57 protein-coding genes (2 of these 57 running past the window's edge) are annotated in these 54,905 nt (G+C 65.2%); 22 read left to right on the top strand and 35 right to left on the bottom strand.

The window, feature by feature from the left end:
• Nucleotides 1-15, bottom strand: the beginning of a protein-coding gene (locus ACOYW5_RS22815) for an HD-GYP domain-containing protein (RefSeq protein ID WP_423067170.1). It extends 912 nt beyond the left edge of the window; the window shows 15 of its 927 coding nt (coding positions 1-15); its start codon is at nucleotides 13-15; the stop codon falls past the left edge of the window.
• Nucleotides 16-36: 21 nt separating this feature from the next.
• Here ACOYW5_RS22815 and ACOYW5_RS22810 point away from each other — a divergent pair, with 21 nt between their 5' ends.
• Both ACOYW5_RS22810 and ACOYW5_RS22805 read left to right on the top strand, forming a co-directional pair.
• Nucleotides 37-270 (top strand): hypothetical protein, encoded by a 234-nt coding sequence (locus ACOYW5_RS22810; protein WP_423067169.1) that lies wholly within the window; start codon nucleotides 37-39, stop codon nucleotides 268-270.
• 147 nt (nucleotides 271-417) lie between these two features.
• A complete protein-coding gene (locus ACOYW5_RS22805; protein ID WP_423067168.1) occupies nucleotides 418-606 on the top strand; it encodes a DUF1059 domain-containing protein in 189 nt (62 codons plus the stop codon).
• Here the strand turns inward: ACOYW5_RS22805 and ACOYW5_RS22800 are convergent.
• The 4 genes from ACOYW5_RS22800 to ACOYW5_RS22785 all read right to left on the bottom strand — a co-directional run bounded on the left by ACOYW5_RS22800 (nucleotide 603) and on the right by ACOYW5_RS22785 (nucleotide 4,408).
• Nucleotides 603-1,802, bottom strand: a complete 1,200-nt coding sequence (locus tag ACOYW5_RS22800; RefSeq protein ID WP_423067167.1) for a CCA tRNA nucleotidyltransferase — start codon at nucleotides 1,800-1,802, stop codon at nucleotides 603-605. The genes ACOYW5_RS22805 and ACOYW5_RS22800 overlap by 4 nt on opposite strands.
• Nucleotides 1,799-2,425, bottom strand: a complete 627-nt coding sequence (locus ACOYW5_RS22795) for a CoA pyrophosphatase (protein ID WP_423067166.1) — start codon at nucleotides 2,423-2,425, stop codon at nucleotides 1,799-1,801. Before ACOYW5_RS22795 ends, ACOYW5_RS22800 begins: the two co-directional genes overlap by 4 nt.
• Nucleotides 2,426-2,499: 74 nt before the next feature.
• The gene (locus tag ACOYW5_RS22790; protein WP_423067165.1) at nucleotides 2,500-3,060 is read right to left on the bottom strand and encodes a GNAT family N-acetyltransferase; all 561 of its coding nucleotides are present in this window, start codon (nucleotides 3,058-3,060) and stop codon (nucleotides 2,500-2,502) included.
• 343 nt (nucleotides 3,061-3,403) lie between these two features.
• The gene (locus tag ACOYW5_RS22785; protein ID WP_423067164.1) at nucleotides 3,404-4,408 is read right to left on the bottom strand and encodes an endonuclease/exonuclease/phosphatase family protein; all 1,005 of its coding nucleotides are present in this window, start codon (nucleotides 4,406-4,408) and stop codon (nucleotides 3,404-3,406) included.
• A 151-nt stretch (nucleotides 4,409-4,559) separates the two neighbouring features.
• Between ACOYW5_RS22785 and ACOYW5_RS22780 the strand changes: the two genes are divergently transcribed.
• Complete coding sequence (locus ACOYW5_RS22780) at nucleotides 4,560-5,330, top strand: SDR family NAD(P)-dependent oxidoreductase (protein ID WP_423067163.1); 771 nt, start codon at nucleotides 4,560-4,562, stop codon at nucleotides 5,328-5,330.
• A gap of 83 nt (nucleotides 5,331-5,413) precedes the next feature.
• Complete coding sequence (locus ACOYW5_RS22775) at nucleotides 5,414-6,079, top strand: OmpA family protein (RefSeq protein WP_423067162.1); 666 nt, start codon at nucleotides 5,414-5,416, stop codon at nucleotides 6,077-6,079.
• A gap of 49 nt (nucleotides 6,080-6,128) precedes the next feature.
• Here the strand turns inward: ACOYW5_RS22775 and ACOYW5_RS22770 are convergent, their stop codons facing one another.
• The gene (locus tag ACOYW5_RS22770) at nucleotides 6,129-6,422 is read right to left on the bottom strand and encodes a hypothetical protein (protein WP_423067161.1); all 294 of its coding nucleotides are present in this window, start codon (nucleotides 6,420-6,422) and stop codon (nucleotides 6,129-6,131) included.
• Nucleotides 6,423-6,560: 138 nt separating this feature from the next.
• Here ACOYW5_RS22770 and ACOYW5_RS22765 point away from each other — a divergent pair, with 138 nt between their 5' ends.
• Nucleotides 6,561-6,785 carry a hypothetical protein gene (locus ACOYW5_RS22765; protein WP_423067160.1) on the top strand — a complete coding sequence of 75 codons (225 nt, stop codon included), beginning with the start codon at nucleotides 6,561-6,563 and terminating at the stop codon, nucleotides 6,783-6,785.
• On the opposite strand, the gene ACOYW5_RS22760 is transcribed toward ACOYW5_RS22765, so the two are convergent.
• From ACOYW5_RS22760 to ACOYW5_RS22750, 3 genes are all read right to left on the bottom strand, one after another.
• Nucleotides 6,786-7,613 carry a sugar phosphate isomerase/epimerase family protein gene (locus ACOYW5_RS22760; RefSeq protein ID WP_423067159.1) on the bottom strand — a complete coding sequence of 276 codons (828 nt, stop codon included), beginning with the start codon at nucleotides 7,611-7,613 and terminating at the stop codon, nucleotides 6,786-6,788.
• Between the two features lie 9 nt (nucleotides 7,614-7,622).
• Complete coding sequence (locus tag ACOYW5_RS22755) at nucleotides 7,623-7,997, bottom strand: cupin domain-containing protein (protein WP_423067158.1); 375 nt, start codon at nucleotides 7,995-7,997, stop codon at nucleotides 7,623-7,625.
• Nucleotides 7,998-8,303: 306 nt separating this feature from the next.
• The gene (locus tag ACOYW5_RS22750) at nucleotides 8,304-9,059 is read right to left on the bottom strand and encodes an SDR family NAD(P)-dependent oxidoreductase (RefSeq protein WP_423067157.1); all 756 of its coding nucleotides are present in this window, start codon (nucleotides 9,057-9,059) and stop codon (nucleotides 8,304-8,306) included.
• A 139-nt stretch (nucleotides 9,060-9,198) separates the two neighbouring features.
• Here ACOYW5_RS22750 and ACOYW5_RS22745 point away from each other — a divergent pair, with 139 nt between their 5' ends.
• Nucleotides 9,199-10,077 carry an AraC family transcriptional regulator N-terminal domain-containing protein gene (locus ACOYW5_RS22745; RefSeq protein WP_423067156.1) on the top strand — a complete coding sequence of 293 codons (879 nt, stop codon included), beginning with the start codon at nucleotides 9,199-9,201 and terminating at the stop codon, nucleotides 10,075-10,077.
• 16 nt (nucleotides 10,078-10,093) lie between these two features.
• Here the strand turns inward: ACOYW5_RS22745 and nudC are convergent, their stop codons facing one another.
• Both nudC and ACOYW5_RS22735 read right to left on the bottom strand, forming a co-directional pair.
• Nucleotides 10,094-11,053, bottom strand: a complete 960-nt coding sequence (gene nudC, locus ACOYW5_RS22740) for an NAD(+) diphosphatase (RefSeq protein ID WP_423067155.1) — start codon at nucleotides 11,051-11,053, stop codon at nucleotides 10,094-10,096.
• Between the two features lie 31 nt (nucleotides 11,054-11,084).
• Nucleotides 11,085-11,552 (bottom strand): NUDIX domain-containing protein, encoded by a 468-nt coding sequence (locus ACOYW5_RS22735; RefSeq protein ID WP_423067154.1) that lies wholly within the window; start codon nucleotides 11,550-11,552, stop codon nucleotides 11,085-11,087.
• A gap of 83 nt (nucleotides 11,553-11,635) precedes the next feature.
• Here ACOYW5_RS22735 and ACOYW5_RS22730 point away from each other — a divergent pair, with 83 nt between their 5' ends.
• From ACOYW5_RS22730 to ACOYW5_RS22715, 4 genes are read left to right on the top strand one after another with little or no spacing between them, the layout of a single operon-like run.
• A complete protein-coding gene (locus ACOYW5_RS22730) occupies nucleotides 11,636-12,529 on the top strand; it encodes a metallophosphoesterase family protein (RefSeq protein WP_423067153.1) in 894 nt (297 codons plus the stop codon).
• Between the two features lie 2 nt (nucleotides 12,530-12,531).
• Entirely contained in the window at nucleotides 12,532-13,860 is a 1,329-nt protein-coding gene (locus ACOYW5_RS22725; protein ID WP_423067152.1) for a hypothetical protein, read from the top strand.
• Nucleotides 13,850-15,169, top strand: a complete 1,320-nt coding sequence (gene murD, locus ACOYW5_RS22720; RefSeq protein WP_423067151.1) for a UDP-N-acetylmuramoyl-L-alanine--D-glutamate ligase — start codon at nucleotides 13,850-13,852, stop codon at nucleotides 15,167-15,169. Before ACOYW5_RS22725 ends, murD begins: the two co-directional genes overlap by 11 nt.
• Nucleotides 15,166-15,498, top strand: a complete 333-nt coding sequence (locus tag ACOYW5_RS22715) for an SMR family transporter (RefSeq protein WP_423067150.1) — start codon at nucleotides 15,166-15,168, stop codon at nucleotides 15,496-15,498. The genes murD and ACOYW5_RS22715 overlap by 4 nt, the downstream gene beginning before the upstream one ends.
• A 6-nt stretch (nucleotides 15,499-15,504) precedes the next feature.
• Here the strand turns inward: ACOYW5_RS22715 and ACOYW5_RS22710 are convergent, their stop codons facing one another.
• Both ACOYW5_RS22710 and ACOYW5_RS22705 read right to left on the bottom strand, forming a co-directional pair.
• Complete coding sequence (locus ACOYW5_RS22710; RefSeq protein WP_423067149.1) at nucleotides 15,505-16,506, bottom strand: acryloyl-CoA reductase; 1,002 nt, start codon at nucleotides 16,504-16,506, stop codon at nucleotides 15,505-15,507.
• A 31-nt stretch (nucleotides 16,507-16,537) separates the two neighbouring features.
• Entirely contained in the window at nucleotides 16,538-18,256 is a 1,719-nt protein-coding gene (locus ACOYW5_RS22705; RefSeq protein WP_423067148.1) for a tetratricopeptide repeat protein, read from the bottom strand.
• Between the two features lie 284 nt (nucleotides 18,257-18,540).
• Here ACOYW5_RS22705 and ACOYW5_RS22700 point away from each other — a divergent pair, with 284 nt between their 5' ends.
• Both ACOYW5_RS22700 and ACOYW5_RS22695 read left to right on the top strand, forming a co-directional pair.
• Nucleotides 18,541-18,987, top strand: coding sequence for a hypothetical protein (locus ACOYW5_RS22700; RefSeq protein ID WP_423067147.1), 447 nt, complete (start codon nucleotides 18,541-18,543; stop codon nucleotides 18,985-18,987).
• Nucleotides 18,988-19,386: 399 nt separating this feature from the next.
• A complete protein-coding gene (locus ACOYW5_RS22695; protein WP_423067146.1) occupies nucleotides 19,387-19,896 on the top strand; it encodes a hypothetical protein in 510 nt (169 codons plus the stop codon).
• Between the two features lie 136 nt (nucleotides 19,897-20,032).
• On the opposite strand, the gene ACOYW5_RS22690 is transcribed toward ACOYW5_RS22695, so the two are convergent.
• From ACOYW5_RS22690 to soxR, 3 genes are read right to left on the bottom strand one after another with little or no spacing between them, the layout of a single operon-like run.
• The gene (locus ACOYW5_RS22690; protein ID WP_423067145.1) at nucleotides 20,033-20,227 is read right to left on the bottom strand and encodes a DUF3008 family protein; all 195 of its coding nucleotides are present in this window, start codon (nucleotides 20,225-20,227) and stop codon (nucleotides 20,033-20,035) included.
• 29 nt (nucleotides 20,228-20,256) lie between these two features.
• Nucleotides 20,257-20,772: an MgtC/SapB family protein gene (locus ACOYW5_RS22685; protein WP_423067144.1), complete on the bottom strand. Its 516-nt coding sequence runs from the start codon at nucleotides 20,770-20,772 to the stop codon at nucleotides 20,257-20,259.
• 56 nt (nucleotides 20,773-20,828) lie between these two features.
• Nucleotides 20,829-21,287: a redox-sensitive transcriptional activator SoxR gene (gene soxR, locus ACOYW5_RS22680; protein ID WP_423067143.1), complete on the bottom strand. Its 459-nt coding sequence runs from the start codon at nucleotides 21,285-21,287 to the stop codon at nucleotides 20,829-20,831.
• 102 nt (nucleotides 21,288-21,389) lie between these two features.
• Between soxR and ACOYW5_RS22675 the strand changes: the two genes are divergently transcribed.
• A complete protein-coding gene (locus tag ACOYW5_RS22675; protein ID WP_423067142.1) occupies nucleotides 21,390-22,820 on the top strand; it encodes an MFS transporter in 1,431 nt (476 codons plus the stop codon).
• Nucleotides 22,821-23,095: 275 nt separating this feature from the next.
• Nucleotides 23,096-23,356 carry a GlsB/YeaQ/YmgE family stress response membrane protein gene (locus ACOYW5_RS22670; protein ID WP_423067141.1) on the top strand — a complete coding sequence of 87 codons (261 nt, stop codon included), beginning with the start codon at nucleotides 23,096-23,098 and terminating at the stop codon, nucleotides 23,354-23,356.
• A 35-nt stretch (nucleotides 23,357-23,391) separates the two neighbouring features.
• On the opposite strand, the gene ACOYW5_RS22665 is transcribed toward ACOYW5_RS22670, so the two are convergent.
• The 5 genes from ACOYW5_RS22665 to ACOYW5_RS22645 all read right to left on the bottom strand — a co-directional run bounded on the left by ACOYW5_RS22665 (nucleotide 23,392) and on the right by ACOYW5_RS22645 (nucleotide 28,320).
• Nucleotides 23,392-24,174: an SDR family NAD(P)-dependent oxidoreductase gene (locus tag ACOYW5_RS22665; RefSeq protein ID WP_423067140.1), complete on the bottom strand. Its 783-nt coding sequence runs from the start codon at nucleotides 24,172-24,174 to the stop codon at nucleotides 23,392-23,394.
• On the bottom strand, nucleotides 24,174-25,223 hold the full coding sequence (locus tag ACOYW5_RS22660) for an NAD(P)-dependent alcohol dehydrogenase (protein WP_423067139.1): 1,050 nt from the start codon (nucleotides 25,221-25,223) through the stop codon (nucleotides 24,174-24,176). The genes ACOYW5_RS22665 and ACOYW5_RS22660 overlap by 1 nt, the downstream gene beginning before the upstream one ends.
• Nucleotides 25,220-26,086, bottom strand: coding sequence for an ATP-binding cassette domain-containing protein (locus ACOYW5_RS22655; protein WP_423067138.1), 867 nt, complete (start codon nucleotides 26,084-26,086; stop codon nucleotides 25,220-25,222). The genes ACOYW5_RS22660 and ACOYW5_RS22655 overlap by 4 nt, the downstream gene beginning before the upstream one ends.
• Nucleotides 26,083-27,198 (bottom strand): ABC transporter permease, encoded by a 1,116-nt coding sequence (locus ACOYW5_RS22650; RefSeq protein WP_423067137.1) that lies wholly within the window; start codon nucleotides 27,196-27,198, stop codon nucleotides 26,083-26,085. The genes ACOYW5_RS22655 and ACOYW5_RS22650 overlap by 4 nt, the downstream gene beginning before the upstream one ends.
• Nucleotides 27,199-27,300: 102 nt before the next feature.
• A complete protein-coding gene (locus tag ACOYW5_RS22645) occupies nucleotides 27,301-28,320 on the bottom strand; it encodes a substrate-binding domain-containing protein (RefSeq protein WP_423067136.1) in 1,020 nt (339 codons plus the stop codon).
• Between the two features lie 322 nt (nucleotides 28,321-28,642).
• Between ACOYW5_RS22645 and ACOYW5_RS22640 the strand changes: the two genes are divergently transcribed.
• Both ACOYW5_RS22640 and ACOYW5_RS22635 read left to right on the top strand, forming a co-directional pair.
• A complete protein-coding gene (locus ACOYW5_RS22640) occupies nucleotides 28,643-29,884 on the top strand; it encodes an ROK family protein (RefSeq protein ID WP_423067135.1) in 1,242 nt (413 codons plus the stop codon).
• Nucleotides 29,885-29,938: 54 nt separating this feature from the next.
• Entirely contained in the window at nucleotides 29,939-32,164 is a 2,226-nt protein-coding gene (locus ACOYW5_RS22635; RefSeq protein ID WP_423067134.1) for a putative bifunctional diguanylate cyclase/phosphodiesterase, read from the top strand.
• Nucleotides 32,165-32,180: 16 nt separating this feature from the next.
• On the opposite strand, the gene ACOYW5_RS22630 is transcribed toward ACOYW5_RS22635, so the two are convergent.
• Nucleotides 32,181-33,179 carry a DNA topoisomerase IB gene (locus ACOYW5_RS22630; RefSeq protein ID WP_423067133.1) on the bottom strand — a complete coding sequence of 333 codons (999 nt, stop codon included), beginning with the start codon at nucleotides 33,177-33,179 and terminating at the stop codon, nucleotides 32,181-32,183.
• Nucleotides 33,180-33,183: 4 nt separating this feature from the next.
• On the bottom strand, nucleotides 33,184-33,360 hold the full coding sequence (locus ACOYW5_RS22625) for a hypothetical protein (RefSeq protein ID WP_423067132.1): 177 nt from the start codon (nucleotides 33,358-33,360) through the stop codon (nucleotides 33,184-33,186).
• Nucleotides 33,361-33,481: 121 nt separating this feature from the next.
• On the opposite strand from ACOYW5_RS22625, the gene ade reads away from it, so the two are divergent.
• Complete coding sequence (gene ade / locus ACOYW5_RS22620; RefSeq protein ID WP_423067131.1) at nucleotides 33,482-35,194, top strand: adenine deaminase; 1,713 nt, start codon at nucleotides 33,482-33,484, stop codon at nucleotides 35,192-35,194.
• Entirely contained in the window at nucleotides 35,191-36,843 is a 1,653-nt protein-coding gene (locus tag ACOYW5_RS22615) for a CocE/NonD family hydrolase (protein WP_423067130.1), read from the top strand. The genes ade and ACOYW5_RS22615 overlap by 4 nt, the downstream gene beginning before the upstream one ends.
• Here the strand turns inward: ACOYW5_RS22615 and ACOYW5_RS22610 are convergent.
• The 12 genes from ACOYW5_RS22610 to uraH form a co-directional block, all read right to left on the bottom strand.
• Nucleotides 36,837-37,145: a hypothetical protein gene (locus ACOYW5_RS22610; protein ID WP_423067129.1), complete on the bottom strand. Its 309-nt coding sequence runs from the start codon at nucleotides 37,143-37,145 to the stop codon at nucleotides 36,837-36,839. The two genes, ACOYW5_RS22615 and ACOYW5_RS22610, sit on opposite strands and share 7 nt — an antisense overlap.
• A 64-nt stretch (nucleotides 37,146-37,209) precedes the next feature.
• Nucleotides 37,210-39,366 (bottom strand): malate synthase G, encoded by a 2,157-nt coding sequence (locus ACOYW5_RS22605; RefSeq protein ID WP_423067128.1) that lies wholly within the window; start codon nucleotides 39,364-39,366, stop codon nucleotides 37,210-37,212.
• A gap of 11 nt (nucleotides 39,367-39,377) precedes the next feature.
• Nucleotides 39,378-40,685, bottom strand: coding sequence for a guanine deaminase (guaD, locus tag ACOYW5_RS22600; protein WP_423067127.1), 1,308 nt, complete (start codon nucleotides 40,683-40,685; stop codon nucleotides 39,378-39,380).
• Nucleotides 40,682-41,902 (bottom strand): urate hydroxylase PuuD, encoded by a 1,221-nt coding sequence (locus ACOYW5_RS22595; protein WP_423067126.1) that lies wholly within the window; start codon nucleotides 41,900-41,902, stop codon nucleotides 40,682-40,684. The genes guaD and ACOYW5_RS22595 overlap by 4 nt, the downstream gene beginning before the upstream one ends.
• Before the next feature lie 205 nt (nucleotides 41,903-42,107).
• Nucleotides 42,108-43,190 carry a BMP family ABC transporter substrate-binding protein gene (locus tag ACOYW5_RS22590; protein ID WP_423067125.1) on the bottom strand — a complete coding sequence of 361 codons (1,083 nt, stop codon included), beginning with the start codon at nucleotides 43,188-43,190 and terminating at the stop codon, nucleotides 42,108-42,110.
• 29 nt (nucleotides 43,191-43,219) lie between these two features.
• Nucleotides 43,220-44,182, bottom strand: a complete 963-nt coding sequence (locus ACOYW5_RS22585) for an ABC transporter permease (protein WP_423067124.1) — start codon at nucleotides 44,180-44,182, stop codon at nucleotides 43,220-43,222.
• Between the two features lie 2 nt (nucleotides 44,183-44,184).
• On the bottom strand, nucleotides 44,185-45,279 hold the full coding sequence (locus ACOYW5_RS22580) for an ABC transporter permease (RefSeq protein ID WP_423067123.1): 1,095 nt from the start codon (nucleotides 45,277-45,279) through the stop codon (nucleotides 44,185-44,187).
• A complete protein-coding gene (locus ACOYW5_RS22575) occupies nucleotides 45,269-46,840 on the bottom strand; it encodes an ABC transporter ATP-binding protein (RefSeq protein WP_423067122.1) in 1,572 nt (523 codons plus the stop codon). The genes ACOYW5_RS22580 and ACOYW5_RS22575 overlap by 11 nt, the downstream gene beginning before the upstream one ends.
• Nucleotides 46,827-47,687 carry a xanthine dehydrogenase accessory protein XdhC gene (xdhC, locus tag ACOYW5_RS22570; RefSeq protein ID WP_423069535.1) on the bottom strand — a complete coding sequence of 287 codons (861 nt, stop codon included), beginning with the start codon at nucleotides 47,685-47,687 and terminating at the stop codon, nucleotides 46,827-46,829. The genes ACOYW5_RS22575 and xdhC overlap by 14 nt, the downstream gene beginning before the upstream one ends.
• Nucleotides 47,688-47,695: 8 nt before the next feature.
• Nucleotides 47,696-50,023, bottom strand: coding sequence for a xanthine dehydrogenase molybdopterin binding subunit (xdhB, locus tag ACOYW5_RS22565; RefSeq protein WP_423067121.1), 2,328 nt, complete (start codon nucleotides 50,021-50,023; stop codon nucleotides 47,696-47,698).
• Nucleotides 50,023-51,486, bottom strand: coding sequence for a xanthine dehydrogenase small subunit (xdhA, locus tag ACOYW5_RS22560; protein ID WP_423067120.1), 1,464 nt, complete (start codon nucleotides 51,484-51,486; stop codon nucleotides 50,023-50,025). The genes xdhB and xdhA overlap by 1 nt, the downstream gene beginning before the upstream one ends.
• Nucleotides 51,486-51,842: a hydroxyisourate hydrolase gene (gene uraH, locus ACOYW5_RS22555; RefSeq protein ID WP_423067119.1), complete on the bottom strand. Its 357-nt coding sequence runs from the start codon at nucleotides 51,840-51,842 to the stop codon at nucleotides 51,486-51,488. The genes xdhA and uraH overlap by 1 nt, the downstream gene beginning before the upstream one ends.
• Nucleotides 51,843-52,049: 207 nt before the next feature.
• Between uraH and puuE the strand changes: the two genes are divergently transcribed.
• The 4 genes from puuE to ACOYW5_RS22535 all read left to right on the top strand — a co-directional run.
• Nucleotides 52,050-53,465, top strand: coding sequence for an allantoinase PuuE (puuE, locus tag ACOYW5_RS22550; protein WP_423067118.1), 1,416 nt, complete (start codon nucleotides 52,050-52,052; stop codon nucleotides 53,463-53,465).
• A 253-nt stretch (nucleotides 53,466-53,718) separates the two neighbouring features.
• The gene (locus ACOYW5_RS22545; protein WP_423067117.1) at nucleotides 53,719-54,075 is read left to right on the top strand and encodes an ArsR/SmtB family transcription factor; all 357 of its coding nucleotides are present in this window, start codon (nucleotides 53,719-53,721) and stop codon (nucleotides 54,073-54,075) included.
• Nucleotides 54,076-54,086: 11 nt separating this feature from the next.
• The gene (locus tag ACOYW5_RS22540; protein ID WP_423067116.1) at nucleotides 54,087-54,569 is read left to right on the top strand and encodes an SRPBCC family protein; all 483 of its coding nucleotides are present in this window, start codon (nucleotides 54,087-54,089) and stop codon (nucleotides 54,567-54,569) included.
• 83 nt (nucleotides 54,570-54,652) lie between these two features.
• Nucleotides 54,653-54,905: the 5' portion of a VOC family protein gene (locus ACOYW5_RS22535; protein ID WP_423067115.1), read on the top strand. 212 nt of this gene lie beyond the right edge of the window; 253 of the gene's 465 nt are visible here — the first part of the coding sequence; its start codon is at nucleotides 54,653-54,655; its stop codon lies beyond the right edge, outside the window.

The raw sequence follows: 54,905 nt of genomic DNA, 5'->3' as shown, positions 1-54,905 counted from the left end.
AGTCCGGGCGCGCACGGCCGGAACGCGGTCGAGGGCATGCTTAAGTGTATCGATCGACCGCATGTCACGCAGGTCGGCGTCGACGACGACTTGATCGACGCCCCGGAGTTCTTCCGGGCCGAACGCTCCGATCACCAGAACCCGGCTTCCCAATGCAACGGCCAGTCCACGCGCATGAGTTTGGCTCTGCGCGTCGCATACAAAGACGAGCGCATCCGCCACAACATCACCGGCGATCTGGTCAATCTGAGCCATAAGCTTCGAAAATAGTATGCGTATACGCGCACCATCTTCCGCGCCCAATCGTGGATGTTTGGTAAATCTCGGAACGATGAACACCAACCTGTGGCCGTTGCAGCCCCGCCATTGCCGCATTCCTGTGGCCTCTTGGTCTGCCACCAACGAAGGAGACCAACCATGAAGTCTTTCGAATGTGGCACCCTCGTTCCGGGTTGCAGCTGGCACACCGAAGCCAAGGACAGCGCCGAAGTCGTCCGCCGAGCCGCCGAGCACCTGCGCTCGGCCCACAACGAAGAAGTGGTGCGCCCCAACATGATCGAAGAGATCAAGTCGCGCGTGCACGAGAAGAGCGAAGCCCTCCACTAGCTTCGCTTCGCCATCCCGAGCAGAGCCTGCCGATCGAGGGTGAAACCGCTCTCGATCCAGGCGCGCTCGAGCCGCTCGAGCTCCAGCCCGAGCGCCTTGCCGGCTGGGATGCCGAGCTTGATCAGATCGTTCCCGCCGAGCGGGAAGCGCGGCACGTCGAGCCGCTGCAGTTGCTCCACCACCGCGAGCCGGCCCGCATCGCCCCAGTCGGCGAGCGACGCGGCAACGTCCACCGCATCCGCGAGGGCCGCAGGGTAACGATACGCGGCCTCGTTGAGCCTGAACTCGACGATCAGCCGCGCCGCCGCGAGGATCGACACCGCCCCCGCCACATCGTCGTTCGACAACCGCCAAGTCGACTGAAGCAGCATCGCGTCGATCGTCGCAGCCAGAAGCGCCAGCCGCGGGTGCAACCACGGCTTCCGCGCCCGGCGCTCGTATCCGCGCAGCAATCCGATCGCCGGCTCGGGCATGTCGAGAATGTCCGCGTCCCGCATCGCCAGCAACGTCCGTGCGACGCGCGGCACGCCCAGCATCCGGCGCATCTCTGCGCCGACCCGTTCGGCCGCCAGTGCTCCAAGCGTACCGGCCGCTGCCACGCAGGCGGCGAGGCCATCGTGATCGAACTGTTCGCCACCATGGCTCGCCGAGAACCGGAAGAACCGGTAGACGCGCAGCCGGTCCTCAGCGATCCGCTCCGCTGGCGAGCCGATGAACCGGACCCGGCGCGCAAGGCAATCGTCGAGCCCGTGCAGCGGGTCGAACAGCGCCCCATCCATGCCGGCATAGAGCGCATTGAGGGTGAAGTCCCGCCGCATAGCGTCGAGCCGCCAGTCGCTCCCGAAACGCACCACGGCGCGCCGCCCATCGGTCTCGACGTCCTCGCGCAGCGTCGTGACCTCGGTGGTCAGCGTGCCGAGCCGAAGCGTCACGGTGCCGTGCTCTATACCGGTCGGATAGACCGAAAGCCCCGCCTTCTGCGCCCGCCGGGTCACCTCCTCCGGCAGTAGTTCGGTCGCGAGATCGATGTCGGATGCTTCGTGAGGCAGGTCGAGCAACGTATCGCGCACGATACCGCCGACAACCCGAGTCCGGCCGGCCGCCCCATCGAGGAGCGCGAGGATGCGCTGCGTCTCGGGGCGCATCAGCCACTCGGCCCGCTTCAGCCTTGCCTCGATGTCCCCAAGCTTGCTCAACCGGTCTCCGGGCCTAGCGCCAGATCGTGGAAGCGACGTGTAAGGTTCGCTGTTATCCCCCAGATGACAAGCCCGCTATGCTCGATTTGCCAGGTACTGTGCTCCCGCCCGTTCCGCCGGATACTGAAGGTGGTGAAGCTGCCGGGCGTCATCAGGTAGCCAAGCGGCACCTCGAATACCGAGCGCACCTCACCCGGATTGGGGATGAACGGCCCACGCGGATCGACCACGGCCACCACCGGCGTGATCAGATAGTTGGTGCCGGTATAGTAGAGCGGCATGTAGCCCAGCACCCGGGCGTCGGCCCGCTGCAGTTGGACCTCTTCCCAGGCTTCGCGCAGCGCTGCATCGGCTGCACCGGTATCGGTCGGGTCGACCTTCCCACCGGGGAAGGCGATCTGCCCCGAATGGGAGCGGAGATCCGGCGAGCGTTCGGTATAGAGGATGGCGAGCCCATCGGGCCGCCGCACCAGCGCTATCAGCACCGCAGCATGGACGGGCGGCCGGCCATGGGGAATATCCGGCACCCAGTCGGGCTGCATGCCGGCTCCCGCCGCGAACGGCTGGGGTTCGCGCAGCAGCCGGCCGGTGATTCTCTCGATGAGCGCGTCTTCGTCCGGCACGGCAAACCGATCGTTCGGAGCGTCTTCAGGAAAAGTTGGAGCCTTTCCGGTTCGAAGGCGCGACAAGTGAGAACCTACGACTGCTTGCCGGCTCCGAACGCCTTGATCGGCCCCTTGAGCCGTACAGCCATGGTGGGATCGGCAGAATAGACCAGTACGCGGGTCGGGTCGACCGGGCCGGGGAACTCGACGGCACCGAGTTCGGTCGGCACCCAGCCGAGCGGGCAATAGTAATCGCGATCGCCGACTAGCAGCACGAAGCTGCCCTCGCCGCGCTCGAGCGCGATGCGGGTCACTTCCTTGGCGAGCAACTTGCCCGCGCCGCGCTTGCGGAAATCCGGATGCGTCGCCAGCGGTCCCAGCAGGTAGCCGTCGATGCCGCCGACGCTGATGGGGGTCATCCATACCGAGCCGCACGGCACGCCATTCACCTCGGCGACGAGGCTGAGCGAGGTGTCGATCGGGAACCGCTCGCGCACCCGGAAGGCGGTGCGGGCGAAGCGGCCGGGACCGAAGGCGAGAGCCTGCAGATCCTCGACGAACTGGTCGTCGGTAGGGGTGGCGAAGCGAACGTTGGGCAGGCCAGCTTGCAGGGGCGCTGCGTCAGCAGCGACGGAGACGGAAGACGCAATCATGTGACGAAGTCCAGGAATTCGAGAGACGAGGACATACCTGCCGGCAAACGGTAAAGCCGGCTGCGACCGATTACGGTCGTCGGGTCACGTGATAAGCCTTCTCCATCCTGGGCGCCTCCTGACGCCTAAAACGCGCATTAGCACCATGCCGGCCAATGCGTCCACGCAAAATTATGGACCTGCAGTCAAATTTCAAGACCGCCTCCTCCGATTGTGGCTTTCCTGCCAAATCGTGATGAGCGCGAGGGATATTTCGGTCTCATGGTGAGAGTGAGGCAGGCTCCCTTCATGCTCACCCGTTGTGGGGAGGTCGGGAGGCGCCGCCCGCCTCGCTTGTGCACAACTACCGTAGCCCCTCCACCTCCAGCACCACCATGTCGTGATCCGACAACACCTCACCGTCCGGCGCGACTGACGAGACGATCCGGCTTTCCGCCACCTCGACCCCGCGCGTCAGGAACCAGTCGATCTTCCACGTGCCGTGCGGCTTGCGGCTGACGCGGCTTGGCCTTGTGGTCGTCTGGTCGAGCGGCCCGCCATGCAGCTCGAAGCCGCGGCCACGGGCGTGTGCGAACAGCGTTTCCTCCCCCGCTCCGTCCTTTCTGATGAGTCCGGCATTGAGGTCTCCGCCGATGATCACCGGCATGTCGCCAGCCAACTGGTCGATCGCATCGATCAGCCCGCGTACCTGCGTCTCGCGATACTCGGCATCGCTGCGATTCTCGAGATGCACGGATACCGCGTAGAGCGGGCCCGCCGCCGTCATCACCGCGCTGGCGATGGCGCAACGCGTGCCGATCCGCTTGGCCGGTGTCTCCGGTGTGAACCAGTGGCCATGCGCCTCGAGCCGGATCATCACCGGTGACTGCAGCGCGGTGGGCGCGAGCAGAGCGTTGCCGTGGAAGCCGTGCAGGTTGAAACCGTCGTCGCAGAACTCGAGCTCGACCTCGGCGCCCAGCTCCAGCTCGAGAAACTCCACCCCGAATGCATGCGTCATGCCGAGTTGCTGCGCGATGTCGCGCGAAGTGTGCCGCTGCTTGGTCCGCGCCATGCCGTTGTCGACCTCCGACAGCAGCACCAGTTGCGCGCCCTCGCGCTGCAGCGCCTCGGCCGACTTCTCGACATTGTAGCAGCGCTCGAGGTTCCAGGTGGCGACGGTCAGCGGCAACGCCAGCGGCCGAGTGAGCGTCGTCGCCGGTACCTCGACCCGCTGCAGGCAGGCGAGACGGGCCATCGCCTCAGCGTGGTTCGTCTCACTGCGTCCCAGCGCCGCGAGCCGGTCGCGCTCCTCGTGAGACGGTCCGGCAAGCGGAGTGGCCTGAGCCGGTTTGACGAGATCGAGAAGCATCGTGGGGGGCCCGGAATCGGTGGAACTGGAGGGAGTTCGCCCCATAGCTTCCGCATATGTCGGCCGGGTGACGCTTTGAGCACGGCACGGCTTGCCGATGTACGCTCCTCACGCTAAACCCCCCGCGCCATACCAGTGCCCGGGGGACTTCATGTTCGAATACGCCACCTATCCCAGCCTCAAGGGCATGCCCGTCGTCGTCTCGGGTGGCGCCTCCGGCATCGGCGAAGGCATTGTCCGCGCCTTTGCTGCCCAGGGGAGCAAGGTCGGCTTCGTCGACATCGCCGAAGAAGCCGGCAACAAGCTCGCCGCCGAGTTGACCGCCGGCGGCGGCACAGTGCAGTTCATCCGCTGCGATATCACCGATGTCGCCGCCTACCAGGCCGCCATCCGGGGCTTCGAAGCGGCGCATGGCCCGGCGCTGGCGCTGGTCAACAATGCCGCCAATGACACGCGGCACACCATCGCGGAGATGACGCCCGAGGCTTGGGATCGCAACATGGCGGTCAACCTCAAGCACGCCTTCTTTGCCGCGCAGGCGGTGGCTCCGGGAATGGTCGCCGCAGGCCGGGGCTCGATCATCAATTTCGGCTCGGTCAGCTGGATGACCAACACCCCCGAGCTGACCGTCTATACCTCGGCCAAGGCAGCTGCCCATGGCATGACGCGCTCGATGGCGCGCGAATATGGCAAGCACGGTATCCGCGCCAACACGCTCGTTCCGGGCTGGATCATGACCGAGCGCCAGCTGAAGCTATGGGCAACGCCCGCGGCCTTCGCGATGCTGGAGCAGGTCCAGCCGGTGAAGGGCCGGCTCTATCCCGAGGATGTCGCCCGCATGGTGCTGTTCCTCGCCGCCGACGATTCCCGCATGATCTCGGGGCAGGATTTCCTGGTCGACGGCGGCTGGGCGCACGGTTAACGTTCAAGCGGGCAAACACGCGCGGTGACACCTTGCTGCCGCATTCGATGGCGACAACCGCGCCAGACCTTCGGGGGACGTCAATGAAATCCAAGATTCTGATCGCTGGCCTCGCGGCCCTGTCGCTGAGCGCCTGTACGTCGATCAATCCCTATACCGGCGATAGCCAGCTTTCGAACACCACAGGCGGCGCGCTGCTTGGCGCGGGCGGCGGCGCCGTGGTCGGCGGCATCATCGGCGCGGCCACCGGCAGCGATCCGCGCGTCGCGGCGCTGATCGGCGCCGGCGTCGGCGGCCTGACCGGTGCGGCGATTGGCAGTTACATGGACCAGCAGGAAGCCGAACTGCGCGCGCAGTTGCAGGGCACCGGCGTCTCTGTGACCCGCGTCGGCCAGCAGATCATCCTCAATATGCCGTCCAACATCACCTTCGCCACCGACTCCTCGAACGTGCAGCCGCAGTTCAGCGAGACGCTGGTCTCGGTCGGCCTCGTGCTCAAGAAGTTCAACAAGACCGTCATCGACGTCTACGGCCACACAGACTCCCAGGGCTCGGACACCTACAACCTCGACCTGAGCCAGAAGCGTGCCGTCGCCGTGGCAACCATCCTCGCCAGCCAGGGCATCGACCAGCGCCGCTTCTACATCACCGGCAAGGGCGAGACCGACCCGATCGCCTCGAACTCGACCGAAGCCGGCCGCGCCCAGAACCGCCGCGTCGAAATCCAGCTCTCGCCCATCCAGGGCTGAGCGATCACCGCTCAGAAGATCTAGGCCCGGGAGCACTCCCGGGCCTTTTTCATTGCGGGGTCTGAACCTGATCGGGCGCCGTGGTCGGAGTGCCCGGGGCAACATCCGTGCCTGCGCCGCCCATCATCAGCTGGAAGATCAAGAGGATCGCCGCGACAATTCCGAGCGCGACAAGGCCGGCACGCCACCAGGCCGTTGGTCCTGTGGCGCCGACGGTTTTCTCGACATCATCGGTCAGCCGAAGCGCGCTGTCGGCCGGCACTTCCAGCGGTGCGGCGTTCTCGTCGATCAGCCGGTCGATCTTGGCGACTTCCGGTGCGCGCGGTGTTGCTACGTCGGACATCTCGATCCTCCTGCGAGTGTTCAACACCTAAATGGATAGCTCGGCCCGCCGGTTCCGCCTGAACCACCCGCTCACCGCCCATTCAGGCTAAGGGGCAGAGGCTGGCGAGCATAGGAACCAGCCGAAGGGACCATCCAAATGCTCCGCATCGTTCTGCTTTCCGTCACAGTCGCCGCGGGCCTCGCCGCTACCCCAGTCTTCGCCGAGCGCAACAACGGCGAGTCGATCCCGCCCAACTGCACGCTTGATCCGTGGACCCACAAACTGGTCTGCCACATCTGGCCGACCTGCACGATGGACCCATTCACAGGCAAGATGAACTGTCCGGCACCCAAGGCTACGATGACCCGGCGCGGCGACTGATCAGCCGTCGAGCCACGCCGCCCGCGCGATATCGCGCAGATGCAGGGACTCGGCCCACCGGTCGGTGAGGTCGGCGCCATCTGCACCCGAGATGGCGTAAGGCTGTGGCCCGAGCTCGCAGAGGAACGTTAGTTCGTCATCCGGCCCGGCGCGCCTGCGCCAGTCGGCGAAACCCTGCCGCCACCATCCGCTGAACTGCGCCACCCACGGCTGGTGCTGCGCGAAGCCGAGCGGCACCTGCACCTGTTCGCTCGACGCAACGCGGCCATGGAAGGCCCAGCTATGGGCGAGGATGGTACCGATCTGCAACTCGATCTCCTCCGAGACCGGCAGCACGATCTCGCGGCCGACGACATAGTGCGACAGGTCGGCAAGCAGCTTTAGCTCCGGCACGGCCTGCAGCAGGTCGAGCGTGAACAGCAGGTCATTGGTCATCCGGTCGCGATGTGTCTCGACATAGACCGGGAAATCCACCTCGTCACTGAGCTTGAGCCAGCCCTCGGCCACGCGCGCTGCCTCGACGAGACTGCGCGGCCTGAGGTTAGGCTGGATATTGAGATAGTGCAGCCCGAATGCCGCGCCCCATTCGAGCGCCGGCTTGAGGCTGTCGATATCGGTGGGAAAGCACAGGCCCTCGACAACGAGCCCGGCGGAATTTGCCAGCCGGGCAGTACGCTCGGCCTCGCCCCGATCGATCCAGAGCGTTCCCAGCCCGTCGAACCCGGCCCCGGCGATCATCTCGATATTGGTTTCGAGCGAACGTTCTGCCGGAGCGCCCTTCAGCCCCTGCATCGACCAGAGCGACTGCAGCACACTGAGCTTCTGCATGACGCGACCCTAGATCAGCACCACGCTTTCCTGCTCGTTGGGATCGGTGCGGGCGATGAGCGCCCGGGCGATCCTGTCGGTGGGGTTGAACGGCTGATGCGGCACGCCCGCCGGGATGTAGACGTAGTCGCCCTGGTTGACGTGATCGAGATATTCGAGGTTCGGCCCGTGGCGGAACGAGGTACTGCCCTCGAGCTGGAAGATCGCCGTCTCATGGTTGGCATGATAGTGCGGCTTGGCCTGCGCCCCGGGCGGGATCACCAGCATGTGCATGCAGATGCCGGTCGCTCCGGCCGATTCCGCCGAGATGCCGGCGAAATAGTCGAGCCCCTGCTTGCCATGGAAGCCCTCGCCGCCACGGATCACCTTGCACTCTGCCAGCATCTGCTTCTCCCTCGCTTGACGCGACGGAGATGCTAGATGCGGGGCGGAGGAGGAGCAAGCGGAGGCGAAACTGGGATCGAGCTGGTGGGCGCTCCCTCCCTTAGTTTCCCCCGTCCCCGGCGTCGAACAGCTTGCCTCGCGCCCACCCGTCGATCAGGCCCGGCAACCGCACCCGGCGGGGGCAGTTCACCTCCGGAAGCATGCCCGCGAGGATCTGCAGCACCTCGGCGCGGCCAAATGCCCGAGGATGAAAGTGGCTCGGCGCGGGCGCGAGCGTGGCTCCGCGCCGGACGTTGTGGTAGCTGCCTAGATGTTCTGGCCACCCGACACCTCGATGCGTTGCGCGGTGACCCAGCGGTTCTCCGGGCTGAGCAGGCTCGCGACCGCAGGACCAACATCATCCGGCACGCCCACCCGGCCAAGCGCAATGATGTTCGCGAAGGCCTCATTGTAGGCCGGCGTGTCGCGGACGGCGCCGCCGAGGAAGTCGGTCTCGATCGCACCGGGCGCAATGGTGTTGGCGGTGATGCCGCGGCTCCCCAGTTCCTTGGCCATGTAGAGCGTCAGGATTTCCACGGCACCCTTGGCAGCGGAATAGGCCGAGAAGCCGGGGTAGCTGGCCCGGGTGAGACCGCTGGAGAAATTGACGATCCTTCCACCATCCACCATGAGCGGCAACAGCGCCTGAGTAAGGAAGTAGACGCCCTTCACATGGACGTCGAACAAGGCGTCGAACTGCTTCTCGGTGGTTTCGGCGAGGCTGGCCATTTCGCCGTGCCCGGCGTTGTTGACGAGATGGTCGAACGTCCCGCGACCCCACACCTCGGCCAGCTTCGCGCGCACCGCGTCGACGAAGTCCGGGAAGCTGGCAATGATGCCGGTGTCGAGCGGCAGGGCGACCGCCTTACGGCCCATCGCCTCGATCTCCGCGATGGTGGCTTCGGCGTTCGCGGCGCTGTTGCGGTAGGTGAGGATCACATCGCCGCCATGGCGCGCGATGCTGATTGCGGTGTTGCGGCCCAGTCCGCGGCTACCTCCGGTGACGATCGAAATTGTGGTCATGTGCTTGCTCCTTGATCAGCAGTTTCGCTGGGGAAGCAATCGCGCAGCGGCGGGTCGCAAAGTTGCCGGATGCTGGCTATTTCTTGCTCAAAAGTCCAAGCCGGTTGAGCACAGTCGTTCCGCAGGATACGGTCCTTGCATGACCCCGACACTGCTTGCGGAAGCCATCCGCTTCGCCCAGGCCAACGCCGACGAGCACGGCGTGGCAACGACCCCGATCCCCGGTCTTGCCGTGGTACGGGAAGCGATGCCGACGGCGCTGCAGTATGCGATCAACCGCCCCCTCGTGGCCCTGGTGCAGCAGGGCGGCAAACGCGTGGCCGCAGGGTCCAGAACCTTCGATCTCTGTGCAGGCGACTCGCTGTTGATCACGGCCGACGTGCCCACCATAAGCCAGATCACCCACGCCAATCTCGCCAAGCCTTATGTCTCCATCGTTTTCGAGATCGATCCCGCGGTGGTGACGGAGCTCGTGACGGAAATGGGTGCGGCTCCCTTTCTGGCCGACGCCCCCATCCGCGTCGACCCGACCGAAAACGAGGTTGCCGACGCGGCCCTGCGCCTGTTGCGACTCGTGGACAGGCCGTCGACGATCCCAATCCTCCAGACGCAACTGCTGCGTGAGCTCCACTTTTGGCTGCTGTCCGGCCGCCACGGAGGCGCGATCCGGGCGTTGGGTGTACCGGGCAGTCACGCGCAACGGATCGCCCGCGCCGTGAACCTCATCCGCGCGCAGCTAGCGGCACCGTTGCGTGTGGAGCAGTTGGCCAACGCCGTGGGAATGGGTCTATCCTCGTTCCACCAGCACTTCCGTGCCATTACTTCGCTGACGCCCTTGCAATTCCAGAAGAAGCTGCGGCTGATCGAGGCGAGGCGCCTGATGCTGTCGGCGGGCGAACCGATCAGCAACGCCGCCTATGCGGTTGGCTATGAGAGCGTCCCCCAGTTCACTCGCGAGTATGGACGGCTCTTCGGCGTCACCCCCGCCCGCGACCGGCGGCTGCAGGCGGTGGCCTGAGCGAGCCGTCACGCCCTCAGTTCCCCCAATGGCCCGTGTCGAGCAGCTTGCCCCGCGCCCACGCGTCGATCAGCGCCCCCGCAATCGCGCCCGGGCGGGGGCAGTTCACTTCCGGATGCGCGCCCGCGAGAATCTGCAGCACCTCATCCCGACTGAACCAACGTGCGTGGGACAGTTCCACCGGATCGATGGTGACCTCTTCGCTCAGGGCCTCGCCATGGCAGCCGAACATCAGCGACATCGGGAACGGCCAAGGCTGCGAGGCGATGTACTGCACCGGCCCCACCTTGATCGCGCTTTCTTCGAGCGTCTCGCGCCGCACCGCCGCCTCGATGGTCTCGCCCGGTTCGACGAAACCGGCGAGCAGCGAGTACATGCGCTCCGGCCAGCTCGGGCTGCGGCCCAGCAGCAGGCGGTCGCCGTGCGTGATCGCCATGATCACTACTGGATCGGTGCGCGGAAAGTGCTGTGCGCCGCATTGCGGGCACTTGCGTACCCAGCCGGCGCTCTCCACCGCGCTGCCAGCCCCGCAGTTGGCGCAGAAGCGATGCGTTGCGTGCCAGCCGAGTAGCGCCCGCCCCGTGGCGACGGATTCGCCCTCGAGGCGCGACAGGGTCGGCATCAGCCCACGGATTTCCACGAACTTCGCGCCGGGGAATCCCGGATGCATCTGCTCGGTCTGGTCGATGAACTGCCCGATGGATGTTGCGTCCTCGGGCGGCGACCATAGCGACAGCTCGACCGCAAACCGCGGCCCCTCAGGCGTCAGGCCGACGAAAATGGGCGCTTCGCGTGCATCGACCAGCGCCGGATGATCGAGCGGCGCGAGCTGCGGCCGACGGTCCTCGGAGGCAAGGAGCTTGCCGCGCCAGAACACCAGGGTGCGCGCCAGCCCGTCCTGCCTCGCCCCGTCGGCGGCACGAAGGTGTGCGGCGCGATCAAGCTCGCCCGGCCTGAATGCAAACCCGTAATCCACGCGACTCTCCCGTTCAGCCAGCTACGCCCGCTTACCACAAACCCGGCAGTTCGCGCGTTCCTGCGGCGATCTCGGCGACCCGCCGGGCCGTGCCAGGGTTCACACCCGCCGGCAGTGCATCGAAAGCGAACCAGCCGATCTCGGCAATCTCGCCATTGGCCTTGAACGGGTGGATCACGCTATGGGCTCGCCAGACACAAACGGCGACATGGTCTCGGTTTGTGGCTTCGTTGACCTGGAGGTAGAGGCCGAGGAACGTCATCGGACCTTCGACGCGAAGCCCCGTTTCCTCCTCGGTCTCGCGTCGCGCCGCTTGCTCGGCTGTCTCGCCCGGCTCGACACCGCCGCCAGGGAAATGCCAGCCGGGCATATAAGTATGGCGCAGCAGCAGTACGCGGTCGCCGTCGACCAGCGCAGCCCGGGCCCCCAGCACCATGCGGCGTCGGATCCCCACCAGATAGAGGTGCGCCGTCGTCCGCACCCTCTGCCACGCCGTCATCGCCATTTCCAAACCTCAACCAGCAACGTTGTAAGGCATTTAGGCCATTTCCATGCCAAGCGCCTCATGGCATTACGCCCCCAATGATCACACTTGCCCACCTTTCCGACGTTCACCTGGCGCCGCTGCCTCCCGTCCGGGTGCGCGACCTCATGAACAAGCGGATCACTGGCTTTATCAACTGGAAGATCAAGCGCGAACGCACGCTCGCCGGCGAAGGCCTGACGCGGCTCGTGCGCCACATGCGCGAGCAGAACCCAGATTTCACCGTGATCACGGGCGATCTGGTCAACCTGGCGCTCGATGCCGAGTACAACACGGCCCACAACTGGCTGGAGACGGTCGGGCCGCCCGAAGAGGTCGCCATCTGCCCCGGCAACCACGATGCCTACATTAACGGGCAGTTGCAGAAGGGGCTCGACCGCTGGAACGGCTACGCCGCCGGTGAAACGCTCGACGCCAACGCCTTCCCCTTCGTCCGGCGCGTCGGCGATGTCGCCATCGTCTCGTGCAACAGCGCCGTGCCCACCCTGCCTTGGGTCGCGGCGGGCCGGTTCGAGCAGGACCAGGCCCATCGGCTGGCGCGCTGCTTGAAGCTCCTCGGCGATGGCGGCTATTTCCGTGTGGTCCTGATCCACCACCCGCCCAACCAGGAACAGGCGCACCCCCGCCTCGGTCTCTACGGCGCAAAACTCTTCCGCAAGGCGATTGCCGATAGCGGGGCGGAGCTGATTCTCCACGGCCACACCCATCAATCCTCGATCTATTCGATCCCCGGCCCGAGTGGCGACGTGCCGGTGATCGGCGTCGCCGCGGCGGGCGCGGCACAGGGCGAGACCGGCGGGCACGATCCGGCGCGCTACAACCTGTTTTCCATCCAGCGGCTGGGCTCGGCCTGGCAGTGCACGCTGCGCGAATTTGGCTTTCAGCGACTTTCACCCGATATTGTGCTGCGCCTGAGCCTCAGGATTTATTGAGCGTGAGCGAAACCTTCACCATCGAGCAGCCGATCCTCGACCCCGCGGCCGGGACGGCGACGTTCCACTATCGCCTGAACGAGCTTGCGTTCAGCGAAGTGCTGACCCTGCCGACCGGGGCCGACTACTCGGTCGCCGCGACGCCCGCCTTCCTGAAGCTGCTGCAGTTGACGGCGGTGGTGCTGGGCGTCAGCTACTTCAAGCTGCGCGCGCCGTTGAGGATTGGAATCCCCTTCCCGATGACGGTGCGCGAGCATGGCTTCGCGCTCGACGTCTACGAGAACGGGCTCGGCGAGTTCTATGCCCGCAACAACCTGATCCGCTTCGGCAAGATCGAGATCGACGACCCCGAAGATCGCGGCCCCCTGCCATCGGCCCCGCAACTGCGCGACCGCGTGCTGCTGCCGATCGGCGGCGGCAAGGATTCGCTGGTGAGCGTCGAGCTGCTCGAGGCCGCCGGCATCGACTACACGCCGTTTGCGGTGAACCCCAAGGGCCCAATCCTCACCAGTATCGCCGCCATCGGCCGCGATCCGCTCTATGTCGGCCGCACGCTCGATCCCGAGATGATCCGGCTCGGCAAGGAGCCCGGCTACTACAACGGCCACGTGCCCTCGACCGCTATCAACTCGATGATCGCGTCTCTGGTGGCGCTGCTGTTCTCGTACAACCGCATCGTCCTCTCCAACGAGCGCTCGGCCAGCGAGGGCAATGTCGAGTTCGACGGACGCGAGGCTAACCACCAGCACTCCAAGTCGCTCGATTTCGAACAACTGATCGCGAATGTGCTGGCCGACGCAACCGGGGGAAGTCTGGGCTACTTCTCCCTGCTTCGTCCATACTCGGAGGCCCGCATTGCCGCGATGTTCAGTCGTGTCCAGCGCTTCGACCGTGTGTTTTCGAGCTGCAACGAGAATTTCAAGCTGGCCGGCCACAATGGCCCGCTCTGGTGCGGCAAGTGCCCCAAATGCCACTTCGTCTTCCTGATCTTCGCCCCGGTGATGGCGAAGAATCGCTTGATCGGCATCTTCGGCCAGAACCTCCTCGCCCAGCCCGACCACGAGCACTCGTTCCGCGAACTGACCGGCCTCGCCGGCCAGAAGCCATGGGAATGCGTAGGTGAAATCGAGGAAGCGGCCGCCTGCCTTTATGCCCTGACCAGCATGCCAGAATGGGCAAATGAGCCAATCGTTACAATGCTCAAGCCGGATCTGCTGAATCAATACGGCAGCCAGCGACTGGAAGATGCGCTTGCCGAGTTGATGATCGATAGCCCAGAACATCACATCCCGAAGGACATCTTCGAGCGAGTCGCCCCGCATGCGCTTTGACGAACCCGTCCTGCTCTATGGCGCCGGCCGCGAGGCCCGCTCAACCCGCGCCTACATCAAGAGCAAGGCCCCCGATCTTCAGGTCTATGTCACCGTCGACAGCGGCGATGCCGATATCGAGGACACGACCTTCATCACCCCCGCCGACCTGACCCAGGCCATCGAAGCGCGGCTGTTTTCGACCATCGTCAAGAGCCCCGGCGTGTCGCGCTACCGGCCGGTTTTCGCCATGGCGCGCGAAGCCGGCATCGCCGTGACCTCCAACCTCAACCTCTGGGGCGAGGAGTACCGGGCCGGCCGAAAAGTCATTGCGGTTACCGGCACCAAGGGCAAGTCGACGACTGCCACTTTGGTGCACCTGATGCTGACCGAGTCGGGCCTCGATGCCGGACTCGCCGGTAATGTCGGCCTCGCGCCGCTGGAGATCGCCGGCAAGCACCAGATCGTCGTCTTCGAGCTCTCGAGCTATCAGACGGCCGACATGGCGTTCACGCCGGATATCGCAGCAATTACAAACCTTTCGCCCGAGCATACGGACTGGCACCGCACCGTCGAGCGCTATTATGGCGACAAGCTCAACCTGATCGACCGCGACGCCCCCTTTCCCGTGGCGCTGGGTGTCGGCGCGCTCGGCCACCCGCTGGTAATGGAAGCGCTGCGCGATCAGAAGCGGCTTATCCCCGCCCTCGCGCCCTTCATTCATGACCGCATTGCCTCGGCAGCGTCGCGCTCCCGCCTCAAAGGTGAACACAATCTGAACAACGCCTTGCTGGCCGCCCAGATCGCGTTGAAGGCCGGCGCCGATCTCGAGGGCGTGGTGCGGGGCATCGCCAAGTTCGCGCCACTGCCGCATCGGCTCGAAGAGCACACGGTCGGCGACGTGATCTTCGTCAACGACTCGATCTCAACGACACCCGAGGCCACCAAGGCCGCGCTCGCCGCTTACGAAGGCACGCGCATCGCCCTCATCGCCGGAGGCCACGAGCGCCAGCAGGATTACACCGAGCTGTCGCAACTGCTGCTGCAGCGCGGCGTGACGGTGCTCGTCTGCCTACCGGTGACGGGCGATCGTCTTGCGACGCTCACCTACGCAGCGGCGCCGGAGATCGAGGTAGTCGAAGCCGGGACGCTCGATGATGCGCTGAAGGCGCTCGCCGGGCGGCAGGCCAAGTTCGATACGGTGATCCTGTCGCCGGGCGCGCCGAGCTACGGACAGCTCGAAACGGCCGGCAAGGTGTTCAAGAATTTCGAGGAACGCGGTGCCGCCTTCGTCCGGCTGGCGCAGAAGTATTTCGGGGACGCTGCGTGATCGCTTACCTTTACCTTGGCGTCGCGATCCTCGCCGAGGTGATCGCCACCACGGCGCTGCGCGCTTCCGATGGCTTCACCCAGCTCTGGCCGTCGATCATTTCGATCGTCGGCTACGTCGTCGCCTTCTACTTCCTGTCGCTGACATTGCGGACCATGCCGGTCGGCATCGCCTACGCCATCTGGTCTGGCGTCGGCATCGTCCTGATCTCACTGGCCGGCTGGCTGATCTACAAGCAACTGCTCGACCTGCCCGCGATCATCGGCATGGGGCTGATCATGGCCGGCGTGATCGTGATCAACCTGTTCTCGAAGTCGACGGTGCACTAGGCCGCCTCACGTCGGCGGATCGCGGGGGTTGATGATCACGCGCCCGGCAATACCGCCCGCCAGCATGGTCTTGGCCAGCTTCGGCAGATCCTCGAGCCCCGCCTCGGTCAGCACCTGCTCGAAGGCGGTGGGAACGAACAGCGTTGTCAGCCGGTCCCAGGCGGCGACGCGGGCCTCGTAGGGCTGCATCACCGTATCGATGCCGCTGAGCGAGATTCCGCGGAGGATGAACGGGATGATGCTGGCGTCCCAGTTCGCGCCCCCCGCCGCGCCGACCGCGGCGACCGTGCCGCCGTGGCGGATCTTCTTCAGCACTTCGCCGAGCAGTGGGCCGCCGACACTGTCGATGGCACCGGCCCAGACTTCCTTGTCGAGCACCTTGCCGCTGGGCTTCAGCAGTTCGTCGCGGGCGATGATGCGGTGCGCACCCAGCCGGGTGAGCTGTTCGTCCCGTTCCGGCCGCCCCGTGACGGCGGCGACCTGGTAGCCGAGGCGGGCGAGGAGCAGCACCGCGATACTGCCGACGCCACCTCCGGCGCCGGTGACGAGCACCTCGCCGTCGCCCGCCTTCAAGCCCTCCGCCTGCAGCCGGTTGACCGCCAGCATCGCCGCCAGCCCGGCGGTTCCGAGCATCATCGCCGTCCGGGTCGAGAAGCGCTTGGGCAGCGGCACCAGCCAGTCGGCCTTGACCCGCGCCCGCTGGGCGTAGCCGCCCCAGCTCAGTTCCCCAACGCGCCAGCCGGTGAGCACCACCGCCTGGCCGGGATGGTAGCGGGCGTCGCTACTCTCGACCACGCGGCCGGCAAAATCGATGCCGGCAACATGCGGATAGGTCTTCACCAAGGCGCCCAGGCCCGAGATGCACAGCGCGTCCTTGTAGTTCAGCCCGGCCCAATCGACCGAGACCAGCACATCGCCCGCCGGCAGCTGTGATTCGCCTAGTGCATCGACCCGGCTTGCCACTCCACCGCCTGCAATCTGGTCGGTGACGAGGGCCCGGAAAGTCATGAGAACTCCAAACTACAAGTACGAACCGTCGTCAGTACGGCCCGTTCAACGCCGCCTGATCGATCCCCGCGGCAGCCAGTTCGACCGCGATCTCGTCCCTCAGTGCGTCATCGCCCAGCCGCTGGCGAAGCACCGGCAGGATACCGAAACGACGGAAGCGCGTCACCTCGAGCAACTGCGCAATGTAGCGGTTGAGCACATCCTGGTAACCGAGCTTGCGCGCGGCGACCGTTCCGATCATCGAAGCCAGCTCCGCATCGCCACTGACCAGCGCCTCTGCCTCGCTCAGCGCCCGGTTGTATTCGGCAGCCCGCAGGGCATCGACGGCCGGCGCCTCGTGATACCAGTACGGCGCCATCACGGCGCGACGTAGGGCCTGCTCGGCCAGTGTCTTGCCCTTATCCGACGGCCCGCGCAGCACCAGCAACCGGCCATACCCGGCAACCGCATCGAGATCGGATGGATTGAGCTGCAGCGCCGACGTGAACGCCGCCTCGGCCTCGCCGAAACGCCCGGTATGCTCGAGGTAGAACGCATATTCCCGCCAAACGGGACTGGAGGTGGGCGCCAGCTTCAGCGCCTGCTCGATCTGCCGCCCAGCCTCCGCGATCGGTTCCGGGTCCGGACGCCCCGGCGGCTGCGTGCGGAGCGTTGCATCGAGCAGCAGCGTCCCCCGCATCGAGAGGGCAGCAGCGGAGGCCGGCTGCAACCTGATGAGACCTGAAACGCAACTGCGCGCGCGCTGCCCCAGCTCCGCACTGCCCTGGGCGCGATAGAGTGTGAACAGGAGGCCGCAGACGTAGTCCGTCTCGGCTCCGGCAATGTCGGTGGTGCTGGCGAGCCACGCAACGGCATCGGCATGGAGCGGCCCATCGATCGCCCCCAATTGATCGGCGAAGGCACCGGAGAGCTGATCGAGGCTGTCGGGCAACTGCTCGATCGGCACCCGCTGCGTCATACTCCAGATCGCAGTATCAGAGCCCGCCCGCTTGAGGCTCGCCGTGACCTGCACCTCGCTGCCCTCGGTACGCGCGATACCGGTCAACTCGTACGGCGCCGGCCTATCCCTCGCCTCGTCGGCTCGCTGCAGATAGGCCGCTTCGACGAACGGAAACAGGTCGAGGTCGGTGACCAGCTCGACCGAAAGTCCGGCCACGCTGACGCTCGGCGCACCGCCCGCCGCTACGGAGGTAAACTCGGTGACCGACACGTGAGGCGGCTGCGGCACCTCCAGCCTGCTGTGGCGGGGCGCCAGCACCTGGGTCCCGATCAGGGCCAGAGCCAGGGCAACTCCGGTGAGCAGGACCACGAGGATGATGTCATCGATCCGCGCCATGATCGGCCGCACGGGCGGTTTCGATGCGGCCGGCGGGGGTCGCGATTCCGGCGCGGCAACCTTGCCGTCATCGGCCGCAGTCCGAAATTCGGGGATGTAACGTCCCACCGGGAGGTAAAATCTCAGGCTCTCGCCCGCCCCGGCTTCGGCATAGTATTCCTCCAGCGCCGAACGCAGCCGGCGGGCCTGGACGCGCACGATCGGATCGCTCTGCGGATCGAAACTCTGCTGGCGACCAAACACGTCGACGGCAATGGAATAGGCCTTGATGCCGCCCTCATTACCGCTCAGGCGCGCCTCGACTATGTAGTTGAGAAACTTCACCAATTGCGGCGATCGCGCCAGCCCGGGCCACTGCGTGACCCGCGTCAGCGCGGCTTCCACCTCTTGCCGTGGCGGCATCGTATCGGTCAACCAGTCCCCCATGTGCCAAGGCCATGGGTAAATTGGGCGCTTTACATGTTAATCGCAAGGCCAGTTACCACCTTGTTACATGCGTTTGCCTGTTCGGATCGTCATCGAACCATCATATCCCCGCCTGTCGCAGCACAGCGCAGTCGGCCACGGACTCAGCGTCCACGGCCTCGGGGGTACGCAACGAAGCGTTCCGGCGCTCTTCAGGGCACGCGGCAGTTAACCCGACTACCCACTAGAGTTTTCGGCCATTGCCGCGTCCTGCGCGGCAAGAAGGAACCATTATGGACGCTTATGGTGCCGGCCAACCCTATATGGCGTTGGTCGACGACGATTCGCATTCCGCCCGGCTGATGATCCGGATGCTGCTCGCCCACGGCGCGCCGTCCGTGAGCTGGCTCAATGGCGAACCCCTCGCGACCGCCGAACTCGGCGGGCTGCTCGAGGACGACCGTGCCGCCCTGCCGGGGCTGGTGATCGTCGATCTCAAGGGCTCGTCGGAAGCGACACGCGACTTCATCGTCAAGCTGCGCGGCATGCGGGATGGACGCTCGCTGCTGATCGCCGCCATCGCCCCGTCGCTGGAACGCGACGTCCGCGATGTTCTTCTGAACGCCGGCGCCGACGCAGTCTTCGAGCGTCACGCCGATATCAATTTCTTCCGTCGCGAAGCGGCGGCAATCGTGAGTTTCTGGGTGCGCAACCAGCACCTGGATGCGGTTGGCACGTAACTACTGCGTCCACAGGTTACGTGCCGGACGGGGAGCGCGTTGCTTTAGGCAGGCCACTGCCGATTGCATTCCCAAATGTGCTCTCCGTCTTCCTAAACCGTCCCGCGCTGTTATCCCTGCAGCGAGAGGACGGACGGGCCGACGACCCCAAGCGTCGGTCCACCCAGGCGGCCTGCCGTGTTCCCTCACGCGGCGGTCGCCCTAATGCCGGAGAGACGGGGCGCGACCCTCCTGACGCCGCCCCGCCCTCTCCGGTGAATGGTGTGAACCCGGTTGCGGCGGGCCTGAGAAAACGGGTCAGCAGGCAGAGCGCGGTTGCGGCCCTCTCCCTCCGCAACCGCGCTTGACTGCTCTCCGAGCTGCCCGCAGGGTCGCCTCCGCGATTTGCGGAGGCCCCAGATGCTCAAACAATCCCTGTTCTTTGCTGCCCTTGCCGGGCTGCTGGCGACACCTGTCCTCGCGCAGGACGAGGCCGTCGATAGCTTCGTGCTGCCAGCCTTCAACGGCATCGCTGTGTCGCAGGCCGCCGAGGCCGGCCTTGGCGTCTGCTTCGGGCCGCTGCAGCCCGACACTTCGCAATGCGCCACGTCGGCCTGCATGCAGCAGAGCGGGCTCGGCGAGGAGGATTGTGCCACCAACCTCTGGTGCTATCCGCATGGCTGGGTGGCCGACATCTTCATGCAGCACAGTGAGGGGCCTCATTGGCACAAGTTCGTCTGCGACCAGCAGGACCGGGCGAGTCTCGAGGCCGTGGTGCAACTCGAATGCGCGAAGGAGTATCTCAGCGCCTGCGAAATCGTTCGCGTCTGGGACAATGACGGCCAGCAGGTCTTCGGCGAAGGCGCCGACCCGCAACTGCCGACGGCCGAGGAACTCGAACGCGGCACGGCACCCGTGCCGGTTCAGTAGGCGCGGGCACGTTCCAAATCGCGTTCCAGCACCCATCATCGTCATCCCCGGGCGAAGACCCGGGGAACTATGCGATCTTGTTATGGGTCACTTGTGCCCCAGCCCGGCTGCGTCTCTGTCCAACGCTGTGCGCAACCTAGTGCTTCGTCTCTTTCTTGTGCTCGGGCAGATCTTTGTGCCTGGTCGTAGCGAATTCCTCGAGTTCCTGCTCGTTCATCGACTTGTACATCGATTTCGAAGCACCCTTCAGTTCGCCGACCTTGGTGTCGCCGCGCTTGGCGGATAGTGCGGCGCCGGCTGCTTTTTGCTGGGCCTTGGATGTGGCGGGCATGGTTTCCCTCCTGTCGTTGCGATGGGGACTCAACGATCCCTCGGCTGCTCCGTTCCTTCCGGGGCCGCATCGCGTTCGACGACATGGTGCGAGAAGGCTCGGAGGGCCGCAAGGACGAGCACCGCGAGCAGCGCCACGCCTGCCGCAATGAGGTAGTAGCCCATCGCCGCAGCGACGCCGACGGCACCCGCAAGCCACATGCCCGCACCGGTCGTCAGCCCCTGCACGTTGCCTCGTTGCTGGAAGATGGCGCCCGCCCCAAGGAAAGCGATGCCGGCTGTCACCGCCTCGATGGCACGGATGGGATCGGCTGTGCTGCTGCCCCCGGCCAAAGCTTGATCGTAGATCTCGAAGGCAAGCGTCGTGAACAGCGCGGCGGCGACGGCGATCAGCATGTGCGTCCTGAGGCCGGCCGTGCCGTTGGCGGCGCCCCGCTCGAAGCCGATAGCCGCCCCCAGCAGCGCGGCGACGAGCAGGCGGAGGAAGATTATGTGCTGCGCGGTATGGTGGGTGTCCTGAAACCCGATGGAAGTAGCCCAATCCATGCCGACGCTCCTGTGACGCTTTGGGCGTTCAACGGGCGCCGGCGCGGCAGGTTCCGTCAGCTCTCGTAGCTGTCGTCGCCTTCCCGCATCAGCCGCCGCGGCCCGCTGCCCTCGCCCGCCAGACGATCGCCCGGGTTCATCAGCGGGCAGCTCGCGGTCGACAGGCACCCGCAGCCGATGCAGCCGTTGAGCTCGTCGCGCATGCGCGTCATCAGCACGATTCGGCGGGTGAGCTTTTCGTGCCAGTGCTCCGACATGCGCCGCCAGTCAGCAACGGTCGGCGCATGCCCGGCGGCGACGTGCGAGAGCGCCTCGGCCACCTCGGTGAGCGGGACGCCGAGCTCGGTGCCCATGCGCACGATGGCGAGGCGCCGCAGTACGTCGCGATCATAGCGCCGCTGGTTGCCCGATGTGCGATGGCTGCGGATCAGGCCCTTGCGTTCATAGAAGTGCAGCGCCGAGACGGCGAAGCCGCTACGCTCGGCCACCTGGCCTACTGTGAGTTCGCGCGACATTTTCGCATTTTGCCTCTTTACCTGAAGTAAGGTTGAGGTTGTAGCAGTAGCGCCCTGAGGCGGCCAGAGGGTCGACAGGCAACAAAGGCGATGGGTGACCCGATGGCGGAAACGAAGAATGGCTGGGCCGAAATGCTCAGCGGCGGCAATGCTCTGCCGGTGCTGGTGTTCGCCGGCGGCGTCGGCATGAACGCCATCGAAGTCTATATCGGTTCGACGCTGATGCCTTCGGTCGTGGCCGAGATCGGCGGGCTCGACCTGTTCGCGTGGGTGACGACGGTGTTCGTCGTGGCCTCGATCATTGCCTCGATTTTTGCGGCGGTGCGGCCGTTCGGCCTCGGGCCACGGCAGAACTACCTGATCGCGGCGGCCATGTTCGGCATCGGCAGCCTGATCTGCGGGCTCGCGCCGTCCATGCCGATTCTCCTCGCCGGGCGTGCGTTGCAGGGCTTCGGCGGCGGCCTGCTGGCGGCGCTGACCTTCATGATGGTGCGGCTGGTCTTCCCCGAGCACCTGTGGTCGCGTGCCTTCGCGCTGGCCTCGGGCATCTGGGGCGTCTCCACCCTGGTTGGCCCGTCCATCGGCGGCGTCTTCGCCGAACTGGGCATCTGGCGCTGGGCCTTCTTCATCCTTGTGCCCTGCGCCGCGCTGCTCGGCCTGCTCGCCGTCAGGGTGGTGCCGGCAAAGAGCAGCGAGGCCGGCATGAGCAGCCTGCCTATTCGCCAGATCGGGCTGATGATCGTCGCCGTGCTGGCGCTGTCCTCGGCCGGCGCGGTGTCGGGTAACGTGATGCTGGCCGGGGGCCTGACCGCCGTCGCCGTCCTGGCTCTCTTTGCGCTGGGCACGATCGAGCGGAACGCCGGCCAGAAGCTGTTCCCTACCGGCACCTTCCGCTTCGGCACCCTGCTCGCCTCGCTGTTCGGCATCATGGTGCTGCTGCAGATGGCGATCACCAGCGACATCTTCATTCCGCTGTTCATGCAGACGCTGCACGGCCTCGGCCCGCTCACCTCCGGCTACATGGTGGCGCTGGTCGCGGTCGGCTGGAGCACCAGCTCGATGATAACGGCCGGCTGGACCGAGGGGCGGGCGCGCCTGCTGATCTCCGGCGGCCCGCTGCTGGTGCTTGTCGCGGCAGTTGGCCTCGCGCTCTTCGTCGGCCATGACAATCAGGGTTCGAGCCTGCTGTTCATCGTGCCGATCGGGCTGTCGCTGGTGATCATGGGCGTCGGCATCGGCACGGCGTGGACACAGCTGACCCCACGCGTGATGCAGGCAGCGCCCGACGGCGAGCACGATGTGACTTCGGCCGCGCTCAGCACCATCCAGCTCTTCGCCTCGGGCCTCGGTGCTGCGCTCGGCGGCCTGATCGTTAACCTCGCGGGCCTCGCCGCCGCGACGCCCACTCCGATCGCCGCGGCGAACTGGCTCTATGGCCTGTTCATCATTGTCGCGATCCTGGCGGTTCCCATCGGCTTCAGCATCGCGCGGACCGAGGCACGGTTCACCGCCGCCGCCCAGCCGGCGGAATAGCCGACCAATTTGCCGCCGGCCCCATTCCCGGCGGCATCCATCCTGACCGGGGGCGCGATGCTGCCTGCGCTCTTGGTCGGACTCGCGGTGCCGGCGATCATCGCGCTGGGCGTGATCGACCGGCACCGCGAAACTACCCGCTGGACCGTCTTCAGCCAGCGGCCGTCAGCTGATCAGCTAGCGCCTTGAAAAAACAGGATGTTTCGGAACCATTGTAGATCGCCCACGTTGATTTCTCCATGGCCCCCTTGCGGCCGCAACTTGGAGACTCAAAAATGGAAGGTCTGGGTTGGATTCTCAGCATCATCGTCGGCGCACTCGCCGGCTGGATCGCCGAGAAGATCATGAAGACGAACCAGGGACTGCTGATGAACATCGTCCTTGGCATCGTCGGTGCCGTGGTCGGTAACTTCCTGCTGATGCTGATCTTCGGTGCCACCATGGGTGGCATATTCGGTCAGCTGATCGTGGCGGTCATCGGCGCCTGCCTGCTTATCGCCATCGTCCGCGCCATCCGCGGTCGCAGGACGGTCTAGCTCCGCCGGCGCGGCGGCGAAGAGCTGCCGCGCCGCTAAACCGTCCTCAGCCAGCCGCCATCGACGAAATAGGTCGAGCCGGTCGAGTAGCTCGCTTTGTCCGAACAGATGAAGACGAAAAAGCTCGCCAGCTCTTCGGGGCTGGCGAAGCGCTTCATGCCGCCGGCCTCGTCCGCGACGCTCTGCAGGTGCGCCTGGTGGCCATCTTCGCCGGCAATCTGCTTGGCGGTCTTGACCCAGTCCGGCGTAAGCACGAGGCCCGGGTTGATGGTGTTGACCCGGATATTGTCGCCGACCACCTCGTTGGCGAGGGTTTTGCTGAACATCATCAGCGCCGCCTTGGTGGTGTTGTAGATCGGCTCGTACCAGAGCGGCTGGACAGCACAGATCGAAGCGTTGTGGACGATGGCGCCCCATTTGTGCGCCTTCATCTGCGGCACCAGCCCGCGGCCCAGGCGGACGGCCGCCATCACGTGCAGGTCCCAGTAATACTGCCACTTGGCGTCGTCGGCCTCGGCGATGGTCTCGTTCGAGCCGGTGCCGGCATTGTTGATGAGAATGTGGGCTCCGCCGAGCTGAGCCGCGGCCATGACGACCTTGGCACAGCCCTCGGCGGTCGCGACGTCCGCCGAGACGCCGTGGGCCTCGACGCCATATTTCACCCCGATCCGGGCGGCCTGGGCGTGCACGCGCTCGGCGCCACGCGCCGTGATCAGCACCCGCGCCCCCTCGGCGGCAAACCCTTCCGCCACCGCAAGGCCGATGCCGACGCTGCCGCCGGTGACGACAGCGAGCTTCCCTTTGAGACCGAGGTCCATCAGGCGTCTTCCATCAATATCTGCAGCTTCACATCCGTCGGTCGACCCTCCACCGCGCGGTCGAAGGCCTTGATCGAGTCCTCGAACGTGAACGTCTCGGAGATCAGCGGCTTGAGGTCGACGCGGCCCGACGCCATCAGGGCGATGGCGCGGTCGTATTGGTGGGCGTAGCGGAACACCGAGGCGATGGTGATTTCCTTCACCGACAGCGAGGCGATGTCGAAATTCACCGGCTCGACCGGGAGGCCGACGACAACGATGGTGCCGCCCGGCCGCACCACGTCGACGATGCCCTGCCAGGCTCGAGGGCTGCCCGAGCACTCGAACACCACATCCGCCCCCCATCTGTCCGTGAGCCGGTTGACCTCGTCGATGAGCTTCTTGTCCTTGATGTTGACGGGGATGATACCCTGGTACTTCGCAGCGATATCGAGCTTGGGCTGGGCGAGATCGGTGATGATCACCCGCGCGCAGCCACCGGCCAGCGCCGCCAGCGCCACCATGGTGCCGATCGGGCCGGCGCCCATGACGATGGCGGTGTCACCGGGCGTGATCTTGGCCTTGGTCGCCGCCTGCATGCCGACGGCGAATGGCTCGACCATCGCGCCCTCGGCAAAGCTGACATTGTCGGGCAGCTTGAACGTGTAGTTGGCCGGATGGACGACATAGGGCGTCAGCACGCCATGAATCGGCGGCGTCGCCCAAAAGGTCACCGCCGGATCGATATTGTACATGCCGAGCCGGCTGGCCTTGCTGTTGGGGTCCGGAACGCCCGGCTCCATGCAGACGCGGTCGCCCACCTTTAGGCTGGTGACCCCCGCCCCGACTTCGACGATCGTTCCCGCCGCCTCGTGTCCGAGCACCATCGGCGCGTTGACGACGAAAGGGCCGATGCGGCCATGGGTGTAGTAGTGGACGTCGGAGCCGCAGACGCCGACCGTGTGGAGCTTGATCTTCACCTGCCCGGGGCCGACCTCGGTCGGCAGGTCGATGTCACGGAGTTTTAGTTCGTGCTGCTTCTCGAGCACGAGCGCGCGCATTTTCGTCATTGGACTTGAGAGACTTCCTCGCCGACTTTGTAGTGATGGGTCGGGGCGGTCGCGCCTTCGGCCGGAGGCTTCATCGCCCCGGTCATGATCGCCACGGCATCCGACATCGAGAATTCCTTGGGGTTGATGATCGCGATGCGCTTGCCGAGCCGATGGATATGGATGCGGTCAGCCACCTCGAACACATGTGGCATGTTGTGTGAGATGAGGACGATCGGCAAGCCACGCTTCTTTACATCGAGCATCAGTTCGAGCACGCGCCGGCTCTCCTTGACGCCGAGCGCCGCCGTCGGCTCGTCCATGATCACGACGCGCGAGCCGAAGGCTGCTGCCCGCGCCACCGCCACGCCCTGACGCTGGCCACCGGACAGGGTTTCCACCGACTGGTGGATGTTCTGGATGGTGAGCAGGCCAAGTTCGCTGAGCTTTTCGCGCGCGATCTTCGCCATGCCGCCTCGATCGAGACGGCGGAAAATGCTGCCTGTCCAGCCCGGCTTCCGCAGCTCACGGCCGAGGAACATGTTGTCGGCGATCGACAGCGCCGGGCTCAGCGCGAGGTTCTGATACACCGTCTCGATGCCGGAGTTGCGGGCATCCATCGGCGAGCGGAAATGCACCGGCTGGCCATCGAGCAGAATCTCTCCGCTGTCGGGGATCACGGCGCCGCAGAGCGCCTTGATCAGCGTCGATTTGCCGGCCCCGTTGTCGCCGATCACCGCGAGGATCTCGTTGCGGCGGAGGTCGAAATCCGCGTTGTCGAGCGCCACGACGCGGCCGTAGCGCTTGTTGAGGCCCCTCCCCTCGAGAACGATATCCCCGGCATTGCCGGACGGCACGCCGCCCATACTGATCGTGTCGCTCATGCCGAAATCTTCCTGATCCATTGGTCGATGGTGACGGCGACGATGATCAAGACGCCGACTGCGAAATCCTGCCACAACAGGGCGAGGCCCGAGAGCGCCAGCCCGTTGCGGAAAACGCCTACAATGAGCGCGCCGAACAGCGTGCCCACGATCGAGCCGCGCCCGCCGAAGAGGCTCGTGCCGCCGATCACCACGGCGGTGATCGAATCGAGGTTGGCGGTCTGCCCGGCCTGCGGGCTGACACCGCCGATACGGCCGATCAGCACCCAGGCCGCTATGGCGCAGATGAGGCCGGCCAACGCATAGACCGCTAGCAGCACGCGATTGGTGTTGATACCCGAAAGGCGCGCCGCATCGGGATCGTCGCCGGTCGCGTAGACGTGACGGCCGAAGGCGGTGCGGCCGAGGATGTAGCTCAGGACGATCGCAAGGACGATCATCAGCACCGAACCGTAGGTGACCACCCAACCGCGCAGCCATGGCAGGTCGAGGCCGAAGAACATCCCAATGTCGTAGAGCTTGAAGAGCTTGCCGAGCCAGAGCAGGAACGGCGCTGCCGCCTCCATATCCTGCGAGCGGATGGTCTCGCTGTTGGAATAGAAGGTGTTGAGCGCGCCAAAAATGCTCCAGGTGCCGAGCGTCACGATGAACGGCGGTAACCGCAGCGCCGTGACCAGCAGGCCGTTGAGGAAGCCGCAGGCGAGGCCGGCGAGCAGCCCGAGCGGAAAGGCGATCCAGATCGGCACGCCGAAGTAGACGGCCGTGCGGCCCATCACCACCGAGCACAGGATCATGATCAGGCCGACGCTGAGGTCAATGCCGGCGGTGAGGATCACCAGCGTTTGCGCCATGCCGAGGATGGCGACGATCGTCACCTGCTGCAGCACGACGGAAAGGTTGAGCGGCGACAGGAATTTGCCTGGAGCCGCGACGGCGAAGATAACGCTCGCGACCACCAGCACGATCAGCGGGATCATGGTGGGGTATTCGTGCAATATCCCCTGGATGGTTCGAATGATCCCCTTGCGGTCTTCCTCGAAGCTCGCAACCTCCGTTGCGGCACTCTTCAGACCAGTTTCAGCAGCTGCCGAGCCGGCTGCATCGTCGCTCATTCTGTCCCCTCTCCCCTAAGGACGTGGTGGGTTGAATCGACGACCCCCATGCCGATGCTACGCCCGGCACGGGGGCCATCATAGTTGGTCTAGGCCGTCAAATCAGCCCCAGCAGAGCTCGGCGCCCTTAGTGGTGTCGATGGACTCGACGCCAGCGACGGGCTTGTCGGTGACGAGCGTTGCGCCCGTGTCGAGGAACCCCATTGCCGGGTCGATCGCCGGGATGGTGCCGCTTACGATCGCGTCGAGGGCCATCGAGGCCATCTTCAGCGGGTACTGCTGGCTGGTGGCGCCAATCACGCCCGACTTGACGTTGGCAACGCCCGGGCAGCCGCCGTCGACCGAGACGATCAGCACCGAGCCATCATCCTTGCCAACAGCCTTCAGCGCTTCGTAGGCGCCGGCCGCTGCCGGTTCGTTGATGGTGTAGATGACATTGACGTTCGGGCACTTCTGCAGCGCGTTCTCCATCGCGGTACGACCCTTTTCCTGGTCGCCCTGGCTGATTTCGTGCGTGCAGATGCGCGGATCGTCTTCGTCGCCGTACTTGTTGGGATCCTTCACGTCGATGCCGAAGCCGGCCATGAAGCCCTGGTCGCGCAGGTAGTCGACGGTCGGCTGGTTGGTGGCGAGGTCAAGCGCGACGATGACTGCGTCCTTTGCCTTATCCCCCAGCGTGCCAGCGGCCCACTGGCCGATCAGCATGCCGGCCTTGCGGTTGTCGGTGGCGAAGGTCGCGTCGGCGGCGTCCATCGGATCGAGCGGCGTATCGAGCACGATCACCTTCAGGCCGGCGTCACGGGCCTTCTGGATCGTCGGCACGATGGCCTTCGAATCCGAAGGGACGATGGCGAAGCCCTTGGAGCCTGCCGAGATCTGGTTCTCGATGCAGGCGACCTGACCATCATTGTCGCCGTCGAACTTGCCGGCGCAAGCGATGAGCTTTACCCCGAGCTCCTTGGCTTTCGCCTCGGCGCCCTCGCGCATCTTGACGAAGAACGGGTTGGTTTCGGTCTTGGTGATGAGACCAACCGTGACATCCTGCGCATAGGCCGTACCGGCCATCGCAGTGGCAATGAGCGCACCGGCGAGCGCAGTCTTCAGAAAACCGAGTCTTCCCATAAACTCCTCCCAATGTTGAACACCTGCCCTGCCCTCCGGTTGCTCCGGCGCGGATCAGGACAAGAGGCAAGGGCTAGTGCGCCATGCGCACCGTCCTCCCCCAGCCGTAGCTGATATCAGCGCAAGCCCAGCGTTCTGTCAATAAATTAGTCCACTTGATTTATTAATTGACATGTGGCCAGTCCGGGATAATCCTTTCGTTCGGGAGGGGGTGCGAACCCCATGTAATCGATTGCATTTTCGCTGCCGCCATGGCTTTGCTGCCGCGACGGGGAGCGATGAAGAATTGTCAACGAGTGCAGCCGAGAGGAGGTCGGGAGCGGTGGCCACCGGCGCCGGAAATCGAGAGAGCCTCAGGCCTGGCGCCGCTAGTCGCGGTACCAACCAGACCGGTGTGCGCCTCTACAACGAGCGTCTCGTGCTTTCGCTGATCCGCCGCCATGGCGATCTCCCCAAGGCCGACATTGCCCGCATGACCGGCCTGTCACCGCAGACCATCTCGATCATCACCAATGCACTCGAAGCTGACGGCCTGCTGCTGCGCGGCAATCCGCTGCGCGGCAAGGTGGGCCAGCCGCTGGTCCCCTACTCACTCAATCCCGAGGGCGCGCTCAGTTTCGGGCTGAAGATCGGGCGGCGCAGCGTCGATCTCTACCTGATCAACTTCACCGGCAAGATCCTGAAGCTGGTGCACAAGACCTACCCTTACCCCACCCCGGAGGGCATCCGGCGCTTTGCCCGCGAAGGCTTCGACAGCCTCGTCGCCGATCTGCCGCCGAGACTGGTGGCTCGTATTGCCGGCGTCGGTATCGCGGCGCCTTACGAGATGTGGACCTGGCACGAGGAGATCGGCGCCCCCAAGGCCGAGATCGACGCCTGGCGCCAGATCGATGTCCGCTCGATGGTGGCCGAGCTCTGTAGCTGGCCGGTTTATTTCGTGAACGACATCACCGCCGCCTGCGCGGCCGAGCTGATGTTCGGTGCCGGCGGGGAGTATCCCGACTACCTCTACGTCTTCATCGGCTCGTTCATCGGCGGCGGGCTGGTGCTGAACGGGCACCTCTTCCCCGGCCGCACGCTGAACGCCGCAGCGCTCGGCTCGATGCCGGCCCAGAACCCGGGCCACGCTGCCAGCTCCGGCCGCACCACCCAGCTGATGCACGTCGCCTCGATCTACACGCTCGAGCGCAAGCTTCTGGCGAAGGGCCGCAACCCCGAGATCCTGTGGCAATCGCCCGATGACTGGGGCGACGATCTCGGCCCAGTCCTCGACGAATGGATCGACGAGGTCGCCGACAGCCTCGCCTACTCGATCATCGCCGCCGTCGCGGTGATCGATGTCGAGACCGTGCTAATCGATGGCGCCTTCCCCACGCATGTCCGCACCCGCGTCATCGAGCGGACTGCGGCCGCCATCGCCCGGGTGAACCAGCAGGGCCTGTCGCCCTTCCGCCTGCTGCCCGGCAGCATCGGCAATGCGGCGCGCGCCATGGGCGGCGCCTCGCTGCCGTTGCTGGCAAATTTCACGCAGGATCGCGAAGTGCTGTTCAAGGACAACGCCTGAAAGTTCGCGTTGCAGAGGAATTCCGCCGACCGGTAACGCTTCGCAAAGCTTGCAATGACACTGTGGCCGGACTTCCAGACCGCGACCACGATGCCCACCACAGAAAGTGCCAAGCTAGGACGCAAGCTCTCCCTGGTCATCATGACCTCGGTGCTCGTGGTCTTTGCCGTCATCTTCGGCCTGCTCGGCAGCTTCGTGCTATGGACGGCCGACGAGGTCGACGAGGACGCGCTCGACCGCCAGAGCAGGCGGGTCGCCTATTTCGTTCGCGGGCAGCTCGACGCCATTCCCTATGACCAGCAGAGCATCACCATCTGGGACGACATGTTGGTCGCGCTGCGCGACAACGACGAGCGCTGGCTGCACATCAATGTCGGCAAGTGGACCTTCGACTATTTCGGCCACGACGAGAGCTACATCCTCGCGGGCGACCAGCCTGTCTACGCCTCGGTCGGTGGCGAGGACACCGACCCCGACACGTACGAGCGGCGCCGCGACCAGACACTGGGGCTCGTCGAACAACTGCGCGGCCTCACCAGCGCCGGCTATGTCGACGTCCCGCCATTCACAAGCGACTTCGTGCTGATCGACGGAAAACCGGCCATCATCAGCGTGTCGCCGATCGTCTCCGATACCGGAAATATCCAGCAGCAGGCCGGCCGCGAGCCGCTGCTCGTCAGCGTCGTCCATCTCGACAGCGACTACGAGCTGCGCCTCATCCAGCGCTACCAGCTGGAAGCCGGCCACTTCACCTCGCGCCCGGGCGGCACGGCGCTTGGCACGCTGCCGGTGACCAATCGGGCCGGCCGCATCGTCACCTTCTACGAATGGCAGCCGTATCGTCCCGGCGAAACACTGATGCAGCGGACGACGCCGGCGCTCGCGGGCGCCTTCATCATCATCCTGATCGTCGTTATCGCGCTCCTCGCCGTGCTGTGGCGCTCGTCCAGCGCGCTCGAGTCAAAGAGTGCCGAGGCGGAGCGGCAGGCCAGCATCGATCTGCTGACCGGACTGCCCAATCGCCTCAACTTCGATCGCCAGTTCGAGCATCGGCTGTCGGTACTGGCACTGCGCGATCCGCCACTGGCCCTGATGATGCTCGATCTCGATCGCTTCAAGCAGGTTAACGATACGCTCGGCCATCACGCCGGCGACGAACTGATCCGCGCCGTCGGTGAACGCCTTGCCGGCATCCTCGGCCCGACCGACGTGCTGGCCCGGCTCGGCGGCGACGAATTCGCCATCCTCCACATTTGCCACGCCGGCAGCGTCGAGGTCTCGGCCCTGGCCCAGCGCATCGTCGACGCCATCGCGAGGCCCTTCCGCGTGCAGGGCACCGACGCTTTCGTCGGCGTCTCCATCGGCATCGTCATCACCGGTGCGGGCATACTGGATAGCCGCGAGCTGAGCCGCAAGGCCGACATCGCGCTTTACGAGGCCAAGTCTGGCGGACGCAACCGCGCCGCCATCTACGAGCAGTCAATGGACGAACTGGTGCAGGGCCGGCACGTGATCGAGGCCGAACTGCGCGAAGCGCTGCGCGCGCCCGGCCAGCTTTGGGTCGCCTTCCAGCCGCTCTGCGGTCGCGATGACGGCCAGATCATTGGCGCCGAGGCCCTGCTGCGCTGGACCCACCCGACCCTGGGCGTGGTCGCCCCCCTGCAGTTCATCGCCATCGCCGAGAGCACCGGCCTCATTGAGCAACTGGGCGAGTTCGTGCTCCGCCGTGCCGCGCAGTTCGGCGCCCGCTGGCCGCACCGCACGATCGCCGTCAATATCTCCCCGGCCCAGCTTCGGAACCCGACCTTTCCGGAGCGGGTCTTCGCCATTCTCGATGAGACCGGCATGGAGCCGTCCGACCTAGAGATGGAGATTACCGAGGGTATCCTGCTGGACGACGAATCGACTGTCGCGCGGGCCATCCACAAGTTCCGGCAGGCCGGCATCAGCATCGCCCTCGACGATTTCGGCACCGGCTACTCGTCGCTGAACTATCTTAAGCGCTACCCGGTCGATCGCATCAAGATCGACCGCTCGTTCGTCAGCCAGCTGACCAATGCCGACGGCACGGAAGCCATTATCCAGGCCATGGTCACCCTGGCCCACGCCCTCGGCATCGAGGTCACGGCGGAGGGCGTCGAGACCGAGGTGCAATATCGCATCCTCGCCGCCAAGGGCTGCAACACCTTCCAGGGCTACCTCTTCTCCCCGCCCTTGACCGTGGGCGACATGACGGCACTCCTCACCGGCGCGCAGACCGAGGTACCCGAGGTCGCCTGAACGCGGGCTTGGCGGTCTAGCCGGCTGCGGCGAGCACGGCAGCCAGCCGCACCTCTCGCTGCCGCATCCCATTGGCGCCGTTGCCGCCCCCGGCCCAGAGTTCTGCGAGCCTGCCCTTGTCGAACAACGCATAGAGGCAAGGCGCGACGTAGCTCGCCCGGCAGATCGCCGGCGTGTTCTGCAAGAACGCGGCAACCTGCTTGGTGACCGCCGCCATCTGACGCTTCCGAGCGGACGGACTCTCGGCGGGCTCCAGCTTGGCCAGCGCCTCCGCTGCCAGTGCACTCGCGTGCATGGTGCGAAAGTCCTTGGTCGTGACCGGAGCCTTGCCGATCTCCTTGAGGTACCGGTTGATATCGTCGGTCCGAACCGGCCGCGCCGTGCCGTTTTCGTCGCGATACATGAGCAGGCGCCGACCGGGGATCGACTTCACTTTGCGCACCGCCTCGGCCAGGGCCTCGTCCCGAACCTCGTAGGCTGCCAGCTTGCCGCTTTTGGCCGGAAACCGCGTCGTCACGACATCGCCCTTCACCGAAACGTCCCGGCTGTAGAGCGTGCCCGCACCGCGGGTTCCGCGAGCATCGAGGTAGCGTTCGCGTCCAACCCGCATCGCCGTACGATCGATCACCGCGACGCCCAGCGCCAATGCCAGCGGCTTGCTGCCCGCCTCGCCAAGCAGATCCTCGCGGACGCGGCGGCGAATTCGCGGCAGCGCTTCGGCCAACCGCGCCAGTTGCTGCTGCTTGTGACGCGTGCGCCGTGCTTCCCAGTCGGGGTGGTAGATGTATTGCAGGCGCCCTGCCGCATCGGTACCGACCGCCTGGATGTGGGCGTTTGGCGCCATCGCGATCCGAACATCCTGCCACGCCGGCGGAATGCCCAGCCCTCTCACGCGCTTGTAAAGCTGGGAATCGGTGACCTTCTCGCCATCGGCGTCGCGCAGCCCGAAACCGCGGCCGTGCCGGACACGCTGGATCGTCAGATCCTCCCGCCCGACGCGCTTCAACCGCACCATATGGCTAAACGCCGGTCGCGGTGTTCGGCGGGGGCGATTGGAAAACCGCGAAATAAAGGAAGATCAGCCCAAACGCCAGAATGATGGCCAGAAGCGACAAGACCAGTACCCGCAGGTTGAGGAGACGGCGGCTGCCCTGGCGAACCTCGGTGGTCGACTTGTGTGCGTCATAGGTGCGCATGGTGCTATCTCGCTAAGGACAATCGTGAAAAACCAACGTTTGGTTGGATGCTCAGTTCCGCCCCCACTTGACCATGACCGCCCGACGTCCGACGCTTAGCGATGCTGTTCCCGTGCGCCTCATGACCGTCTCACCCGAGCTTCTCACCCGCATGATCAAGGCTGGCGCCGGTGAGGTTCCGGCTGATGTCGTGATCAAGAACGTGCGGCTGCTGGATGTGATCTCCGGCTCGATCACCCACACCGATATCGCCATCGTCGCCGGCCGCATCGTCGGCACGTATGGCTACTACAATGGCGCGCAGCTGATCGAAGGCGAGAACCGCTTCGTCGTTCCCGGCTTCATCGATACGCACCTGCACATCGAATCCTCGCTGGTCACGCCATTCGAATTCGACCGCTGCGTGCTGCCGCACGGGGTCACCACCGTCATCTGCGATCCACACGAGATCGCCAATGTGCTCGGCGCCGACGGCATCCGCTACTTCCTCGAATGCGCCGAGCGGACCGTCATGGACCTCCGCGTCAACCTGAGTTCGTGCGTACCGGCCACGCCGCACGAGACCTCCGGCGCTCGCCTCGAGATCGCCGACCTCGAGAAATTCCGTAGCCACCCGCAGGTCATCGGCCTCGCCGAGATGATGAACTTCCCCGGCGTCCTCGCCGGCGATCCCGGGATCATCGCCAAGCTTACCGCCTTCCAGGGCGGGCATATCGACGGACACGCGCCGCTGCTCAGCGACCTGGCGCTGAACGGCTACCTCGCCGCTGGCATTCGCACCGACCACGAGGCAACGACAGCGGTCGAGGCACGTGAAAAGCTCAAGAAGGGCATGGCCATCCTCATCCGCGAGGGCTCGGTATCCAAGGACCTCGATGCGCTGGCCGAAATCCTCGATGCCAACACCTCGGCCTATGTCGCGCTCTGCACCGACGACCGTAATCCGCTGGATATCCTCGAAGAGGGTCACCTTGATAGCTCGATCCGCCGGCTGATCGCGCGCGGGCGACCGCTGCATCACGTCTATCGCGCCGCCTCGCACTCGGCGGCCCGTATCTTCGGGCTGAAGGATCGCGGCCTCGTCGCCCCCGGCTACCGCGCCGACATGGTGCTGCTCGACAATCTCGAGACCTGCGCGGTCGCCGAGGTGATCTCGAACGGCCGGCTCATCCGGCCCGAACTGTTCGAGGCACGGAAGCCGGTGCCGCCGGTCGGACTCGCCTCGATGAAAGCGGAGCGCGTCGGGGCCTCGACCTTCATCGTGCCACCCAACCCGCGCCAGAACGAGACGCCGGTGATCGCCGTGCGGCCAGGGTTGATCATCACCTATCGCGAGAGCGCCGTGCTCGAAGTCTCGGAACTCGGCACGCTGCCCGATATCGAGAACGACGTCATCAAGATCGCGGTGATCGAGCGCCACGGTATCAACGGTAACGTGGCGCGCAGCTTCACGAAGGGTTTCGGCCTGAAGCAGGGCGCCATCGCCTCGTCGGTCGGCCACGACAGCCACAACATCACCGTGGTCGGGGTCAACGACGTCGACATGGCCGTGGCCGTGAACCGGCTGATCGAACTCGGTGGCGGCTTCGCGGTCGCCGATGGTGGCAAGGTGACGGCCGAGCTGGCGCTGCCAATCGCCGGGCTGATGAGCCTCCTGAGCTTCGAGGCGGTGGCCGAGAAACTGCATCACCTGCGCGAGGCGGCCTATGCCTTGGGCTGCACCCTGCCCGAGCCGTTCCTGCAGGTCGCCTTCCTCGCCCTGCCGGTGATACCGCACCTCAAGATGACCGATCGCGGCTTGTTCGACGTCGACAGGTTCGATTTCGTCAGATGAGCCTCGCGAGCCGGTTCCTTGCCGACGCGTATAAGCTGCCAAAGCGCAAGTGCGGCATCATCCGCACCCGTAATATCCGCGTGCCGATGCGCGACGGCATCACCCTCGCCACCGAGCATTTCGCGCCAAAACTGCCCGGTCCGCACCCCACTATCCTGATGCGCGAGCCCTACGGCCTGTCCGGCTTCGCCACGGTGGGCGAGCTCTATGCCGAGCGCGGCTACAATGTAGTGCTGCAGGCCTGTCGCGGTACCGACAAGTCGGAGGGCGAGTTCGACCCGTTCGGACACGAGCGCGAGGACGGGCTGGCAACGATCGACTGGATCAAGGCGCAGCCCTGGTACGACGGCAGGCTCGGCACATCCGGCCCAAGCTATCTCGGTTATGCGCAGTGGGCGATCTGCGATGCCCTGCCCAAGCAGTCGGCCATGGCGATCAAGGTCACCAGCGCCGAGTTCAGATCCATTGTCTTCCCGGGCGGTGGGCTGGCGGTGGGTCTGTGGCTGAGTTGGATCCAGACGGTCGAGGGCCTGAAGGGCAATCAGTTGAGCACCGCCCACCGCATGTTCACCGGCGGTATCGAGCGGACGACGCTCCGCGCCACGATGAAGCTGCCCCTGCGCGATGCCGACAAACGTGTCACCGGGCGCGTGGTGCCGTTCTGGCGGCGCTGGATGGATGAGGCGATCGGCAACGACGCGTTCTGGCAGCCGCTCGATCACACCCACCGCATCGGCGCCCGTACGCCCCCGGTCAGCTTCACCTCCGGCTGGTATGATTTCATGCTCGACCAGTTGCTGCGCGACTACGCTACGCTGGTCGATGCCGGGCAGACGCCGCAGCTGACAATCGGTCCGTGGACCCATGTCAGCCCCGACCTGCAGATGGAAAGCGTCCGGCAGACGCTCGACTGGATGGACGCCAAGCTGCTCGGCGACCCGTCGCGCCTATCGGCGAAACCCGTCCAGCTCTGGATATCGGGCGAGAACCAGTGGCGCGAGTTCGATGCCTATCCGCCCGCCGAGGCCGAGCGCCAGATCTGGCACCTCCATCCGGATCAGGTGCTGTCGCAGCGGCCAGTCCGCGCCGCGCCGCCGGATACCTACACCTATGATCCTCGGAACCCGACTCCCGCCGTCGGTGGCGCGATGTTCGCCTTTGCCGGGGCCGGGCCGGTGGACCAGGCGCCGCTGGAGAAGCGCGACGATGTGCTGGTCTATACCTCGGAGCCGCTGTTCAACCCGGTGACCATTCTCGGACAGGTTCGCATTGCCCTTTATGCCCGCTCGACGCTGCCGAACACGGACTTCTTCGTGCGCCTGTCGGATGTCGACGAGAAGGGCGTCTCAACCAATGTCTGCGACGGCTTCCTGCGCAAGACGTCCGGGGACCCAGCCGTTGCCGACGACATCTGGAAGTTGAGCTTCCGCATGCACGCCACGGCGCACAGGTTCCAGCGCAACCACCGGCTCCGCGTTGTGATCGCCAGCGGTGCCCACCCACGCTATGCGCGCAACACGGGCACCGACGAGGCGCTGGGCGAAGCGACGCACCTGATGACGGCCGATATCGAAATCTTCCACGATCCGGCGCGGCCGAGCGCCATTCACCTGCCCGTCGTCGAACTCGACCGGGTTGCCGGTCAGTAGAACCCGGCCTTTCGGCATTCGCGCAGGGTGAGCGTGTCGAGATTGACCTTGGAATGCACCGCATCCACCTCGTTTGCGCCGGTGGCCCAATAGCTGGCGGGGTCGCTGACGCTCTCGCCCGGCAGCGGCTCCGGCGGAGCCTCCGACGCAAGCGAGCGCATCTCCCTGATCTTTAGCACATCGCACTGCCGCTGCACGCGAGCGGCGTCGGTGGGGTTTAACTCCACTCCGCGAATGCTGCTCTGCGCCATCGCTGGCGTCGTCAGGCCCAACATTACGAGCGCTAGGGCGCGTAGCTTCATTTGGCTCATTCCCGGCTGACTAAACGCTACATAACGAAACGCGCGCCGTTTGGCTGCGCCCGCGTCAGCGAACTGCCTTCACTTGTTCGCGCGCGGCATGGAGGATCGGCTCGGTATAGCCTGACGGCTGCGTGGCGCCCTCGAGCGCCAGGTCCAGTGCCGCCTGATAGGCGATCGAGCTATCGAAGTGCCCGGCCATCGGCTGGTACAGCGGATCGTCGGCATTCTGCCCATCCACCACCACTGCCATCTTCTCGAACGAGGCGCGCACCTCGACTTCGTTGACCAGCCCGTGCTTCAGCCAGTTCGCCACGGCCTGCGAAGAGATGCGGCAAGTGGCGCGGTCCTCCATCAGCCCGACATTGTTGATGTCCGGCACCTTGGAACAGCCAACGCCCTGGTCGACCCAGCGCACCACGTAGCCAAGGATGCCCTGCGCATTGTTGTCGAGCTCGCGCAGCACCGCCGCACGGTCGAGAGTGCTCGCATCGAGCACCGGCATCGAGAACAACTCGCCCAGCCCCGGCGTCGCCTGGTTGTGCCGGCGCTTCTGTGCCTCGAACACGTTGATCTGGTGATAGTGCAACGCATGGAGCGTCGCCGCGGTCGGCGACGGAACCCATGCCGTGTTGGCGCCGGCATTGGGATGCGCGGCCTTGCTCGCGAGCATCGCCGCCATGTCGTCCGGTCGCGCCCACATGCCCTTGCCGATCTGCGCCTTGCCCGAGAAGCCGGCAGCGAGGCCGATCAGCACGTTCCGGTCCTCATAGGACTGGATCCACTTCTCGGCCTTCACGTCATCCTTGCGGAGGACAGGGCCGGCCAGCATCGAGGTGTGGATTTCGTCACCGGTGCGATCGAGGAAGCCGGTGTTGATGAAGAACACCCGGCGCCGCGCCGCATGGATCGCCGCCTTGAGGTTCGCCGAGGTGCGGCGTTCCTCGTCCATGATGCCGATCTTGATCGTCTCGGGCTTCAGGCCGAGCACCTTCTCGACGGCGCCGAAGATATCGCAGGCGAACTGCACCTCGTCGGGCCCGTGCATCTTGGGCTTCACCACGTAGATGGCGCCGGTGGTCGAGTTCACCTTGTCGCTCATGGCGCAGAGGGCCGTGACCGCCGCGTCCATCAGCCCCTCGCCGATCGGCTGCCCGGACGAATCGAGGATGGCCTTGGTGGTCATGAGGTGGCCGACATTGCGGACGAGCAGCAGTGCCCGCCCCTTGAGGGTCAGCGGCCGACCGTTGGCGTCCTTGTACTGCCGGTCGGCGTTCAGCTTGCGGGTGACCGGCTTGCCGCCCTTCTCGAACGTGTCCTCGAGCGTACCGTTCATCAGACCGAGCCAGTTGCGATAGACCCCGACCTTGTCCTCGGCGTCTACGGCCGCGACGGAATCCTCGCAATCCTGAATGGTCGTGAGGGCGGACTCGACGATCACGTCCGAGAGCCCGGCTTTGTGGGTCGCGCCGATCGGGCTCGCCGGATCGATGATCAGGATAACATGCAGGCCATTGTGGCGGAGCACGAGTTCGCCGCGCTCCTGCGTGCCGCCATACCCGGCGAAAGCCGACGGGTCCTTGAGCCCCACGCGTCCCGCGGCCGTATTGGCCACAAAGACGCGCCGGTCACCTTCCTTGATCACATGGTAGCCGGTGACATCGACATGGCTGCCCGATGCAAGCGGCAGCGAGTCATCGAGGAATTGCGCGGCACGTGCAACGACCGCCGCGGCCCGGGCTGGGTTGAGCCCCTTGCCCGGCGCCAGCTCGCCGTCGCGCGCGATCGCATCGGTACCGTAGAGCGCATCGTAGAGGCTGCCCCAGCGCGCGTTCGCAGCGTTCAGAGCATAGCGGGCATTGGAGACCGGGACCACGAGCTGTGGGCCGCAGATCGAGCTGATCTCGGGATCGAGCCCCTCGGTTTCGATGGTAAAGTCGGCGGGTTCCGGCACGAGGTAACCGATCTCGCGCAGGAAGGCCTGGTACTTGGCCGGATTGGCAGCAACGGGGCCGTTGGCCTTGTGCCAGTCATCAATTTGAGTCTGGATGCGGTCTCGGATGGCGAGGAATTCGCGGTTCTTCGGCGCGAAGTCGCGGACAAGACCGGCAAGGCCCTGCCAAAACTGGTCGGGTGCAACCCCGGTCCCGGGAATGGCTTCCTTCTCCGCGAAATCGACCAGCAGGGAGTCGACCTTGAGGCCGGCCTTTTCCACGTAACCCATTAGCAGTTCCTTCAGGCAGCGAGCGCCGACTTCATCGGTTCGCCCATCACATAGGTCTCGACGATCGCGCGATCGTCGCCGCAGGTCTGTAGCAGGAAGAGCTCCTGCTCCAGCGAGTCGACGGTCTCCATACGCAGTTTCATCTGCGGCGTCGCCCCGGAGTTTAGGATGACGATGTCGGCTTCCTTGCCCGCCTCGAGCGTGCCGATCCGGTCATCGAGGCTCATCGCCCGGGCGTTGCCGAGGGTCAGGTGATAGAACGAGCGGAACGGCGTCAGGCGCTGGCCGCGCAGCTGCATCACCTTGTAGCCCTCGTCCATGGTGCGCAGCATCGAATACGAGCTGCCGCCGCCAACATCCGTGGCGGTAGCGATGCGCACGCCGTGCTTGTGCTGCCTCTCGTAGTCGAACAGGCCCGAGCCGATGAAGAGGTTCGAGGTCGGGCAGAACACCGCGACCGAGCGGGTGTCTGCTAGCACCTCGGTCTCGCGATGGCTCAGATGGATCGCATGCCCAAGCAGCGTCCTGGGCCCGAGCAGGTGGTACTTCTCGTAAATGCCGACATAGTCGCCATAGTTCGGAAAGAGCTCGTTGGCGAAGGCGATCTCGGCGAGGTTCTCGCTGACATGGGTCTGGATGTGGAGATCAGGGAACTCCCGCGCCAGCGCCTCCGCCATCGCCATTTGCTCGTGCGTCGAGGTGATGGCGAAGCGTGGGGTGATGGCGTAGTGCGCCCTGCCCTTGCCGTGCCACTTTGCGATACCGGCCTTGGTGTCGTCGTAGCCCGATTGCGGCGTGTCGCAGAGGCCCGGCGGGGCGTTGCGATCCATCATCACCTTGCCGCCGACCATCAGCATCTTGCGCTTCTCGGCCTCCGAGAAAAACGCATCGACCGATTGCGGATGCACCGAGCAATAGGCAGCGGCGGTCGTGGTGCCGTGCCGGATCAGCTCGTCGAAGAAGCGCGAGGCGATGCGTGTGGCATGCGCCTTATCACCGAAACGCTGCTCTTCGACGAAGGTGTAGGTGTTGAGCCACTCGAGCAGCGCACCGGCATAGGCGCCGATCACCTGCATCTGTGGGAAGTGGATGTGCGGGTCGATGAACCCGGCCATGATCAGATGCGGCCGGTGGTCGATGATCTCGCCCGCCTCCTGGTGCGACACGGCGCGCTCGTTCCACTCGCCGACCATGACGATCTTGCCGTCGCGGATGACAACCGCGCCGTCGTCGATATAGCGGTAGCTGGCGTGATCCTCGCGGCCCTGCGGCTCCTCGAGGAAGGTCAGCACCCGCCCGCGCAGAATTTTCATGCTCACGTGCCGCTCTCGCGGAACCAGGCGACGATCATGGCGCGCTCTTCGTCGGTCATGTCGGTGACATTACCCGGCGGCATCGCGTGCGAGTAGCCCGCCTGGATCGCCACCTGCTCGGCGTGATTGGCGATGGAAATGGGGTTGTCGAGGATGACATTCTTGGGTGCTTCGGAGACCCCCTCCCACACCGGTTCGGCCGTATGGCACATCGAGCAGCGTCCGATCACCGCGTTGCTCGCTGCCTCGAAATGCGGGCTCTGCATAAGGAGGGTCGCCTGTGGCGAGGGGATGCTCTCCGCCCCGGTCGGCAGCTTCGGGCCGGTCGACAGCCACGCGATCAGGATGAAGATCACCACGGTCAGCGCCCAGGTCCAGTGCGGATTGCCCTTCCGGGCGTGGCGGGTGTTGAAATAATGCCGGATCAGCACGCCGCAGAGGAAGATCAGCGAGGCGATCACCCAGTTCCACTGCGTGGCGAAAGCCAGCGGGTAGTGGCTTGAAAGCATGAAGAAAATGACGGGCAGCGTCAGGTAGTTGTTGTGCAATGAGCGCTGCTTGGCGATCTTGCCATACTTCGCGTCCGGCACGCGGCCGGCCTTCAGATCGGCGACGACGATCTTCTGGTTGGGGATGATAATGCCGGCAACGTTCGCCGCCATGATCGTCGCGGTGAACGCCCCCATATGCAGCATCGCGGCCCGGCCGGTGAACACCTGCGTATAGGCCCAGCTCATCGCCACGAGCACGCCGAACAGCACCACCATCAGCCCCGTAGTGGAGTTGCCGATCGGCGATTTGCACAGCGCATCGTAGACCAGCCAGCCGAACACGATCGACCCCAGCGAAATGAGGATCGCGCCCCAGCTCGGGATATCCAGCACATGCCGATCGACGAGGAACAGGTCGGCGCCGAAATAGTAGACGACGACCAGCAGCATGAAGCCCGAAAGCCAGGTGAAATAGGCTTCCCACTTGAACCAGGTCAGGTGCTCGGGGAGGAAATCCGGCGCCACGAGGTATTTCTGGATGTGGTAGAAGCCGCCGCCATGCACCTGCCACTCCTCGCCATGCGCCAGCGGGGGCAGGCTCGGGGTCTTCCTGAGGCCGAGGTCGAGCGCGATGAAATAGAAGCTCGAACCGATCCAGGCGATGGCCGTGATCACGTGCGTCCAGCGCACCGCGAAGCTGAGCCACTCCCAGAAAATTGCGAAATCGGTCATTCAGCTGCCCCAGCTACCCAAATCCACCGGCGTCATTCCTGCGAACGCGGGAACCCAGTGCGGAGCCAGCCATGCACCCAAGCGCTTGCGGGACAATCCCACTAGGTTCCCGCGTTCACGGGAATGACGCTGGTGGTTGGCTAAGCCCCCAAAGAACAAATGAAGAGGCGGACTCGCGCCCGCCCCTCCGCGTTCAATACCGTGCTTACGAGGCGCTTTCGACGCCCTTGGCGAACCAGTCCATCACCGCGAGTTCGCTGAGCGGCGGAACGACGCCGTCGGCAATGCGGAGCGTCCCCTCGGTGTCGTAGATCGGGCCCTTGAAGATATCGAAACTGCCGTCCATGTAGCCGGCCTTCACCCCGTCGGCGAGGGCGACGACGTCGGCGGGCAGGCTCGCATTGTAGGGCGAGATCACCACCGTGCCGTCGACGAAGCCGCCCCAGTAGTCTTCCGATGCCCAGGTGCCGTCGAGGATCGCCTGCGTCCGCTTGACGTAGTACGGACCCCAGATGTCTTCGATGGCGGTCAGGTGAGCCGTCGGGCCGAAGCTCGACATGTCTGCGCCCTGGCCGAAGCCGAAGAGGCCGCGCTGCTCGAGAATCTGCAGTGCCGCGGGGCTATCGGTGTGGGTGGTGACGATATCGGCGCCGAGATTGAGCAGCGTCTCGGTAGCAGCCGCTTCCTTCGGCGGATCGAACCAGGAGTCGATGAAGACGAGCTTCAGCGTCGCGGCCGGGTTCTGCTTCTGCGCTGCGAGGATGAACGAGTTCACGCCGAGCACCACTTCGGGCACCTTGTACGAGCCGAGGTAACCGAGGACACCCGACTTGCTCAACTTGCCCGCGATGGTGCCGAGCACGGCGCGGCCTTCATGGAAGCGCGAGTTGTAGGTGGCGACATTGTCGGCGCGCTTGAAGCCGGTGCAGTGCTCGAACTTGACGTCCGGGAACTCCTTGGCGACTTCGAGGGTCTGGTCCATGTAGCCGTAGGACGTGGTGAAGATGAGCTTGCAGCCCTGCTGGGCCAGGTCGCGCATCACCGGGATGGCCGAGGCGTCTTCGGCGACGTTCTCGACGTAGACCGTCTCGACCTTGTCGCCGAGCGCGGCGTCGACGGCCTCGCGGCCCTTGTTGTGGGCCCAGGTCCAGCCGTAGTCGCCGATCGGGCCGAGGAAAACGAAACCGACCTTGATCTTTTCCTGGGCGAAAGCCCTGGAGCCGATGAGCGGCAGCGCGGCGGCTGCGGCGCCTGTCTTGATCAGTGTGCGGCGGTTGAGAATCGACATGAACGTCTCCTGTTACGTTGTTGGCGTTTCTAGGTTGCGGGAAGGAAGGGCTTGCCGAGGCAAGCAGGCGCGTTGAGGCCCACCCGATCCCGCATCGAGATCAGTGTGAGGACCACAACGGTCATGATGTAGGGCATGGCGGCCCAGAACTGCGACGGAATGGCCTGGGCGCCCGGGATGAACGACAGTCCACCGGCCTTGGCGTTGAGCTCGAGCCACATCAGGACGCCGAAGAAGTAGGCGCCCACAAGCAGGCGAGGTGCTTTCCAGCTGGCGAACACCACGAGCGCCAGCGCAATCCAGCCGCGCCCGGCCGTCATGCGCTCGGCCCACATCGGGGTAATGACTAGCGAGAAATAGGCGCCGCCGATGCCAGCCATGGCGCCGCCAAAGGCAATGGCGGCGTAGCGCACGCCTATCACCGAATAGCCGATCGAATGCGCCGACAGGTCGTTCTCTCCAACGGCTCGGAGGATGAGGCCCGCGCGCGTCGACTTGAGGAACCATGCGACGAGCACCACCATGAGCAGGGCCAGGTAGACGATCGGCGAGTAGCCGAAGAACACCTTAAGCACCGGATCGCGAGCGAGGTCCGGCGGGAAAATCGAGCCGAAGGGCGGCACGATCCGCCCGACGAAGCTGAGGCCGATGAGCGAGCTGAGGCCCGTGCCGAAAATGGTCAGCGCCAAGCCGGTCGCAACCTGGTTGGAGCGCAGGGTGAGAACGAAGAAGCCGAATAACAGGCCGGACAGGGCGCCGCACACCGCTGCCGCCACGACACCGATCCACGGCGCCAGCGGCCCGAAGCCGTTCATCGAGGCGAACACGGTCCCGGCAAAGCCGGCAATGGCGCCCACCAGCATCATGCCCTCGACGCCGAGGTTGAGGACGCCCGATTTCTCGACCACCAGCTCGCCGAGCCCGGCTAGGAGGATCGGCGTGGAGATGCCCACGATGGTGATAATGGCGAGAATGACGAAATCCCAGTTCATCGTCACTCTCCCGGAGCCGGCACGGGTACGGCCTTGGCCGGCCGCACGATGCGGATGCGGTTGCGCACCAGCACGTCGCTGGCGAGGATGAAGAACAGCATCAGCGCCTGGAAGATGCCGGCCGTGGCGTTCGGAATCTTGACAGTTGTCTGCGCCACCTGCCCGCCGACATAGGTGATGGCGAGCACGATGCCGGCGATCAGCACACCGATCGGATGCAGCCGACCAAGGAAGGCGACGATGATCGCGGTGAAACCGTAGCCGGAGGGAAAGCCCAGGTTGATGGCCTTGAGGGCGCCGGCGAACTCGAGCGCCCCCGCGAGGCCGGCCATGCAGCCACCGATCAGCATGGACAACCACACCGTCTGGTTGTTGTCGAAACCACCGTGCCGCGCCGCATTCGGCGCCGAGCCGACCACGCGGACCTGGTAGCCGAACACCGAGCGGGACATGACCAGCCAGAAGACGAACGGCAGCACCAGCGCGATGGCGATGCCCAGGTGCACGGTCGTGCCGGGAATGAGGATGGGCAGCGTCTGGTCGGGCTGTAGCGGCGCTGTGGCCGGGAAATTGCGCCCGTTCGGGTCCTTCCACGGACTGCCCACGAGATAGCCCAACACCTGCACCGCGACATAGGTCAGCATCAGGCTCGAGAGGATTTCGTTGACGCCGAACCGCGTCTTGAGGCCGGCGGGAATAGCCGACCATGTTGTGCCGCCGACCATGCCGGCGAGCAGCATGGTGACGATGACCAACGGCCCGCCTGCCGTGCCGGCGGCGATGCCGATGCCGGCCGCACAGAGGGCGCCGATGATGTACTGGCCCTCGGCGCCGATATTCCAGACATTCGCCCGGTTGCCGATGGAGAGGCCGAGCGCAATGATGATCAGCGGCGCGGCCTTGGTCGCCACGTCCTGCCACTTGTAGCTGAGCAGGATCGGCGAGATGAAAATATCGACGACGGCGCGGAAGCCGTCGATGCCAAGCAGGTCGAACACCACGACGCCGATCGCCATGGTGAGCAGCACCGAGGCGATGGGGGTAATGACCAGCATGAGCCTGCTCGGCTCCGCGCGCTTTTCGAGCTTAAAGCGCATGCACGGGCTCCCCTGCCGCTTCAGTTGCAACGGGCGCCGCGTGTTCACCGTGAATGCCGCCCATCAGGAGGCCGATCTCGTGAATGTCCGCGCCTTCCACCTGCATCGGCCTAGACAGCCTGCCGCCGTTGATCACCGCCAGCGTGTCGCAGAGCGAAAGCAGCTCATCGAGGTCCTGGCTGATCACCACCACAGCCGAACCCGCTACCGCTAGATCGACGATGGCCTGGTGGATGGCAGCAGCCGCGCCCGCGTCGACACCCCAGGTCGGCTGGCTGACCACCAGCACGCTCGGCTTCTGCAGGATTTCGCGGCCCATGATGTACTTCTGCAGGTTCCCGCCCGACAGCGATCCGGCCATCGAGCCGGGTCCCTGTGCCTTGACCGCAAAGGCGGTGATCACCTCGCCGGCATAGGTCCTCGCCGTCGAGGACTTGATCATTCCCGCCGAGACCATGCCGAGCCGGTCGCGGGCGGTGAGGATGGTGTTGTCCGAGAGCGTGAACTCGGGCACGGCCGCATGGCCGTTCCGCTCTTCCGGCACGCTGGCGAGCCCCTTGAGCCGCCGCTGCTTGGCCGGCAGCCCGCCGACCGCCGTACCGTCGATGCTGATCGCCTCGCGATCGCCCGTAAGCTCCTCGCCCGAGAGCGCCAGCAGCAGCGCGTTCTGGCCGTTACCGGCCACGCCGGCGATACCGAAGATCTCGCCCGCCCGCACTGTGAAGGTCACGTCGCGCAAGGGTATGCCGAACGGCCCGGCCCCGGGCAGTGACAGCCGATTGACCACCAGCCGCTCCTTGCCGAGCGTCCGGCCGGCCGGCTTCTTCACGTCCTTCAGCCCCGCACCGATCATCTTCTCAGCCATCGAGCGCGAGGTCTCGACCTTGGGGTCGCAGGTGTCGACGAGCTTGCCGCCGCGCAGGATCGTCGCCGTATCGCACAGCGCTTTGATCTCGTGCAGCTTGTGCGAGATGTAGAGGATCGAGCAGCCCTCGGCGGCGAGCTTCCGCAGCACCACGAACAACTGCTCGACCTCCTGCGGGGTGAGCACCGAGGTCGGCTCATCCATGATCAGCAACGTCGGGTTGAGCAGCAGCGCCCGCACGATCTCGATGCGCTGGCGCTCGCCGACCGACAGCGTCGAGACGGTGCGGTGCGGCTCGAGGTGCAGGCCATACTGGTCCATCACCTGCCGGATCTTGGCTTCGAGATCGCGCGCCGGGATCTTGGCGTCCATGCCCAGCGCGATATTCTCGAGCACGGTCATCGCCTCGAACAGGCTGAAGTGCTGGAACACCATGCCGATGCCGAGTTTTCGCGCGAATTTGGGGTTCGGCACCGCCACCGGCTGCCCGTTCCAGCGGATTTCCCCGGCGTCCGGCTGCATGATCCCGTAGATCATCTTGACGAGGGTGGACTTGCCAGCCCCGTTCTCGCCGAGCAGGGCGTGGATTTCTCCCGGCAGCACGGCAAAGCCGACATTGTCGTTGGCGAGCACGCCGGGAAAGCGCTTGGTGATGCCGGTGAGTTCGAGGCGTGGCGTGAGGCTAGTGTCCAACAACGGCTCCCGACTGCGTCGTGACCGGCCGCGCGATAGAAGCTTCCCGAGAGCCAATGTGGACCAAAATCTCGGCCGCCGCCAGCGCCGCGATCACCTCCGGCCGCTTGTCCCCCAGCCCATCTGGGAAGGCCTTGCCGCCGATCGGCAGCACCAGTTTTTCCAGCCGATCGGCGGGGTAGCCCTCCGACAGATACCAGCTGCGAAACCGCGCGCGCTTCGTTTTCGAGCCGACCATGCCGACATACGGCGCATCGAGCCGCTGCAGGGCTTCGGCGCCGATGAGGAAGTCGAGCGCGTGGTCATGCGTGAGGATGACGTAGGCGCTGCCCTCGGGCGCCGAACGCACCACCGCCTCGGGCATCGGCACGGCATGCGCCTCGACATTGTCGGGCAAGTCGACAAGCTCGTCCGGCCGCGTATCGACGACGTGCACATGCGCAGGCAGCGGGGAGAGCGCACGCGCCAATGCGTGTCCAACATGGCCCGAGCCGAACAGGAACACGTGAGGCAGCGAGGCCTCCTCGGCGGTCAGCCTCGACGTCAGCGTTTCGAGCAGCTCCGGCGTCGCGCGCCGCAGCGCTACGTCCACCCTGCCGCCACAGCACTGGCCGATTTCCGGGCCGAGCGGGATATCGAGATCGTCCTGATGCTCACCGTTCCGCAGCACTTGCCGCGCCCGGTCAATAACCATGTACTCGAGCGCCCCGCCCCCGATGGTGCCGATGATGTTGTGCGCGGTGATCAGCATGAACGTGCCCGCCGCACGGGGCGAGGAACCACGGACGGCAGTGAGCTCAGCAACGATGGCGTCCGGCTGGACGGCGAGAAAAGCTTCGATCTCCCGGATGGAGATGCTCACGCTTTGGCGCCTTTCCGCATGCGCTCGACCGCCAGCAGCACCCGCTCGGGCGTCGCCGGCATGTCGAGCTGGGGCGCAATCTTGTACTCGGCCACCGAGGCCACGGCCATCGAAAGTGCTTCGACCACCGAATATCCCAGCACCAGCGGTGGCTCGCCGACGGCCTTGCTCCGCCCGATCGCCGGCTCCTTGTTGGTGCTCCACTCGGCGAGCTTCACGTTGAAGATGCGCGGCACGTCGGACGCCAGCGGGATCTTGTAGGTGGAGGGCGCGTGGGTGCGTAGCTGCCCCTTCTGGTCCCACCACAGCTCCTCGGTGGTGAGCCAGCCGACGCCCTGGATGAAGCCGCCCTCGACCTGGCCGATATCGATCGCCGGATTGAGCGAGCGGCCGACATCTTCGAGCACGTCGGACCGGTCGATCTGGTACTCGCCGGTGAGCGTGTCGATCGTCACCTCCGACGCCGCAGCACCATAGGCGAAATAGTAAAACGGATGTCCGCGACCGGTGGTGCGGTCCCAGTGAATCTTGGGCGTCTTGTAGAAGCCGGCCGCCGACAGCGAGACGCGGTTCATCCAGCACGAGGTCGCCAGTTCATCGAACGGCACGAACTGCTGCCCGGCGCGAATCCCGCCGAACTCCCACTGCACCTCCTGGGGCTCGACCTCGTAGATGAAGGCGGCATGCGCCGTCATCCGCGCCTTGATCTGGTTGGCCGCATCGAGCGCCGCCATCCCGTTGAGATCGGTGCCCGACGAGGCGGCGGTGGCGGACGTGTTCGGCACCTTGCCCGTATTGCTGGCGGTGATCTGCACCCGCTCGACCGGCACGCCGAAAGCGTCGGCTACGACCTGCATCACCTTGATGTGCAGCCCCTGCCCCATCTCGGTGCCGCCGTGGCTCAGATGGATCGAGCCATCGCGATAGACATGGACCAGCGCGCCGGCCTGGTTGTGCCAGGTCGCCGTGAAGGAAATGCCGAACTTCACCGGCACCATGGCGATGCCCTTCTTCAGCACCTTGCTGGTCCGGTTGTACTCGAGGGTCGCCTTGCGCCGCGCCTGGTAGTCCGAGCTTTCCTCGAGGTCCTCGATCACGCGGTGGATGACGTTGTCCTCCACCTCCTGGTGGTAGGGCGTAATGTTGTTGCTGTTGGTGCCGTAGAAATTCGCTTTGCGGATCTCGAGCGGATCCTTGCCCAGCGCATAGGCGATGTCCTCGATCCAGCGCTCCGCCCCGATGATCCCCTGCGGACCGCCGAAACCGCGGAAGGCGGTGTTGGATACGGTATTGGTGAACAGCGGCAGGGAGTTCAAGCGGACGGCCGGATACCAATAGGCATTGTCGGCGTGGAACAGAGCGCGGTCGGTAACCGGGCCGGAGAGATCGGCCGAATAGCCGGAGCGCGCGGCGAACGTGGCGGTCACCGCCTGGATTTTGCCGTCGTCGTTGAAGCCGACATCGTAGTCGACGACAAAATCGTGGCGCTTGCCGGTGATCTGGAAATCGTCGTCGCGGTCCGGCCGGATCTTCACAGCCCGGTTGAACTTCTTGGCGGCGATCGCTGCGACGACTGCGAAAAGGTTGCCCTGCGTTTCCTTGCCGCCGAACCCGCCACCCATGCGGCGCATGTTCACCGTGACCGCGGCATGCGGAATGCCCATCACCTGGGCGACCATCACCTGGATTTCGGTCGGGTGCTGGGTCGAGCAGTGGATGGTGATTTCGTCATCCTCGCCCGGCACGGCCAATGCGGCCTGGCTTTCGAGGTAGAAGTGCTCCTGCCCGCCAATGCGGACGCGGCCCTTAACCCGCCTCTGGGAGGCCGCCAGCCCGGCATCGGCGTCGCCGCGCTCGAGCTTCAGCGGCTCGGTCACCACCTTGCCGCCGGCTGCAACGGCGCCGTCGACATCGGTGAAGAACGGCAGATCGCGATACTCGATCCCGGCCAGCTTCGCGGCCCGCCGTGCTGCCTCACGCGTCTTGCCAATCACCGCGAACAGCGGCTGGCCCCAGGTGACGACGCGGGTCGTCGCGAACACCGGCTCGTCATGCTTGTGGACGGAACTGATGTCGTTCTCGGCCGGCACATCTTCGGCGGTTAGGACGCCAATTACGCCCGGCGCCTTGCGCACTGCTTCCAGGTCCATCGAGGCGATGTCGGCATGCGGCTTGGTCGAGAGACCGAGATAGGCGTGCAGCGTACCCTCGGGCTCGACGAGGTCGTCAATATAGTCAGCACGGCCAGCCACCTGCTTGATGGCTGAGTCATGCGGTGTGGAAACGTGCAGCGGGGAAGCGGTGATCGGGGATTGCTTGTTCATCATGCCACCTCCCGCGTCAGCCGCTCGGCATTCCCGGCGGTTTCTAGGAAGAAGCGACGGAGCAGGTTCTGCGCCGCCAGCATGCGGTACTCGGCCGAAGCGCGCATGTCGGTGAGCGGCTGATAATCCTCGGCATAGGCCGCAAGTGCCGCCTCCACGGTCGCAGACGTCCACGGCTTGCCGACCAGCGCCGCCTCGACGGCCTTGGCCCGCTTCGGCGTCGCCGCCATGCCACCATAGGCGACGATGACAGAAGCGACCTTGCCGACCTCGACCTTCACCCGGAACGAGGCGCAGACCGAGGAGATATCCTCGTCCTTGCGCTTCGAAATCTTGTAGGCCGCGAACTGCTCGCCGTCGGGCAATGTGGGGATGATCACGCTCTCGACGAACTCGCCCGGCTGTCGATCCTGCTTGCCATAGGCGATGAAGAAATCCTCGAGCTTCACTTCGCGGCGGGCGTCGCCCTTGCGGAGGACGATCGAGGCGCCCAGCGCCATCAGCGGCGGCGGCGTGTCGCCGATCGGCGAACCGTTAGCGATATTGGCGCCGATCGTGCCGGCATTGCGCACCTGCTGGCCACCGATTCGGCTCCAGAACTCCGCCAGTTGCGGGAAGCTCGACGTGATGGCCGCCTGCGCCTCGGTATAGGTCACAGCCGCGCCGATCCGAAGTGCGCCATCGATCTCGGCGATGCCGTGAAGGTCCGGCACATCGGCGATGTAGATCATCGGCCCGATGTCGCGCATGAACTTGGTGACCCAGAGGCCGACATCGGTGGCGCCAGCAACCAGCGTCCCGGTCGGGTTGGCCTCATAGACTTCGGCAAGGTCGTCGGCGGAAGCCGGGATGATAACCCGGTCCTTGCCCTGCCCGAGTTCGACTCGCTTGCCGTCCTTGAGCGCCTGGAGCCGCGCCTTGATCGTCTGGCGCTCTACCACCAGCGGATCGGCGACCACCGTGCCATAAGCCGAGATCGAGCGGCCGGCCTTGATTATCGGCGAGTATCCGGTGCAGCGGCAGAGATTGCCCTGCAGCGCCACTTCGATGTCGTTCACCGATGGGTCGGCGTTCTCCATCCATATGCCGTAGAGCGACATCACGATGCCTGGCGTGCAGAAGCCGCACTGGCTGCCGTGGTGATCGACCATCGCCTGCTGCACCGGGTGCAACGGGCCATTGGCGGCGCTGAGATGCTCCACGGTCACCACATGCTTGGCATCGAGGCTGCCGACGAAAGTGATGCAGCCATTGATGGCTTCATACTTGAGTTCGCCCCCGCGCAGGCGCCCGACGAGGACGCTGCACGCGCCGCAATCGCCCTCGGCGCAGCCTTCCTTGGAGCCGGTCATGCGCCGGTCGAGGCGCAGATAGTCAAGCAGCGTACGGGTAGCCGAAATCTCGTCCAGCACGACGTCCTGGTCGTTGAGGATGAAGCGTAGCTGGCTCCGGATTTCGGTCATCAGCTTCCCCGGTAGGTCGAGTATCCGTACGGCGAGACGAGTAGCGGCACATGATAATGCGCCGCCTCGCTCATGACGAACCGGACCGGCACCGTGTCGAGAAACGGGGTCTCCAGCTCCACACCGATCCGCTCGAAATACTGCCCCACATGGAAGATCAGCTCGTAGCTGCCCAGGTGGAATCGGTCGCCTTCGAGCAACGGCTGGTCGACCCGCCCGTCGGCATTGGTGTGTCCGCTCCATATATGGTGCGTGTGGTCGCCATGTACCATGGCCAGGTCGAGCCGCATTCCGGCTGCCGGCCTGCCATGTGTCGTGTCGAGTACGTGCGTCGTCAGGCGTGCGGGACCCGCCATTTTCTATCCTTTGCCCGGTTCGCGGGCACCCTCACGGCCGCCGCTTGCCGTTGAGGCACTACGTTCTGATTGCCTGACTATTGAGCAATTCCGTCTCCGTTCCAAGGGGGTACGCCACGGTTTTTTACCAACTGGTCCACTTTTCGCGGGGTTGCATCGCGGCGCCCACGCCTGTGATATTTCGCGGAACGAGACGAGGTGAACCTAATGCGATATCCCCGCAACCTGTTGGGCTACGGCCCGAACCCTCCGGATGCCCAGTGGCCGGGTGGCGCGAACATCGCAGTGCAGTTCGTCCTGAACTACGAGGAAGGCGGCGAGAACAACATCCTGCATGGCGACGCTGCGTCCGAAGCATTCCTCGTCGACGTGATCGGCGCCGCGCCCTGGCCGGGCAAGCGCCACTGGAACGTCGAGTCGATGTATGAGTACGGCGCCCGCGCCGGCTTCTGGCGCCTGCACCGGCTCTTCACCCAGAACCAGCTTCCGGTAACGGTCTATGGCGTCGCTACCGCCCTGCAGCGCAGCCCAGAGCAGGTGAAGGCCATGCTCGATGCCGACTGGGAGATCGCCAGCCACGGCCTCAAGTGGATCGACTACCGCGATCACGACATCGAGCACGAGCGCGAGGACCTGCACACGGCGGTGAAGCTCCATACCGAAGTCGTCGGCACCCGCCCGACCGGCTGGTACTGCGGCCGCACCTCGATCAACACCGTCGATCTCGCCAGCGAGGAAGGTGGCTTCACCTATGTCTCGGATACTTATGACGACGACCTGCCCTATTATCGCGAGCATATGGGCTCGCCGCAGCTGATCATCCCCTACTCCCTCGCCACCAACGACATGCGCTTCACCACCGCATCCGGATTCGCCAATGGCGAGGAGTACTTCCAGATGCTCAAGGACAGCTTCGACGTGCTCTACGCCGAGGGCGAGGCCGGTTCGCCCAAGATGATGTCGCTGGGCCTCCACTGCCGGCTCGTCGGCATGCCGGGCCGATTTGCCGGGCTGCAGCGCTTCGTCGATTACGTTATGTCGAAGGAGAAGGTGTGGATCGCGAAGCGCATCGACATCGCCGAGCACTGGCTCAGGACCCACCCCTATGAGAAGCCGGCGCTCGTGCCGTCCGAGCTCGCCCTCGATGATTTCACCCAGCTGTTCGGCAATGTCTTCGAACATTCCGAGTGGGTCGCAGAACGCGCCCACAAGCGCGAGATGGGGCCGGTACACGATACGCCGGTCGGGCTGCACGCCCTGATGTGCCAGGTGTTCCGCGCCGCCTCGGAGGATGACCGGCTCGGCGTGCTCCAGGCCCACCCGGACCTCGCCGGCAAGCTCGCAGCGGCCAAGCGCCTGACCAGCGAATCCGAGTCCGAGCAGGCCTCGGCCGGCCTCGATGCGCTCACCGATGCCGAGCGCGAGAAGTTCGGCGCGATGAACCAGGCCTATGTCGACAAGTTCGGCTTCCCGTTCATCATCGCGGTGCGCGACAACACCAAGGCCCAAATCATGGCGGCGTTCGAGAAGCGGCTGTCAAATGACCGGGCGACGGAATTCGCGACGGCCTGCAAGCAGGTCGAGCGGATCGCGGAGCTGCGGATCGGGCAGATTCTGGCTTAGTGCCAAACCGATAGAGACGGCCCCCTCCCATCCTCCCCCATGAAGGGGGAGGTGCCACGTCGGGGTATGGGGCCACGATCGAGTCAAAAACTCTCGACTCTTCACCTCCCCTTCATGGGGGAGGATGGGAGGGGCCGTCTGCCTCGGCTCCTTCACTCGTTGGAAACACTGCATTTCTGACCGACAGACGAGGGCTTGACACCCGCACACTCAGTCTATAACCATTCAGTTATAGAAACACTGAGTTATGCAAATGCCTGCCACTGCTTCCCAGCTCGATCTCACCTTTGCGGCGCTCGCCGACCCGACGCGCCGCGCCATTCTGGCCCGGCTTGCCCAGGGCGAGGCGACGGTCAATGAGCTGGTCGAACCGTTCGACATGAGCCAGCCGGCCATCTCCAAGCACATCAAGGTGCTGGAGAACGCCGGGCTCGTCTCGCGCGGCAAGGACGCCCAGCGCCGGCCCGTGAAGATCGAGGCCGCACCCATGGCTGAAGCTGTCGGTTGGCTCGAGACCTACCGCAAGTTCTGGGAGACGAGCTACGGCCGCCTCGACAGCCTGCTCGCCCAGCTCCAGAGCTTCACCCCGAAAACCGACGACAAGAACTGAGGAGCCTTGCCATGATGCCCCCACTGACTATCGACCTGCCGTCCGACCGCGAGATTGCCATTACCCGGCAGTTCCAGGCGCCGGCCGACCTCGTCTTCGACTGCTGGACCGTCCCTGCGCTGATCCGCCGCTGGCTCGGCTTCGCCGACTGGGAGTTTGTCACCTGCGAGTTCGACCCGCGCATCGGCGGCAAGTGGCGCTTCGTAGTGCGTAGCCCCGACGGCTATGTCATGGGGTCCGGCGGCGAAGTGGTCGAGCTCACCCGCCCGAGCCTGATCAAGACCACCGAACTCTACGACGAGGATTGGACCGGCGGCGAAACCATCGTCACCAACCGGCTGACCGAGAAGAGCGGCATCACGACATCGGTCGTCACCATCCTCTATCCAACCACCGAGGCCCGTGACGGCGCCCGCGCCACCCCGATGGCCGACGGCATGGAGAACGGCTTCAAGCGGCTCGAGGAGCTGCTGGCCGAAATGCCCGCCTACTGACCACCGACTAACGACTGCCACCCAACCTGCCGCCGCAGCGTTCCGCTTCGGGGATCGGCAGAACTCAACCCAAGGAGACCGAAATGACCACCCCCAAGATCATGCCCTGCCTGTGGATCGACGACCGCATCGAGGAAATGGTGAACTTCTACATCGCCACCTTCAAGGACGGCGAAATCCACGAGGTCCAGCACTATCCGGACGGCCGCTCGCTCACCATCACCTTCCGCCTCAAGGACCAGGAGTTCATGGCGCTGAACGGCGGTCCCACCTTCAAGTTCACCGAGGCGATCTCCTTCACGGTCGACTGCGAGGACCAGGCCGAGGTCGACCACT

The sequence above is a fragment of the Devosia sp. CN2-171 genome, from assembly GCF_049354815.1.
Classification (GTDB): Bacteria; Pseudomonadota; Alphaproteobacteria; order Rhizobiales; family Devosiaceae; genus Devosia_A.
This window is presented reverse-complemented; position numbering and strand designations above follow the sequence as displayed.

Excerpts from the sequence above, each read along its gene's own strand:
- ACOYW5_RS22810 (WP_423067169.1), top strand. The coding sequence starts at position 37 with ATGCTTAAGTGTATCGATCGACCGCATGTCACGCAGGTCGGCGTCGAC.
- ACOYW5_RS22805 (WP_423067168.1), top strand. The coding sequence starts at position 418 with ATGAAGTCTTTCGAATGTGGCACCCTCGTTCCGGGTTGCAGCTGGCAC.
- ACOYW5_RS22790 (WP_423067165.1), bottom strand. The coding sequence starts at position 3,060 with ATGATTGCGTCTTCCGTCTCCGTCGCTGCTGACGCAGCGCCCCTGCAA.
- ACOYW5_RS22785 (WP_423067164.1), bottom strand. The coding sequence starts at position 4,408 with ATGCTTCTCGATCTCGTCAAACCGGCTCAGGCCACTCCGCTTGCCGGA.
- ACOYW5_RS22780 (WP_423067163.1), top strand. The coding sequence starts at position 4,560 with ATGTTCGAATACGCCACCTATCCCAGCCTCAAGGGCATGCCCGTCGTC.
- ACOYW5_RS22775 (WP_423067162.1), top strand. The coding sequence starts at position 5,414 with ATGAAATCCAAGATTCTGATCGCTGGCCTCGCGGCCCTGTCGCTGAGC.
- ACOYW5_RS22770 (WP_423067161.1), bottom strand. The coding sequence starts at position 6,422 with ATGTCCGACGTAGCAACACCGCGCGCACCGGAAGTCGCCAAGATCGAC.
- ACOYW5_RS22765 (WP_423067160.1), top strand. The coding sequence starts at position 6,561 with ATGCTCCGCATCGTTCTGCTTTCCGTCACAGTCGCCGCGGGCCTCGCC.
- ACOYW5_RS22760 (WP_423067159.1), bottom strand. The coding sequence starts at position 7,613 with ATGCAGAAGCTCAGTGTGCTGCAGTCGCTCTGGTCGATGCAGGGGCTG.
- ACOYW5_RS22755 (WP_423067158.1), bottom strand. The coding sequence starts at position 7,997 with ATGCTGGCAGAGTGCAAGGTGATCCGTGGCGGCGAGGGCTTCCATGGC.
- ACOYW5_RS22750 (WP_423067157.1), bottom strand. The coding sequence starts at position 9,059 with ATGACCACAATTTCGATCGTCACCGGAGGTAGCCGCGGACTGGGCCGC.
- ACOYW5_RS22745 (WP_423067156.1), top strand. The coding sequence starts at position 9,199 with ATGACCCCGACACTGCTTGCGGAAGCCATCCGCTTCGCCCAGGCCAAC.
- ACOYW5_RS22735 (WP_423067154.1), bottom strand. The coding sequence starts at position 11,552 with ATGACGGCGTGGCAGAGGGTGCGGACGACGGCGCACCTCTATCTGGTG.
- ACOYW5_RS22730 (WP_423067153.1), top strand. The coding sequence starts at position 11,636 with ATGATCACACTTGCCCACCTTTCCGACGTTCACCTGGCGCCGCTGCCT.
- murD (WP_423067151.1), top strand. The coding sequence starts at position 13,850 with ATGCGCTTTGACGAACCCGTCCTGCTCTATGGCGCCGGCCGCGAGGCC.
- ACOYW5_RS22710 (WP_423067149.1), bottom strand. The coding sequence starts at position 16,506 with ATGACTTTCCGGGCCCTCGTCACCGACCAGATTGCAGGCGGTGGAGTG.
- ACOYW5_RS22700 (WP_423067147.1), top strand. The coding sequence starts at position 18,541 with ATGGACGCTTATGGTGCCGGCCAACCCTATATGGCGTTGGTCGACGAC.
- ACOYW5_RS22695 (WP_423067146.1), top strand. The coding sequence starts at position 19,387 with ATGCTCAAACAATCCCTGTTCTTTGCTGCCCTTGCCGGGCTGCTGGCG.
- ACOYW5_RS22690 (WP_423067145.1), bottom strand. The coding sequence starts at position 20,227 with ATGCCCGCCACATCCAAGGCCCAGCAAAAAGCAGCCGGCGCCGCACTA.
- ACOYW5_RS22685 (WP_423067144.1), bottom strand. The coding sequence starts at position 20,772 with ATGGATTGGGCTACTTCCATCGGGTTTCAGGACACCCACCATACCGCG.
- soxR (WP_423067143.1), bottom strand. The coding sequence starts at position 21,287 with ATGTCGCGCGAACTCACAGTAGGCCAGGTGGCCGAGCGTAGCGGCTTC.
- ACOYW5_RS22675 (WP_423067142.1), top strand. The coding sequence starts at position 21,390 with ATGGCGGAAACGAAGAATGGCTGGGCCGAAATGCTCAGCGGCGGCAAT.
- ACOYW5_RS22670 (WP_423067141.1), top strand. The coding sequence starts at position 23,096 with ATGGAAGGTCTGGGTTGGATTCTCAGCATCATCGTCGGCGCACTCGCC.
- ACOYW5_RS22665 (WP_423067140.1), bottom strand. The coding sequence starts at position 24,174 with ATGGACCTCGGTCTCAAAGGGAAGCTCGCTGTCGTCACCGGCGGCAGC.
- ACOYW5_RS22660 (WP_423067139.1), bottom strand. The coding sequence starts at position 25,223 with ATGACGAAAATGCGCGCGCTCGTGCTCGAGAAGCAGCACGAACTAAAA.
- ACOYW5_RS22655 (WP_423067138.1), bottom strand. The coding sequence starts at position 26,086 with ATGAGCGACACGATCAGTATGGGCGGCGTGCCGTCCGGCAATGCCGGG.
- ACOYW5_RS22650 (WP_423067137.1), bottom strand. The coding sequence starts at position 27,198 with ATGAGCGACGATGCAGCCGGCTCGGCAGCTGCTGAAACTGGTCTGAAG.
- ACOYW5_RS22645 (WP_423067136.1), bottom strand. The coding sequence starts at position 28,320 with ATGGGAAGACTCGGTTTTCTGAAGACTGCGCTCGCCGGTGCGCTCATT.
- ACOYW5_RS22635 (WP_423067134.1), top strand. The coding sequence starts at position 29,939 with ATGACACTGTGGCCGGACTTCCAGACCGCGACCACGATGCCCACCACA.
- ACOYW5_RS22630 (WP_423067133.1), bottom strand. The coding sequence starts at position 33,179 with ATGGTGCGGTTGAAGCGCGTCGGGCGGGAGGATCTGACGATCCAGCGT.
- ACOYW5_RS22625 (WP_423067132.1), bottom strand. The coding sequence starts at position 33,360 with ATGCGCACCTATGACGCACACAAGTCGACCACCGAGGTTCGCCAGGGC.
- ade (WP_423067131.1), top strand. The coding sequence starts at position 33,482 with ATGACCGTCTCACCCGAGCTTCTCACCCGCATGATCAAGGCTGGCGCC.
- ACOYW5_RS22615 (WP_423067130.1), top strand. The coding sequence starts at position 35,191 with ATGAGCCTCGCGAGCCGGTTCCTTGCCGACGCGTATAAGCTGCCAAAG.
- ACOYW5_RS22610 (WP_423067129.1), bottom strand. The coding sequence starts at position 37,145 with ATGAAGCTACGCGCCCTAGCGCTCGTAATGTTGGGCCTGACGACGCCA.
- ACOYW5_RS22605 (WP_423067128.1), bottom strand. The coding sequence starts at position 39,366 with ATGGGTTACGTGGAAAAGGCCGGCCTCAAGGTCGACTCCCTGCTGGTC.
- ACOYW5_RS22595 (WP_423067126.1), bottom strand. The coding sequence starts at position 41,902 with ATGACCGATTTCGCAATTTTCTGGGAGTGGCTCAGCTTCGCGGTGCGC.
- ACOYW5_RS22590 (WP_423067125.1), bottom strand. The coding sequence starts at position 43,190 with ATGTCGATTCTCAACCGCCGCACACTGATCAAGACAGGCGCCGCAGCC.
- ACOYW5_RS22585 (WP_423067124.1), bottom strand. The coding sequence starts at position 44,182 with ATGAACTGGGATTTCGTCATTCTCGCCATTATCACCATCGTGGGCATC.
- ACOYW5_RS22580 (WP_423067123.1), bottom strand. The coding sequence starts at position 45,279 with ATGCGCTTTAAGCTCGAAAAGCGCGCGGAGCCGAGCAGGCTCATGCTG.
- xdhB (WP_423067121.1), bottom strand. The coding sequence starts at position 50,023 with ATGAACAAGCAATCCCCGATCACCGCTTCCCCGCTGCACGTTTCCACA.
- xdhA (WP_423067120.1), bottom strand. The coding sequence starts at position 51,486 with ATGACCGAAATCCGGAGCCAGCTACGCTTCATCCTCAACGACCAGGAC.
- uraH (WP_423067119.1), bottom strand. The coding sequence starts at position 51,842 with ATGGCGGGTCCCGCACGCCTGACGACGCACGTACTCGACACGACACAT.
- puuE (WP_423067118.1), top strand. The coding sequence starts at position 52,050 with ATGCGATATCCCCGCAACCTGTTGGGCTACGGCCCGAACCCTCCGGAT.
- ACOYW5_RS22545 (WP_423067117.1), top strand. The coding sequence starts at position 53,719 with ATGCCTGCCACTGCTTCCCAGCTCGATCTCACCTTTGCGGCGCTCGCC.
- ACOYW5_RS22540 (WP_423067116.1), top strand. The coding sequence starts at position 54,087 with ATGATGCCCCCACTGACTATCGACCTGCCGTCCGACCGCGAGATTGCC.